This window comes from Streptomyces sp. IMTB 2501, assembly GCF_001953885.1.
Lineage (GTDB): Bacteria > Actinomycetota > Actinomycetes > Streptomycetales > Streptomycetaceae > Streptomyces.
The window spans coordinates 82,709-140,188 of record NZ_MQUS01000019.1 but is presented as its reverse complement, the minus strand read 5'-3'; the positions used below and the strand labels follow the sequence as shown (position 1 = coordinate 140,188).

General features: G+C 71.6%; 54 protein-coding genes and 1 riboswitch (2 of these 55 only partly in view). Of the genes, 46 read left to right on the top strand and 8 right to left on the bottom strand.

What is annotated here, in order from left to right:
- From aroC to nusB, 7 genes are all read left to right on the top strand, one after another.
- A protein-coding gene (gene aroC / locus AV521_RS29195) for a chorismate synthase (RefSeq protein WP_076092356.1) crosses the window boundary here: on the top strand, positions 1–302 show its 3' end. The gene continues 883 nt to the left of window position 1, outside the view; only the last 302 of its 1,185 coding nucleotides appear in the window; its start codon lies beyond the left edge, outside the window; its stop codon occupies positions 300–302.
- Positions 303–334: 32 nt separating this feature from the next.
- Positions 335–817: a shikimate kinase gene (locus AV521_RS29190; protein WP_107481054.1), complete on the top strand. Its 483-nt coding sequence runs from the start codon at positions 335–337 to the stop codon at positions 815–817.
- Positions 814–1,905, top strand: coding sequence for a 3-dehydroquinate synthase (aroB, locus tag AV521_RS29185; RefSeq protein WP_076092352.1), 1,092 nt, complete (start codon positions 814–816; stop codon positions 1,903–1,905). The genes AV521_RS29190 and aroB overlap by 4 nt, the downstream gene beginning before the upstream one ends.
- Before the next feature lie 298 nt (positions 1,906–2,203).
- Positions 2,204–3,124 (top strand): Pro-rich N-terminal domain-containing protein, encoded by a 921-nt coding sequence (locus AV521_RS29180; protein ID WP_076092350.1) that lies wholly within the window; start codon positions 2,204–2,206, stop codon positions 3,122–3,124.
- Positions 3,125–3,209: 85 nt separating this feature from the next.
- Positions 3,210–4,343: an aminopeptidase P family protein gene (locus AV521_RS29175; protein ID WP_076092348.1), complete on the top strand. Its 1,134-nt coding sequence runs from the start codon at positions 3,210–3,212 to the stop codon at positions 4,341–4,343.
- A 44-nt stretch (positions 4,344–4,387) separates the two neighbouring features.
- Entirely contained in the window at positions 4,388–4,954 is a 567-nt protein-coding gene (gene efp, locus AV521_RS29170; protein WP_076092346.1) for an elongation factor P, read from the top strand.
- 2 nt (positions 4,955–4,956) lie between these two features.
- Positions 4,957–5,391: a transcription antitermination factor NusB gene (gene nusB / locus AV521_RS29165; RefSeq protein WP_076092344.1), complete on the top strand. Its 435-nt coding sequence runs from the start codon at positions 4,957–4,959 to the stop codon at positions 5,389–5,391.
- A 91-nt stretch (positions 5,392–5,482) separates the two neighbouring features.
- Here nusB and bldD read toward each other — a convergent pair whose 3' ends face one another.
- Complete coding sequence (gene bldD, locus AV521_RS29160; RefSeq protein WP_020938842.1) at positions 5,483–5,986, bottom strand: transcriptional regulator BldD; 504 nt, start codon at positions 5,984–5,986, stop codon at positions 5,483–5,485.
- Positions 5,987–6,250: 264 nt separating this feature from the next.
- Between bldD and pyrR the strand changes: the two genes are divergently transcribed.
- The 14 genes from pyrR (at position 6,251) to AV521_RS29090 (ending at position 23,001) form a co-directional block, all read left to right on the top strand.
- A complete protein-coding gene (gene pyrR, locus AV521_RS29155; RefSeq protein WP_076092342.1) occupies positions 6,251–6,832 on the top strand; it encodes a bifunctional pyr operon transcriptional regulator/uracil phosphoribosyltransferase PyrR in 582 nt (193 codons plus the stop codon).
- A gap of 101 nt (positions 6,833–6,933) precedes the next feature.
- Positions 6,934–7,914 (top strand): aspartate carbamoyltransferase catalytic subunit, encoded by a 981-nt coding sequence (locus tag AV521_RS29150; RefSeq protein WP_076092340.1) that lies wholly within the window; start codon positions 6,934–6,936, stop codon positions 7,912–7,914.
- A gap of 5 nt (positions 7,915–7,919) precedes the next feature.
- A complete protein-coding gene (locus AV521_RS29145; protein WP_076092338.1) occupies positions 7,920–9,206 on the top strand; it encodes a dihydroorotase in 1,287 nt (428 codons plus the stop codon).
- Positions 9,203–9,763 (top strand): hypothetical protein, encoded by a 561-nt coding sequence (locus tag AV521_RS29140; protein WP_076092336.1) that lies wholly within the window; start codon positions 9,203–9,205, stop codon positions 9,761–9,763. Before AV521_RS29145 ends, AV521_RS29140 begins: the two co-directional genes overlap by 4 nt.
- Positions 9,760–10,917 (top strand): glutamine-hydrolyzing carbamoyl-phosphate synthase small subunit, encoded by a 1,158-nt coding sequence (carA, locus tag AV521_RS29135; RefSeq protein WP_076092334.1) that lies wholly within the window; start codon positions 9,760–9,762, stop codon positions 10,915–10,917. Before AV521_RS29140 ends, carA begins: the two co-directional genes overlap by 4 nt.
- The gene (carB, locus tag AV521_RS29130; protein WP_076092332.1) at positions 10,910–14,218 is read left to right on the top strand and encodes a carbamoyl-phosphate synthase large subunit; all 3,309 of its coding nucleotides are present in this window, start codon (positions 10,910–10,912) and stop codon (positions 14,216–14,218) included. Before carA ends, carB begins: the two co-directional genes overlap by 8 nt.
- Positions 14,219–14,284: 66 nt before the next feature.
- Positions 14,285–15,391 (top strand): quinone-dependent dihydroorotate dehydrogenase, encoded by a 1,107-nt coding sequence (locus AV521_RS29125; RefSeq protein ID WP_076092330.1) that lies wholly within the window; start codon positions 14,285–14,287, stop codon positions 15,389–15,391.
- Positions 15,388–16,233: an orotidine-5'-phosphate decarboxylase gene (gene pyrF / locus AV521_RS29120; RefSeq protein WP_076092328.1), complete on the top strand. Its 846-nt coding sequence runs from the start codon at positions 15,388–15,390 to the stop codon at positions 16,231–16,233. Before AV521_RS29125 ends, pyrF begins: the two co-directional genes overlap by 4 nt.
- Before the next feature lie 268 nt (positions 16,234–16,501).
- Positions 16,502–16,825 carry an integration host factor gene (locus AV521_RS29115; protein ID WP_003977346.1) on the top strand — a complete coding sequence of 108 codons (324 nt, stop codon included), beginning with the start codon at positions 16,502–16,504 and terminating at the stop codon, positions 16,823–16,825.
- A 60-nt stretch (positions 16,826–16,885) separates the two neighbouring features.
- On the top strand, positions 16,886–17,443 hold the full coding sequence (gmk, locus tag AV521_RS29110) for a guanylate kinase (RefSeq protein ID WP_076092326.1): 558 nt from the start codon (positions 16,886–16,888) through the stop codon (positions 17,441–17,443).
- Between the two features lie 38 nt (positions 17,444–17,481).
- On the top strand, positions 17,482–17,754 hold the full coding sequence (rpoZ, locus tag AV521_RS29105) for a DNA-directed RNA polymerase subunit omega (RefSeq protein WP_003982715.1): 273 nt from the start codon (positions 17,482–17,484) through the stop codon (positions 17,752–17,754).
- Between the two features lie 140 nt (positions 17,755–17,894).
- Positions 17,895–19,097 carry a bifunctional phosphopantothenoylcysteine decarboxylase/phosphopantothenate--cysteine ligase CoaBC gene (gene coaBC / locus AV521_RS29100; protein WP_076092424.1) on the top strand — a complete coding sequence of 401 codons (1,203 nt, stop codon included), beginning with the start codon at positions 17,895–17,897 and terminating at the stop codon, positions 19,095–19,097.
- A 271-nt stretch (positions 19,098–19,368) separates the two neighbouring features.
- Positions 19,369–20,577, top strand: coding sequence for a methionine adenosyltransferase (metK, locus tag AV521_RS29095; protein WP_076092324.1), 1,209 nt, complete (start codon positions 19,369–19,371; stop codon positions 20,575–20,577).
- Between the two features lie 264 nt (positions 20,578–20,841).
- Complete coding sequence (locus tag AV521_RS29090; protein ID WP_076092322.1) at positions 20,842–23,001, top strand: primosomal protein N'; 2,160 nt, start codon at positions 20,842–20,844, stop codon at positions 22,999–23,001.
- Positions 23,002–23,119: 118 nt separating this feature from the next.
- On the opposite strand, the gene AV521_RS29085 is transcribed toward AV521_RS29090, so the two are convergent.
- Positions 23,120–23,662, bottom strand: a complete 543-nt coding sequence (locus AV521_RS29085; protein WP_023552118.1) for a hypothetical protein — start codon at positions 23,660–23,662, stop codon at positions 23,120–23,122.
- Between the two features lie 329 nt (positions 23,663–23,991).
- Between AV521_RS29085 and fmt the strand changes: the two genes are divergently transcribed.
- From fmt to AV521_RS29040, 9 genes are all read left to right on the top strand, one after another.
- Positions 23,992–24,924 (top strand): methionyl-tRNA formyltransferase, encoded by a 933-nt coding sequence (fmt, locus tag AV521_RS29080; RefSeq protein ID WP_076092320.1) that lies wholly within the window; start codon positions 23,992–23,994, stop codon positions 24,922–24,924.
- An 81-nt stretch (positions 24,925–25,005) separates the two neighbouring features.
- Positions 25,006–26,433, top strand: a complete 1,428-nt coding sequence (locus tag AV521_RS29075) for an RsmB/NOP family class I SAM-dependent RNA methyltransferase (protein ID WP_076092318.1) — start codon at positions 25,006–25,008, stop codon at positions 26,431–26,433.
- 156 nt (positions 26,434–26,589) lie between these two features.
- Positions 26,590–27,276, top strand: coding sequence for a ribulose-phosphate 3-epimerase (gene rpe / locus AV521_RS29070; RefSeq protein WP_076092316.1), 687 nt, complete (start codon positions 26,590–26,592; stop codon positions 27,274–27,276).
- A gap of 90 nt (positions 27,277–27,366) precedes the next feature.
- A complete protein-coding gene (locus AV521_RS29065; RefSeq protein ID WP_076092314.1) occupies positions 27,367–28,410 on the top strand; it encodes a sugar-binding transcriptional regulator in 1,044 nt (347 codons plus the stop codon).
- A 211-nt stretch (positions 28,411–28,621) separates the two neighbouring features.
- The gene (locus AV521_RS29060) at positions 28,622–29,089 is read left to right on the top strand and encodes a ribonuclease domain-containing protein (RefSeq protein WP_076092422.1); all 468 of its coding nucleotides are present in this window, start codon (positions 28,622–28,624) and stop codon (positions 29,087–29,089) included.
- The gene (locus AV521_RS29055; RefSeq protein ID WP_076092312.1) at positions 29,086–29,448 is read left to right on the top strand and encodes a barstar family protein; all 363 of its coding nucleotides are present in this window, start codon (positions 29,086–29,088) and stop codon (positions 29,446–29,448) included. Before AV521_RS29060 ends, AV521_RS29055 begins: the two co-directional genes overlap by 4 nt.
- Positions 29,449–29,580: 132 nt before the next feature.
- Entirely contained in the window at positions 29,581–31,023 is a 1,443-nt protein-coding gene (locus AV521_RS29050) for a GuaB1 family IMP dehydrogenase-related protein (RefSeq protein WP_076092310.1), read from the top strand.
- A 366-nt stretch (positions 31,024–31,389) separates the two neighbouring features.
- Positions 31,390–32,877, top strand: coding sequence for an amino acid permease (locus AV521_RS29045; RefSeq protein ID WP_076092308.1), 1,488 nt, complete (start codon positions 31,390–31,392; stop codon positions 32,875–32,877).
- 27 nt (positions 32,878–32,904) lie between these two features.
- Positions 32,905–33,357, top strand: coding sequence for an Lrp/AsnC family transcriptional regulator (locus tag AV521_RS29040; protein WP_076092306.1), 453 nt, complete (start codon positions 32,905–32,907; stop codon positions 33,355–33,357).
- Between the two features lie 190 nt (positions 33,358–33,547).
- Here the strand turns inward: AV521_RS29040 and AV521_RS29035 are convergent, their stop codons facing one another.
- Positions 33,548–34,288: a GntR family transcriptional regulator gene (locus AV521_RS29035; RefSeq protein ID WP_076092304.1), complete on the bottom strand. Its 741-nt coding sequence runs from the start codon at positions 34,286–34,288 to the stop codon at positions 33,548–33,550.
- Positions 34,289–34,494: 206 nt separating this feature from the next.
- Here AV521_RS29035 and AV521_RS29030 point away from each other — a divergent pair, with 206 nt between their 5' ends.
- The 9 genes from AV521_RS29030 (at position 34,495) to AV521_RS28990 (ending at position 44,049) form a co-directional block, all read left to right on the top strand.
- The gene (locus AV521_RS29030) at positions 34,495–35,655 is read left to right on the top strand and encodes an ABC transporter substrate-binding protein (RefSeq protein ID WP_076092302.1); all 1,161 of its coding nucleotides are present in this window, start codon (positions 34,495–34,497) and stop codon (positions 35,653–35,655) included.
- Positions 35,652–36,551, top strand: a complete 900-nt coding sequence (locus tag AV521_RS29025) for an ABC transporter permease subunit (protein ID WP_076092300.1) — start codon at positions 35,652–35,654, stop codon at positions 36,549–36,551. Before AV521_RS29030 ends, AV521_RS29025 begins: the two co-directional genes overlap by 4 nt.
- A complete protein-coding gene (locus AV521_RS29020; protein ID WP_076092297.1) occupies positions 36,536–37,357 on the top strand; it encodes an ABC transporter permease in 822 nt (273 codons plus the stop codon). Before AV521_RS29025 ends, AV521_RS29020 begins: the two co-directional genes overlap by 16 nt.
- Before the next feature lie 5 nt (positions 37,358–37,362).
- Positions 37,363–38,433: an ABC transporter ATP-binding protein gene (locus tag AV521_RS29015; RefSeq protein WP_371917075.1), complete on the top strand. Its 1,071-nt coding sequence runs from the start codon at positions 37,363–37,365 to the stop codon at positions 38,431–38,433.
- 14 nt (positions 38,434–38,447) lie between these two features.
- Entirely contained in the window at positions 38,448–39,914 is a 1,467-nt protein-coding gene (locus AV521_RS29010) for an HAD-IA family hydrolase (protein ID WP_076092420.1), read from the top strand.
- Positions 39,915–40,039: 125 nt separating this feature from the next.
- Positions 40,040–42,496: a nitrate- and nitrite sensing domain-containing protein gene (locus AV521_RS29005; RefSeq protein WP_079249452.1), complete on the top strand. Its 2,457-nt coding sequence runs from the start codon at positions 40,040–40,042 to the stop codon at positions 42,494–42,496.
- Complete coding sequence (locus AV521_RS29000) at positions 42,486–42,923, top strand: roadblock/LC7 domain-containing protein (protein ID WP_256725713.1); 438 nt, start codon at positions 42,486–42,488, stop codon at positions 42,921–42,923. Before AV521_RS29005 ends, AV521_RS29000 begins: the two co-directional genes overlap by 11 nt.
- A gap of 7 nt (positions 42,924–42,930) precedes the next feature.
- Positions 42,931–43,311 carry a DUF742 domain-containing protein gene (locus AV521_RS28995; protein ID WP_256725712.1) on the top strand — a complete coding sequence of 127 codons (381 nt, stop codon included), beginning with the start codon at positions 42,931–42,933 and terminating at the stop codon, positions 43,309–43,311.
- A 105-nt stretch (positions 43,312–43,416) separates the two neighbouring features.
- Complete coding sequence (locus tag AV521_RS28990) at positions 43,417–44,049, top strand: DUF4232 domain-containing protein (protein ID WP_076092293.1); 633 nt, start codon at positions 43,417–43,419, stop codon at positions 44,047–44,049.
- A gap of 48 nt (positions 44,050–44,097) precedes the next feature.
- On the opposite strand, the gene AV521_RS28985 is transcribed toward AV521_RS28990, so the two are convergent.
- Complete coding sequence (locus tag AV521_RS28985; RefSeq protein ID WP_076092291.1) at positions 44,098–44,649, bottom strand: Repetin; 552 nt, start codon at positions 44,647–44,649, stop codon at positions 44,098–44,100.
- Positions 44,650–44,972: 323 nt separating this feature from the next.
- On the opposite strand from AV521_RS28985, the gene AV521_RS28980 reads away from it, so the two are divergent.
- The gene (locus AV521_RS28980; RefSeq protein ID WP_076092289.1) at positions 44,973–45,761 is read left to right on the top strand and encodes a carbon-nitrogen hydrolase family protein; all 789 of its coding nucleotides are present in this window, start codon (positions 44,973–44,975) and stop codon (positions 45,759–45,761) included.
- A 58-nt stretch (positions 45,762–45,819) separates the two neighbouring features.
- Complete coding sequence (locus tag AV521_RS28975; protein WP_076092287.1) at positions 45,820–47,517, top strand: NAD(P)/FAD-dependent oxidoreductase; 1,698 nt, start codon at positions 45,820–45,822, stop codon at positions 47,515–47,517.
- Between the two features lie 426 nt (positions 47,518–47,943).
- Here the strand turns inward: AV521_RS28975 and AV521_RS28970 are convergent, their stop codons facing one another.
- Complete coding sequence (locus tag AV521_RS28970) at positions 47,944–48,630, bottom strand: DUF5995 family protein (RefSeq protein WP_076092285.1); 687 nt, start codon at positions 48,628–48,630, stop codon at positions 47,944–47,946.
- A 108-nt stretch (positions 48,631–48,738) separates the two neighbouring features.
- Here AV521_RS28970 and AV521_RS28965 point away from each other — a divergent pair, with 108 nt between their 5' ends.
- A complete protein-coding gene (locus AV521_RS28965; RefSeq protein WP_371917074.1) occupies positions 48,739–49,953 on the top strand; it encodes a glycoside hydrolase family 6 protein in 1,215 nt (404 codons plus the stop codon).
- Here AV521_RS28965 and AV521_RS28960 read toward each other — a convergent pair.
- Entirely contained in the window at positions 49,905–51,311 is a 1,407-nt protein-coding gene (locus AV521_RS28960; protein ID WP_076092281.1) for a uracil-xanthine permease family protein, read from the bottom strand. The genes AV521_RS28965 and AV521_RS28960 overlap by 49 nt on opposite strands.
- 154 nt (positions 51,312–51,465) lie before the next feature.
- On the opposite strand from AV521_RS28960, the gene AV521_RS28955 reads away from it, so the two are divergent.
- Positions 51,466–52,722: an alginate lyase family protein gene (locus tag AV521_RS28955; protein ID WP_076092279.1), complete on the top strand. Its 1,257-nt coding sequence runs from the start codon at positions 51,466–51,468 to the stop codon at positions 52,720–52,722.
- Positions 52,723–52,798: 76 nt separating this feature from the next.
- Positions 52,799–53,257: a thioesterase family protein gene (locus tag AV521_RS28950; RefSeq protein ID WP_076092278.1), complete on the top strand. Its 459-nt coding sequence runs from the start codon at positions 52,799–52,801 to the stop codon at positions 53,255–53,257.
- Here the strand turns inward: AV521_RS28950 and AV521_RS28945 are convergent.
- The gene (locus AV521_RS28945) at positions 53,217–54,431 is read right to left on the bottom strand and encodes an MFS transporter (protein ID WP_076092276.1); all 1,215 of its coding nucleotides are present in this window, start codon (positions 54,429–54,431) and stop codon (positions 53,217–53,219) included. The two genes, AV521_RS28950 and AV521_RS28945, sit on opposite strands and share 41 nt — an antisense overlap.
- Before the next feature lie 123 nt (positions 54,432–54,554).
- Here AV521_RS28945 and AV521_RS28940 point away from each other — a divergent pair, with 123 nt between their 5' ends.
- The gene (locus AV521_RS28940; protein ID WP_076092274.1) at positions 54,555–55,823 is read left to right on the top strand and encodes an ROK family transcriptional regulator; all 1,269 of its coding nucleotides are present in this window, start codon (positions 54,555–54,557) and stop codon (positions 55,821–55,823) included.
- A gap of 56 nt (positions 55,824–55,879) precedes the next feature.
- Here the strand turns inward: AV521_RS28940 and AV521_RS28935 are convergent, their stop codons facing one another.
- A complete protein-coding gene (locus tag AV521_RS28935) occupies positions 55,880–56,623 on the bottom strand; it encodes an SDR family oxidoreductase (protein ID WP_076092272.1) in 744 nt (247 codons plus the stop codon).
- 373 nt (positions 56,624–56,996) lie between these two features.
- A riboswitch (FMN riboswitch) is annotated at positions 56,997–57,127 on the top strand.
- 162 nt (positions 57,128–57,289) lie between these two features.
- On the opposite strand from AV521_RS28935, the gene AV521_RS28930 reads away from it, so the two are divergent.
- On the top strand, positions 57,290–57,480 hold the 5' end (the start) of the coding sequence (locus AV521_RS28930; RefSeq protein ID WP_076092270.1) for a riboflavin synthase. Its footprint extends 418 nt past the window's final position; only the first 191 of its 609 coding nucleotides appear in the window; the start codon lies at positions 57,290–57,292; its stop codon lies off the right edge, out of view.

Sequence of the window (57,480 nt, the reverse complement as noted above, 5' to 3'; positions counted from 1 at the left end):
GCCACTCCGGCGGCACCGAGGGCGGCCTGACCACCGGTGAGCTGCTGCGGGTGCGGGCCGCCATGAAGCCGATCGCGACCGTGCCGCGGGCCCTGCAGACGGTGGACGTGTCCACCGGCGAGGCCGCCCAGGCCCACCACCAGCGCTCCGACGTCTCCGCGGTCCCGGCCGCCGGCATCGTCGCCGAGGCCATGGTCGCGCTGGTGCTGGCCGACGCGGTCGCGGAGAAGTTCGGCGGCGACTCCGTGGCGGAGACCCGCCGCAACGTGCGGTCGTACCTCGACAACCTGCGTATCCGGTGAGCGCCGTGCCTGCGCTCGTCCTGGTCGGCCCGATGGGCGTCGGCAAGTCGACCGTCGGCCGGCTGCTGGCCGAGCGACTCGGGGTCGGCTACCGCGACACCGACGAGGACATCGTCGCCACCGAGGGCCGCACCATCGCCGAGATCTTCGTCGACGAGGGCGAGCCCGTCTTCCGGGCGATCGAGAAGCGGGCGGTGCACAGCGCGCTGGCCGAGCACGAGGGTGTCCTCGCGCTCGGCGGCGGCGCCGTCCTCGACGCCGACACGCGCGCGCTGCTCGCCGGGCACCGGGTGGTCTACCTCTCCATGGACGTGGAGGAGGCCGTCAAGCGCACCGGCCTGAACGTGGCCCGCCCGCTGCTCGCGGTCAACCCGCGCAAGCAGTGGCGGGAGCTGATGGAGGCCCGGCGGCACCTGTACGAGGAGGTCGCCACCGCCGTCGTGGCGACGGACGGCCGTACCCCTGAAGAGGTCACCCAAGCAGCGCTGGACGCACTGGAGTTGAAAGAAGCATGAGCGAGGCAGTCACCCGGATCCAGGTCGCCGGCACCGCGGGCACCGACCCCTATGAGGTGCTGGTCGGCCGGCAACTGCTGGGCGAGCTGGCCGGGTTGATCGGTCCCAGGGCCAAGCGGATCGCGGTGATCCACCCGGAGGCGCTGGCCGAGACCGGTGACGCGCTCCGCGCCGACCTGGCCGGGCAGGGCTACGAGGCGATCGCCATCCAGGTGCCGAACGCCGAGGAGGCCAAGACCGCCGAGGTCGCCGCCTACTGCTGGAAGGCGCTCGGCCAGTCGGGCTTCACCCGTTCCGACGTCGTCGTCGGCGTGGGCGGCGGCGCGACCACGGACCTCGCCGGTTTCGTCGCCGCGACCTGGCTGCGCGGTGTGCGCTGGATCGCCGTCCCGACCACCGTGCTCGCCATGGTGGACGCGGCGGTCGGCGGCAAGACCGGCATCAACACCGCCGAGGGCAAGAACCTCGTCGGCGCCTTCCACCCGCCGGCCGGTGTCCTGTGCGACCTGGCCGCGCTGGACTCCCTGCCGGTCAACGACTACGTCTCCGGACTCGCCGAGATCATCAAGGCCGGCTTCATCGCCGACCCGGTGATCCTGGAGCTGATCGAGTCCGACCCCGAGGCCGCCCGGACCCCCGAGGGCCCGCACACGGCCGAGCTGATCGAGCGCTCGATCCGGGTGAAGGCGGAGGTCGTCTCGTCGGACCTGAAGGAGTCGGGTCTGCGCGAGATCCTCAACTACGGCCACACGCTCGGCCACGCCATCGAGAAGAACGAGCGCTACAAGTGGCGGCACGGCGCCGCGGTCGCGGTCGGCATGCACTTCGCCGCCGAACTGGGCCGGCTGGCGGGCCGGTTGGACGACGCGACGGCGGAGCGCCACCGCACGGTTCTCGAAGCGGTCGGCCTCCCGCTGCACTACCGCTACGACCAGTGGCCCAAGCTGCTGGAGACGATGAAGATCGACAAGAAGTCCCGTGGCGACCTGCTGCGCTTCATCGTCCTCGACGGCCTCGCCAAGCCGACCGTCCTGGAGGGCCCGGACCCGGCCGTCCTGCTCGCCGCGTACGGAGAAGTGGGCCAGTAAGTCCCCGGCCGCTCCGTCCGTCCGATTCCTGACCTCGACTTCCTTTGCGGAACGGGCACTTCAGGCCGCCCCCGGCCGTTTCACCAAATGACGGCGGGGGACGGTACCGTTCGACAGGCGGCGAGGTCAGCCCCGCTGCCGGCACGAACTGTTTGCCGCGAGTGAGCTGGAGGGGCGCGTCGGTGTCGACAGATCGAACGCGCGGAGGCCCGAAGGGCTGAGCACGATCGGGCTGTCGACACGGACTCAGGCGCCCCGGAGGCGAGCGAGCCGAAGAGACGAGACGGAGTGGCAACGGATGCAGCACGCAGTGGGGTCTCCGCTGCCGCCGCCCCACCAGCCGGGGCAGCTGCCGCACGCCGGCTGGGCGTCGGCCGCACACCACCCGGGTCCGCACCCGGGAGCCCCTCAGGGGCCCGCCCCCGTGTCCCCGCCACCAGGCTTCCCGGCGCCGACCGCCGCCGTCCCGCCGACGCCCCCGCACCCCCCCGCGCCCCTGCCTCCGGTCGCCCAGCCCCAGCCGCAGCCTCCGACCCGGGCCCCGCACCCCGTGGCCGCCCCGCCGGCCCCCGACACCACCGGCCATGTGCCGCTGCCGCCCGGCGGCCCGGTCGGCGTGCCGACGGCGCCCCCGGCTCCCGCAGCCCTCCCGGACCCGGCGACCACCACCCTGGCGGTCCTGCTGATCGGCCCGGCCGGCGCGGGCAAGACCAGCGTCGCCAAGTACTGGGCGGACCACCGCCGCGTGCCCACCGCCCACATCAGCCTGGACGACGTCCGTGAATGGGTCCGCTCGGGCTTCGCCGACCCTCAGTCCGGCTGGAACGACAACTCCGAGGCCCAGTACCGCCTGGCACGCCGCACCTGCGGTTTCGCCGCCCGGAACTTCCTTGCCAACGGCATCTCCTGCATCCTGGACGACGCCGTCTTCCCGGACCGCCCGGTCGTCGGCCTCGGCGGCTGGAAGCGCCACGTCGGTCCCGGCCTGCTCCCGGTCGTCCTCCTGCCGGGCCTGGACATCGTCCTGGAGCGCAACGCCGAACGCACCGGCAACCGCCGCCTCACCGACGAGGAGGTGGCCCGTATCCACGGCCGCATGGCCGGCTGGTACGGCTCGGGCCTCCCGATCATCGACAACTCCCAGCTGGACATCCCGGCCACGGCAAGGGTCCTGGACGAGGTCCTGGCCAGAGCCATAGCAAGCCCACCGAGCTGGTAAGCAGGGGGTGCCTGGTCACCCCCCACAAACCCCACTCGGCTCCTAAAAATCGGCATAAGCCGGTCAAAACTCCTACGCTCATCTCATGTCAGAGGTGTACGCGACCCGCCGATCCCGGCTGAGAGACCACGTCACCGCGGCCGGCACCGCGGCAGCGCTCGTCACCCGTCCAGCCAACGTGCGCTACCTCGCCGCCGCAGCCCCGCAGGGCTCCGCACTGCTGCTGGGCAGACGCGAGGACATCCTCGTCTGCGCCGGCCCGCCCGAAGACCGCCCCTACGAAGGCCGCCCGGACGACAACCTGCGCGTGCACGTCCTCGCACCGAACGCCACCGGCGCAGGTATGGGCCCCGGCGCCGGCGACGCCGCCGTCGCGGCGGCGGACCTGGCGCTGGCCCAGGGCACCGACTCCCTGGCCGTCGAGGAACACCACCTCACGGTCACCCGGCACAGAGCCATCGCCTCCGTCGCCCCCGGGCTCCGCCTCGGCGACCTCGGCGGGGCTGTCGAGCAGATCAGGGTGGTCAAGGACGAGGAGGAGATCTCCTGCCTCCGCATCGGCGCCGAGATCGCCGACCAGGCCCTCGGTGAGCTTCTGGAGTCCATCCTGGTCGGCCGCACCGAACGGCACCTCGCGCTGGAGCTGGAGCGCCGTCTGGTCGACCACGGCGCCGACGGCCCGGCTTTCCCCACCTCCGTGGCCACCGGCCCCAACTCCGGCCGCCGCGGCCACCGCCCCACCGACCGGCGGGTGGAGGAGGGCGACTTCCTCACCGTGTGCCTGGGCGCGACCTACCGCGGCTACCGTTGCGAGATCGGCCGGACCTTCGTCATCGGCACCTCGCCCGCAGACTGGCAGATCGAGCTGTACGACCTGGTCTTCGCCGCCCAGCGCGCCGGACGCGAGTCCCTGGCGCCCGGCGCCGCCTACCGTGACGTGGACCGCGCGGCACGCCATGTACTGGACTCCGCCGGCTATGCGGAGGCCCTGCCACCGCTGACCGGACACGGCGTCGGACTCGAAATCGACGAGGACCCGCAGTTGGCGCCCGCGGCCATGGGTAAACTGGACGCTTGCGTGCCGGTCACCGTCGAACCGGGGGTCCACCTCCCGGGCCGGGGCGGTGTCCGGATCGATGACACGCTCGTCGTGCGCCCCGAGGCGGACGGCGGACCCGAGCTACTCACCATCACGACCAAGGAGCTGCTCGCGCTGTAGCGCGTGACCCGGGGTCGTACGTCAGTCCAGGAGATTCCGCAACCGTGGCTTCCACGAACGACCTCAAGAACGGCATGGTGCTCAAGCTCGAAGGCGGCCAGCTCTGGTCCGTCGTCGAGTTCCAGCACGTCAAGCCTGGCAAGGGCCCGGCCTTCGTGCGCACCAAGCTGAAGAACGTGCTGTCCGGCAAGGTCGTCGACAAGACCTTCAACGCCGGCGTCAAGGTCGAGACCGCCACTGTCGACAAGCGCGACATGCAGTTCTCGTACATGGACGGCGAGTACTTCGTCTTCATGGACATGGAGACCTACGACCAGCTGCACATCGACAGGAAGGCCGTCGGCGACGCCGCCAACTTCCTTGTCGAGGGCTTCACCGCCACCGTTGCGCAGCACGAGGGCGAGGTGCTCTTCGTCGAGCTCCCGGCGGCCGTCGAGCTCACCATCCAGGAGACCGAGCCGGGCGTCCAGGGCGACCGCTCCACCGGTGGCACCAAGCCCGCCGTCCTGGAGACCGGCCACCAGATCCAGGTCCCGCTCTTCATCACCACCGGTGAGAAGATCAAGGTCGACACCCGCACGAGCGACTACCTCGGCCGGGTGAACAGCTAACCGTGGCTGCCCGCAACACGGCCCGCAAGCGCGCCTTCCAGATCCTCTTCGAGGGCGACCAGCGCGGCGCCGACGTCCTGACGGTCCTCGCGGACTGGGTCCGGCTGTCCCGGTCCGACACCCGGCAGCCTCCGGTCAGCGAGTACACGATGCAGCTGGTCGAGGGCTACGCCGAGCACGCGAGGCGCATCGACGAGCTGATCGCCCAGTACGCGGTCGGCTGGACGCTCGACCGGATGCCGGTCGTGGACCGCAACATCCTGCGGCTGGGCGCGTACGAGCTGATCTGGGTCGACGAGACCCCGGACGCCGTCGTCCTGGACGAGATGGTGCAGTTGGCGAAGGAGTTCTCGACCGAGGAGTCCCCGTCCTTCGTGAACGGCCTGCTGGGGCGTCTGAAGGAGCTCAAGACGTCCCTGCGCCGGGACGAGGCGTAAAGGCCCCGTACGACACGCCGGANNGGGGTGGCTGGAACCGTACTGGTTCCAGCCACCCCGGCGGCACGTTTCTGCTGGGCTGTCGGGCGGCTCAGGCGTCTTCGTGGGTGGCCACCGCGCGGCGCGCGTCCGCGTCGAGGACGCCCCAGCTGATCAGCTGCTCGGTGAGGACCGAGGGGGACTGGTCGTAGATGACGGCCAGTGTGCGCAGGTCGTCCTGGCGGATGGAGAGCACCTTGCCGTTGTAGTCACCGCGCTGGGACTGGATCGTCGCCGCGTAGCGCTGCAGGGGGCCCGCCTTCTCGGCCGGCACGGTGGCCAGCCGCTCCAGGTCCAGGACCAGCTTCGGCGGCGGCTCGGCGGCGCCGCCCGGCGTGGTGCCCGGCAGCAGCTCCTGCACGGGGACGCCATAGAAATCGGCCAGCTCTGCGAGCCGCTGTACGGTCACGGCACGGTCGCCACGCTCGTACGAACCCACCACGACGGCCTTCCAGCGACCCTGGGACTTCTCCTCGACACCGTGGAGGGAAAGGCCCTGCTGGGTGCGGATGGCCCGGAGCTTGGCCCCGAGCTGTTTGGCGTATTCGCTGGACATATAGCTCCCCGGACACTGTGTCGACGCGGCCGGAGGGTGTTCCCGCCGCGCGGCTGGTAACTCACTGTGAGGTTACGCAGCGTGACTCTGGTGCGTCAAGCCGAATGGTCCACACCGACTCTTCCGTGGTAGTGGCAGCCGGTTAGGCCAACGGGGTGAAGGAGGGGGTGATCGGTGCCTCCCCGTGGCCTGCTAGGGTGGATGGCGCAAATCCGACGTCCTTTAAGGTCCGTCCCGTGAGGCGGAGAAGGAGGTCCGTTTCGTATGGACAAGTACGACTCGCCCGCCACCGCGCACGCGTCCGATGCGCGGCCCGTTCTCGAAGGCCCCGACATCGCGCGGGTGCTGACGCGTATCGCCCACGAGATCGTCGAGCGCGCCAAGGGCGCCGACGACGTGGTGCTCCTCGGCATCCCCACCCGGGGTGTCTTCCTCGCCCAGCGGCTCGCCGTCAAGCTGGCGCAGATCACCGACCGCACGGTGCCGGTCGGCTCGCTCGACATCACCATGTACCGCGACGACCTGCGCATGCACCCGCCGCGTGCGCTGGCCCGCACCGAGATCCCCGGTGACGGCATCGACGGCAAGCTGGTCGTCCTCGTCGACGACGTGCTCTTCTCCGGCCGCACCATCCGCGCCGCCCTCGACGCCCTGAACGACATCGGGCGTCCCCGCGCGGTCCAGCTGGCGGTCCTGGTCGACCGGGGCCACCGCGAACTGCCGATCCGCGCCGACTACGTCGGCAAGAACCTCCCCACGTCGCTGCGGGAGACGGTCAAGGTCCAGCTCGCCGAGGAGGACGGTCGCGACACCGTGCTGCTCGGTGTGAAGCAGACCGACCAGTAGCAAGCCAGGCGCGCAAGGCCGCTTCGGCGTACCCGCACACGCGCCTGTTTGCCCAGAATCTCCCGATCGAACTGCTTGAACTGCCTTACGGAGCCTGACAGATGCAGCGTCATCTCATCTCGGCCGCCGACCTCACCCGCGACGACGCCGTCCTGATCCTCGACACCGCCGAGGAGATGGCCCGGGTCGCCGACCGGCCGATCAAGAAACTGCCGACCCTGCGCGGCCGCACGATCGTCAACCTCTTCTTCGAGGACTCCACGCGCACGCGTATCTCCTTCGAGGCCGCCGAGAAGCGCCTGTCCGCCGACGTCATCAACTTCTCCGCCAAGGGGTCGAGCGTCTCCAAGGGCGAGTCCCTGAAGGACACCGCCCAGACCCTGGAGGCCATGGGCGTCGACGCCGTGGTCATCCGGCACGGCGCCTCCGGAGCCCCGTACCGACTCGCCAACTCCGGCTGGATCGACGCGGCCGTCATCAACGCCGGCGACGGCACCCACCAGCACCCCACCCAGGCCCTGCTGGACGCCTTCACCATGCGCCGCCGGCTGATCGGCCGGGACAGCGGCCTCGGCAAGGACCTGTCCGGCAGGCGCATCACCATCGTCGGCGACGTCCTGCACAGCCGGGTCGCCCGCTCCAACGTCGACCTGCTGCACACCCTCGGCGCCGAGGTCACCCTGGTCGCCCCGCCCACCCTGGTGCCGGTCGGCGTCGAGACCTGGCCGTGCGAGGTGTCGTACGACCTCGACAGCGCCCTGCCGAAGGCCGACGCGGTGATGATGCTCCGGGTCCAGCGCGAGCGTATGAACGCCGCGTTCTTCCCGACCGAGCGCGAGTACTCGCGGCGCTACGGCCTCGACGGCGACCGCATGGCGAAGATGCCCGAGCACGCCATCGTGATGCACCCCGGCCCGATGGTCCGCGGCATGGAGATCACCGCCGAGGTCGCCGACTCCGACCGCTGCACCGTCGTCGAGCAGGTCGCAAACGGAGTCTCCATCCGGATGGCCGTCATGTACCTGCTGCTCGGCGGAAACGAGCCCGCCGTCACCCACGCCCGCACCAACGAGGAGAAGTAAGACCCATGAGCAAGATCCTGATCCGTGGTGCGAAGGTGCTCGGCGGCCAGCCGCAGGACGTGCTGATCGACGGCGAGGTCATCGAGGCGGTCGGCAGCGGCCTGTCGGCCGAGGGCGCCGAGGTCGTGGAGGCCGGCGGGAAGGTGCTGCTGCCAGGCCTGGTCGACCTGCACACCCACCTGCGCGAGCCGGGCCGCGAGGACTCCGAGACGGTCCTGACCGGCACCCGCGCGGCCGCGTCCGGCGGCTACACCGCCGTGTTCGCCATGGCCAACACCTTCCCGGTCGCCGACACCGCCGGTGTGGTCGAGCAGGTCTACCGGCTGGGCCAGGAGCACGGCTACTGCGATGTGCAGCCCATCGGCGCCGTCACCGTGGGCCTGGAGGGCAGGAAGCTCGCCGAGCTGGGCGCCATGCACGAGTCGGCCGCCGGGGTCACCGTCTTCTCCGACGACGGCAAGTGCGTGGACGACGCGGTGATCATGCGCCGCGCGCTGGAGTACGTGAAGGCCTTCGGCGGAGTCGTCGCCCAGCACGCGCAGGAGCCGCGGCTGACCGAGGGCGCCCAGATGAACGAGGGCGTCGTCTCCGCCGAGCTGGGTCTGGGCGGCTGGCCGGCCGTCGCCGAGGAGTCGATCATCGCGCGGGACGTGCTGCTCGCCGAGCACGTCGGCTCCCGCGTCCACATCTGCCACCTGTCGACCGCCGGCTCCGTGGAGATCGTCCGCTGGGCCAAGTCCCGCGGTATCGCCGTCACCGCCGAGGTCACCCCGCACCACCTGCTCCTCACCGACGAGCTGGTGCGCACCTACAACCCCGTCTACAAGGTCAACCCGCCGCTGCGCACCGAGCGGGACGTGCACGCCCTGCGCGAGGCGCTCGCCGACGGCACGATCGACATCGTCGCCACCGACCACGCCCCGCACCCGCACGAGGACAAGGACTGCGAGTGGGCCGCGGCCGCCATGGGGATGGTGGGGCTGGAGACCGCGTTGTCAGTGGTGCAGGAGACCATGGTCGACACGGGCCTGCTGGACTGGGCCGGCGTCGCCGACCGGATGTCCGTCAAGCCCGCGCAGATCGGACAGGCCACCGGGCACGGCCGTCCCGTCTCGGCCGGTGAGCCTGCCAACCTCACCCTGGTCGACACGGAATACCGTGGCCAGGTGGACCCCGCGGGCTTCGCCTCGCGCAGCCGCAACACCCCGTACGAGGGGCGTGCGCTGCCGGGCCGTGTGACGCACACGTGGCTGCGGGGCAAGGCCACGCTCGTCGACGGGAAGCTCACGTGACACCTGTAATCCTGCTGGCCGAGGCCAAGAAGTCGGCCGCGGTCACCGACTGGCCGGCGCGTATCGGCTGGCTCGTCGGACTCGTGCTCTTCATCGCGCTCGTCTACTGGCTGATGCGCGAGGGCTGGAAGTGGCGCGGCACCCTGCAGAGTGACCTGCCCGCCCCGTCCAGCGCGCCGGAGGAGACCGGCCCGGCGAAACTTGAGCTGAGCGGCCGCTACCACGGCTCGACCACCGCGGGGCAGTGGCTGGACCGCATCGTGGCCCACGGCCTGGGCACCCGCAGCCGGGCCGAGCTCACCCTGACGGACGCGGGTCTGGAAGTCGAGCGCCCCGGAGCGAGCGACTTCTTCGTCCCCACCGCCGCGCTGCGCGGGGCCCGGCTGGACAAGGGCATCGCCGGCAAGGTCCTCGCCGAGGGCGGCCTGCTGGTGGTGACCTGGGCGCTCGGCGACAAGCTGATCGACTCCGGCTTCCGCTCCGACCACGCGGCCGAGCACACCGAGTGGGTCGACACCCTGAACCAGATGATCAACGACACGGAAGGCGCACGATGACGACCTCCACCAGGGGAAGCTCCTCTTCGAGGAACAAGGCGCTTCCCGCCGTACTCGTCCTGGAGGACGGTCGCATCTTCCGCGGCCGTGCCTACGGGGCCGTGGGGGAGACCTTCGGCGAGGCCGTGTTCTCCACCGGTATGACCGGCTACCAGGAAACGCTGACCGACCCGTCGTACGACCGGCAGATCGTCGTCGCGACTGCCCCGCAGATCGGCAACACGGGCTGGAACGACGAGGACGACGAGTCGAGCCGCATCTGGGTCTCCGGTTACGTCGTGCGCGACCCCGCGCGCGTGCCGTCCAACTGGCGCGCCAAGCGCTCCCTGGACGACGAGCTGGTGGCGCAGGGCGTGGTCGGCATCTCCGGGATCGACACCCGCGCCCTCACCCGCCATCTGCGCGAGCGCGGCTCGATGCGCGCCGGGGTCTTCTCCGGCGAGGCGATCGCCGCAGAGGGCGAGCTGCTGGAGCGTGTGCAGGCCCAGCCCCGCATGAAGGGCCTGAGCCTGTACGAGGAGGTCGCGACCCAGGAGGCGTACGTCGTCCCCGCGATCGGTGAGAAGAGGTTCACGGTCGCCGCGATCGACCTCGGCATCAAGGGCATGACCCCGCACCGTATGGCCGAGCGCGGCATCGAGGTGCACGTCCTGCCCGCCACCGCCACGGCCGACGACATCTACGCCGTCGGCCCGGACGGCGTGTTCTTCTCCAACGGCCCGGGTGACCCGGCCACCGCCGACGGCCCGGTCGCCCTGATGACCGCCGTGCTGGAGCGCAGGACGCCGCTGTTCGGCATCTGCTTCGGCAACCAGATCCTCGGCCGCGCCCTCGGCTTCGGCACCTACAAGCTGAAGTACGGCCACCGGGGCATCAACCAGCCGGTCCAGGACCGTACGACCGGCAAGGTCGAGGTCACCGCGCACAACCACGGCTTCGCCGTGGACGCGCCGCTCGACCAGGTCAGCGAGACGAAGTTCGGCCGTGCCGAGGTCTCGCACGTCTGCCTGAACGACGACGTCGTGGAGGGGCTGCAGCTGCTCGACCAGCCGGCCTTCTCCGTCCAGTACCACCCCGAAGCGGCAGCGGGCCCGCACGACGCCGCCTACCTGTTCGACCGCTTCGTATCCCTGATGGAGGGCCAGCGTGCCTAAGCGCACCGATATCCAGTCCGTCCTGGTCATCGGCTCCGGCCCGATCGTCATCGGCCAGGCCGCCGAGTTCGACTACTCCGGCACCCAGGCGTGCCGCATCCTGCGCGCCGAGGGCCTGCGCGTGATCCTCGTCAACTCCAACCCGGCGACGATCATGACCGACCCGGAGATCGCCGACGCCACGTACGTCGAGCCGATCACCCCGGAGTTCGTCGAGAAGATCATCGCCAAGGAACGCCCCGACACCCTGCTGCCCACCCTGGGCGGCCAGACGGCCCTGAACACCGCGATCTCGCTGCACGAGAACGGTGTCCTGGAGAAGTACGGCGTCGAGCTGATCGGCGCCAAGCCCGAGGCGATCCACAAGGGCGAGGACCGCGACCAGTTCAAGGCCGTGGTCGAGGCCGTCAACGCCAAGATCGGGCACGGCGAGTCCGCCCGCTCGGTGATCTGCCACTCCATGGACGACGTCCTCAAGGGCGTAGAGCAGCTCGGCGGCTACCCGGTCGTCGTCCGCCCGTCCTTCACCATGGGCGGCGCCGGCTCCGGCTTCGCGCACGACGAGGAGGAACTGCGCCGCATCGCCGGGCAGGGCCTCACGCTCTCGCCGACCACGGAGGTGCTCCTTGAGGAGTCCATCCTCGGCTGGAAGGAGTACGAGCTGGAGCTGATGCGCGACAAGCACGACAACGTCGTGGTCGTCTGCTCCATCGAGAACTTCGATCCGATGGGCGTGCACACCGGTGACTCGATCACCGTCGCGCCCGCGATGACGCTGACCGACCGCGAGTACCAGATCCTGCGCGACATCGGCATCGCCGTGATCCGCGAGGTCGGCGTCGACACCGGCGGCTGCAACATCCAGTTCGCGGTGAACCCCGAGGACGGCCGCGTGATCGTCATCGAGATGAACCCGCGCGTCTCGCGGTCCTCGGCGCTCGCCTCCAAGGCGACCGGTTTCCCGATCGCGAAGATCGCCGCCAAGCTCGCCGTCGGCTACACCCTGGACGAAATCCCGAACGACATCACACGGGAGACCCCGGCCTCCTTCGAGCCCACGCTCGACTACGTGGTCGTCAAGGCCCCGCGATTCGCGTTCGAGAAGTTCCCGCAGGCCGACTCCACGCTGACCACCACCATGAAGTCGGTCGGCGAGGCCATGGCCATCGGCCGCAACTTCCCCGAGGCCTTCCAGAAGGCGCTGCGCTCGCTGGAGAAGAAGGGCAGCCAGTTCTCGTTCACCGGTGTGCCCGGTGACAAGGCGCTGCTCCTTGAGGAGTCCCGGCGCCCCACCGACGGCCGGATCAACACGGTCATGCAGGCCATCCGCGCGGGCGCCACGCCCGAGGAGGTCTTCGAGTACACGAAGATCGACCCGTGGTTCGTGGACCAGCTCTTCCTGATCAAGGAGATCGCGGACGAGCTGGCCGAGGCGCCGGAGCTGACCGCCGAGCTGCTCGCCGAGGCCAAGCGGCACGGCTTCTCCGACCAGCAGATCGGTGAGATCCGCGGCCTGCGCGAGGACGTCGTCCGCGAGGTCCGGCACGCCCTCGGCATCCGGCCCGTCTACAAGACGGTCGACACCTGCGCCGCCGAGTTCGCCGCGAAGACGCCGTACTTCTACTCGGCCTACGACGAGGAGTCCGAGGTCGCGACCCGCGAGAAGCCGGCCGTCATCATCCTGGGCTCCGGCCCGAACCGCATCGGCCAGGGCATCGAGTTCGACTACTCCTGTGTCCACGCCTCCTTCGCGCTGAGCGACGCGGGCTACGAGACCGTGATGGTCAACTGCAACCCGGAGACCGTCTCCACCGACTACGACACCTCCGACCGGCTCTACTTCGAGCCGCTGACGCTGGAGGACGTGCTGGAGATCGTCCACGCCGAGCAGCAGGCCGGGCCGGTCGCGGGCGTCATCGTGCAGCTGGGCGGCCAGACCCCGCTCGGCCTGTCCCAGGCCCTGAAGGACAACGGCGTGCCGGTCGTCGGCACGTCCCCCGAGGCCATCCACGCGGCCGAGGACCGGGGCGCGTTCGGGCGGGTCCTCGCCGAGGCGGGCCTCCCGGCGCCGAAGCACGGCACGGCCACCACCTTCGACGAGGCCAAGGCCATCGCCGACGAGATCGGCTACCCGGTCCTGGTCCGGCCGTCGTACGTGCTCGGCGGGCGCGGCATGGAGATCGTCTACGACGAGACCCGCCTCGCCGCCTACATCGCCGAGTCGACCGAGATCAGCCCCTCCCGGCCGGTCCTCGTCGACCGCTTCCTGGACGACGCGATCGAGATCGACGTCGACGCGCTCTACGACGGCGAGGAGCTCTACCTCGGCGGCGTGATGGAGCACATCGAGGAAGCCGGCATCCACTCCGGCGACTCGGCCTGCGCCCTGCCTCCGATCACCCTCGGCGGCTTCGACATCAAGCGGCTCCGCGCCTCGACGGAGGCCATCGCCAAGGGCGTCGGGGTGCGCGGACTGATCAACATCCAGTTCGCCATGGCCGGCGACATCCTCTACGTCCTTGAGGCCAACCCGCGCGCCTCCCGCACCGTGCCCTTCACCTCGAAGGCGACCGCGGTGCCGCTCGCCAAGGCCGCCGCCCGGATCTCGCTGGGCGCGACCATCGCCGAGCTGCGCACGGAAGGCCTGCTGCCGAAGAACGGCGACGGCGGCGAGCTGCCGCTCGACGCGCCGATCTCCGTCAAGGAGGCCGTGATGCCATGGTCGCGCTTCCGCGACGTGCAGGGCCGCGGCGTGGACACCGTCCTCGGCCCGGAGATGCGCTCCACGGGCGAGGTCATGGGCATCGACTCCGTCTTCGGCACGGCGTACGCCAAGTCGCAGGCCGGCGCCTACGGCCCGCTGCCCACCAAGGGCCGCGCGTTCATCTCGGTCGCCAACCGCGACAAGCGCTCGATGATCTTCCCGGCGCGCGAGCTGGTCGCGCACGGCTTCGAGCTGCTCGCCACCTCCGGCACCGCCGAGGTCCTCAAGCGCAACGGCATCAACGCCACCGTCGTGCGCAAGCAGTCCGAGGGCACCGGCCCGAACGGCGAGCGGACCATCGTCCAGCTGATCCACGACGGCGAGGTCGACCTCATCGTCAACACGCCGTACGGCACCGGCGGCCGCCTCGACGGCTATGACATCCGTACGGCCGCGGTGGCCCGCTCCGTGCCGTGCCTGACCACGGTCCAGGCGCTCGCCGCGGCGGTTCAGGGCATCGACGCCCTCAACCACGGTGACGTAGGCGTCCGTTCGCTCCAGGAACACGCGGAACACCTGACCGCGGCCCGCGACTAGCAGCCCTGAGGGGGACACCGGAAACGGTGTCCCCCTCTGTATGAGGACCCTGAGGACTTTCCCGAGATGTACAAACTGTTCTTCCGTCTGGTTTTCACCCGGATGGATCCCGAGCAGGCCCACCACCTGGCCTTCCGCTGGATCCGCTTCGCCGTCCGCATCCCCGTGCTGCGCACCTTCGTCGCGGCCGCCCTCGCGCCCCGCTACAAGGAGCTGCGCACGGAGGCGTTCGGGCTGCGCATGCACGGCCCCTTCGGGCTCGCCGCCGGATTCGACAAGAACGCCGTCGCGATCGACGGCATGTCGATGCTGGGCTTCGACCACGTCGAGATCGGCACGGTCACCGGCGAGCCGCAGCCCGGCAACCCCAAGAAGCGGCTGTTCCGTCTCGTCGCGGACCGCGCGCTGATCAACCGCATGGGCTTCAACAACGACGGCTCGCTGGCCGTGGCGGCCCGTCTCGCCACGCGCCGGCCGGTCTTCAGGACGGTCGTGGGCGTCAACATCGGCAAGACGAAGGTCGTCCCCGAGGCGGAGGCCGTGGTCGACTACGTGAAGTCGACCGAGCGCCTCGCGCCGTACGCCGACTACCTGGTCGTCAACGTCTCCTCGCCGAACACGCCCGGTCTGCGCGATCTGCAGGCCACCGAGGCGCTGCGCCCGCTGCTGACCGCCGTGCGCGAGGCCGCCGACCGTACGGTCGCGAACCGGCGCGTCCCGCTCCTGGTGAAGATCGCCCCTGACCTCGCCGACGAGGACATCGACGCCGTCGCCGACCTGGCCGTGGAGCTGAGCCTGGACGGCATCATCGCGACCAACACCACCATCGCCCGCGACGGTCTCGGTCTGACCTCCGAAGCCTCCCTGGTGAAGGAGACCGGCGGCCTGTCCGGCGCCCCGCTCAGGGCACGCTCCCTGGAGGTCCTGCGCCGCCTGTACGCGCGCGTGGGCGACCGGATCACGCTCGTCGGCGTCGGCGGCATCGAGACCGCCGAGGACGCCTGGCAGCGCATCCTGGCCGGCGCCACGCTGGTCCAGGGCTACAGCGCCTTCATCTACGAGGGCCCCTTCTGGTCCCGCGCGATCCACAAGGGCCTCGCCGCCCGCCTGCGCACCAGCCCGTACGCCACCCTCGCCGACGCGGTCGGCGCCGACGTGAGGAAGCCCGCATGACGTCCTACGAGCCCTTCGGTGCCCGCCTGCGCCGCGCCATGGACGAGCGCGGCCCGCTGTGCGTCGGCATCGACCCGCACGCCTCCCTGCTCGCCGAGTGGGGCCTGAACGACGACGTGACCGGTCTGGAGCGGTTCGGCCGTACGGTCGTCGAGGCGGTGGCCGACCGGGTTGCCGTGATGAAGCCGCAGAGCGCCTTCTTCGAGCGCTTCGGCTCCCGCGGTGTCGCCGTCCTGGAGAAGGTCGTCCAGGAGGCGCGCGCGGCCGGCACCCTCGTCGTGATGGACGCCAAGCGCGGCGACATCGGCTCGACCATGGCCGGGTACGCCGAGGCCTACCTGCACAAGGACGCCCCGCTGTTCTCCGACGCCCTGACCGTCTCGCCGTACCTCGGCTACGGCTCGCTCAGCCCGGCCGTCGCGCTGGCCCGGGAGAGCGGCGCCGGCCTGTTCGTGCTGGCGCTGACCTCCAACCCGGAAGGGCCCGAGGTCCAGCACGCGGTCCGCGCCGACGGCCGCACCGTGGCCGCGACCATGCTCGCCCACCTGGCCGTCGAGAACGCGGGGGAGGAGCCGCTGGGCTCCTTCGGCGCCGTCGTCGGCGCCACGGTCGGCGACCTGTCGTCCTACGACCTCTCCATCAACGGCCCGCTCCTCGCGCCCGGCGTCGGCGCGCAGGGCGCGACCCCGGCCGACCTTCCGAAGGTCTTCGGACCGGCACTGCGCAACGTCGTTCCGAACGTCAGCAGGGGTGTGCTCCGGCACGGCCCGGACACCGGGGCGCTGCGCGCGTCCGCCGAGCGCTTCGCGGAGGAGATCCAGGTCGCCGTCCGGGGTGCCTGAGTCCTCCGATGAACGCCCTGGCGAGCGGCGGCCCGGCGATTTGAGTGTGAATACATCCTCAAATCGGGGGCATTATGTCTGAAATGTCCGGCCTGGCGGAGGCTGACCAGGACTTTTCCGCTGTTCTCGCTGACTCTGGCGGACTTGACCGCTAGTCTCCGAGCAGAGTGAACGGGCGAAGCGTGTTGCTCGTAGCTCCCCAGGTGTGGGGCGACTAGGTTCCTCACCGGTCCGTATCCGACAGTTCGACATCCGAGGTGACGTAGGCGTGGCTCTTCCGCCCCTTACCCCCGAACAGCGCGCAGCCGCGCTCGAAAAGGCCGCCGCGGCTCGCCGGGAGCGGGCCGAGGTCAAGAATCGACTCAAGCACTCCGGCGCCTCCCTGCACGAGGTCATCAAGCAGGGCCAGGAGAACGACGTCATCGGCAAGATGAAGGTCTCCGCCCTGCTCGAGTCCCTGCCGGGCGTGGGCAAGGTCCGCGCCAAGCAGATCATGGAGCGTCTGGGCATCTCCGAGAGCCGCCGCGTGCGCGGTCTCGGTTCCAACCAGATCGCTTCCCTGGAGCGTGAGTTCGGCAGCACCGGCTCCTGAGTCCGGGCCCAGCCGGACCGGGCGTCCCGGGCACTCCGGGATTGCTGGAATAATCGCTGCATGAGTGAACGTCCGCGGCTGACCGTGCTCTCCGGCCCCTCGGGGGTCGGCAAGAGCACGGTCGTCGCCCATATGCGCAAGGAACACCCCGAGGTCTGGCTCTCGGTGTCGGCCACCACCCGCAAGCCGCGCCCCGGCGAGCGGCACGGAGTCCACTACTTCTTCGTCACCGACGAGGAGATGGACAAGCTGATCGCCAACGGTGAGCTGCTGGAGTGGGCCGAGTTCGCCGGCAACCGCTACGGCACGCCCCGCGCGGCCGTGCTGGAGCGGCTGGAGAACGGCGAGCCGGTCCTGCTGGAGATTGACCTCCAGGGCGCCCGGCAGGTGCGGGAGTCGATGTCCGACGCCCAGCTGGTGTTCCTGGCTCCGCCCTCCTGGGAGGAGCTCGTGCGCAGGCTGACCGGCCGCGGCACCGAGCCGCCCGAGGTCATCGAGCGCCGCCTGGAGGCGGCCAGGACCGAGCTGGCGGCCGAGCCGGAGTTCGATACGACCTTGGTCAACACCTCCGTCGAGGACGTGGCGCGCGAGCTGCTAGCCTTGATGGACGTTGTGTGATCATGACTGATCTTTTCCCCTCTTTCGGAAGGTAGAGCGTGTCCTCTTCCATCACCGCGCCCGAGGGCATCATCAACCCGCCGATCGACGAGTTGCTTGAGGCCACCGACTCGAAGTACAGCCTCGTGATCTACGCCGCCAAGCGGGCCCGTCAGATCAACGCGTACTACTCGCAGCTCGGCGAGGGCCTCCTCGAGTACGTCGGTCCGCTCGTCGACACCCACGTCCACGAGAAGCCGCTCTCGATCGCCCTGCGTGAGATCAACGCGGGTCTGCTGACGTCCGAGGCCGTCGAGGGCCCCGCCCAGTAGTCCTGAGCAGTACTGCTTTCAGACTGCGATCGACTTGTCCACAGGCCCGGCAGCACGTTGCCGGGCCTGTGGTGTGTGATGGACTCATACGTTCCGTCGCGTACGTTCCGTCGCGTACGTTGCCGAGCCGGGGAGAGATGGTGGACAAGCCGAGGGTGGTCCTGGGGGTCAGCGGCGGCATCGCCGCGTACAAGGCCTGTGAGCTGCTGAGGAGGCTCACGGAGTCGGGTCATGACGTCCACGTGGTGCCCACCGCCTCCGCGCTGCACTTCGTCGGCGCCGCCACCTGGTCCGCCCTGTCCGGCAACCCCGTCTCGACGGAGGTCTGGGACGACGTCCACGAGGTCCCGCACGTCCGCATCGGCCAGCACGCCGACCTGGTGGTCGTCGCCCCCGCCACGGCCGACATGCTCGCCAAGGCCGCTCACGGCCTCGCCGACGACCTGCTGACCAACACGCTGCTGACCGCCCGCTGCCCGGTCGTCTTCGCGCCCGCGATGCACACCGAGATGTGGGAGCACCCGGCCACCCAGGAGAACGTGGCCACGCTGCGCCGCCGCGGCGCCGTCGTCATCGAGCCCGCCGTCGGCCGGCTCACCGGCGTCGACACCGGCAAGGGCCGGCTGCCCGACCCGGCGGAGATCTTCGAGGTCTGCCGCCGCGTCCTGGCCCGGGGCGTCGCCGAACCCGATCTCAAGGGGCGGCACGTGGTGGTCTCCGCCGGCGGCACCCGCGAGCCCCTCGACCCGGTCCGCTTCCTCGGTAACCGCTCCTCCGGCAAGCAGGGCTACGCCCTCGCCCGCACCGCCGCCGCCCGTGGCGCCCGGGTCACGCTGATCGCCGCCAACACCGGCCTGCCCGACCCGGCGGGCGTGGACGTCGTACCGGTCGGCACGGCCGTCCAACTGCGCGAAGCCGTCCTGAAGGCGGCCGCGGACGCCGACGCGGTCGTCATGGCCGCCGCCGTCGCCGACTTCCGCCCTGAGATCTACGCCACAGGCAAGATCAAGAAGAAGGACGGGCAGGATCCCGACCCGATCGCCCTGGTGCGGAATCCGGACATCCTCGCCGAGATCTCGGCCGATCGGGCGCGTCCCGGCCAGGTGATCGTCGGCTTCGCCGCGGAGACCGACGACGTCCTCGCCAACGGCCGCACCAAGCTCGCCCGCAAGGGCTGTGACCTCCTTGTCGTCAACGAGGTGGGGGAGCGCAAGACCTTCGGTTCCGAGGAGAACGAGGCCGTGGTGCTGGGCGCCGACGGCAGCGAGACACCGGTGCCGTATGGTCCCAAGGAGGCTCTTGCCGACACCGTCTGGGACTTGGTCGTACGACGGTTCGGCTGAGCCGGGCGCGCCCCGGCGCGTCCCCGACCGGACCGTGAGACCCCGTTGACGCCGGACCCGTGGACCGATCAAATCGGGTGTGGCGGCCCTGGCCAAGGCCGCCCGGCATTGTGCAGAATGCCCGTGCCGCAGGTCACAGCGCTCCCGAGAGGCGAGACAGTGGCCCATCGGCCGAGTGCGACCGATAAACTGTTCTCGGTCGACGCCGGGCGCAGCCCCGCGCGTCGCCGCAAATGATCAGCCAGCAGCCGCTGCAACCACAGGGAGCGTTGTGTCCCGTCGCCTGTTCACCTCGGAGTCCGTGACCGAGGGTCACCCCGACAAGATCGCTGACCAGATCAGCGACACCATTCTCGACGCGCTTCTGCGCGAGGACCCGACCTCCCGGGTCGCCGTCGAAACGTTGATCACCACCGGCCTGGTGCACGTGGCCGGCGAAGTGACGACCAAGGCCTACGCGGACATCGCGACCCTGGTCCGCAACAAGATCCTCGAGATCGGTTACGACTCCTCCAAGAAGGGCTTCGACGGCGCCTCCTGCGGTGTGTCGGTGTCCATCGGCGCGCAGTCCCCGGACATCGCACAGGGTGTCGACTCGGCGTACGAGAATCGGGTCGAGGGTGACGACGACGAGCTGGACAAGCAGGGCGCGGGCGACCAGGGCCTGATGTTCGGCTACGCGTCCGACGAGACGCCGACCCTGATGCCGCTGCCGATCTTCCTGGCGCACCGCCTGTCGAAGCGCCTGTCCGAGGTCCGCAAGAACGGCACCATCCCCTACCTGCGCCCGGACGGCAAGACGCAGGTCACCATCGAGTACGACGGCGACAAGGCCGTCCGCCTCGACACGGTGGTCGTCTCCTCCCAGCACGCGAGCGACATCGACCTGGAGTCGCTGCTGGCGCCCGACATCCGCGAGTTCGTCGTGGAGCCGGAACTGAAGGCGCTGCTCGACGAGGGCATCAAGCTGGACACCGAGGGCTACCGGCTGCTGGTCAACCCGACCGGCCGCTTCGAGATCGGCGGCCCGATGGGAGACGCCGGCCTGACCGGCCGCAAGATCATCATCGACACGTACGGCGGTATGGCCCGCCACGGCGGCGGTGCGTTCTCCGGCAAGGACCCGTCCAAGGTGGACCGCAGCGCCGCGTACGCGATGCGCTGGGTCGCGAAGAACGTGGTGGCGGCGGGCCTGGCCTCCCGCTGCGAGGTCCAGGTCGCCTACGCGATCGGCAAGGCCGAGCCGGTCGGCCTGTTCGTCGAGACGTTCGGCACCGCCAAGGTCGATGCCGAGAAGATCGAGAAGGCGATCGACGAGGTCTTCGACCTCCGTCCGGCCGCGATCATCCGCGACCTCGACCTGCTCCGCCCGATCTACTCCCAGACGGCTGCCTACGGCCACTTCGGCCGCGAGCTGTCCGACTTCACCTGGGAGCGCACCGACCGGGTGGACGCCCTGCGCGCGGCCGTGGGCCTGTAAGCCCACGGGGCTGGTAAGTCCACGGGTCCTCCAGGACCACTTGTTGCCGAGGCCCGGCCTCCCTTCGGGGAGGCCGGGCCTTGCTGCCGGGCCTTGAGCGAGCTGACGACCCCTCCCTGATGCGAGTCGGTGATGATCACCTCGCCGGTGACCCGCTGCCCAGGGCGGACCAGGGCGGGAGAACGGACCAGGGCGGGACGCGGGCGTGGGCCGGTATGTGCGGGCAGGCGTCGGCTGTCAGTGGCGTTTGGTAAGAATGCAAGCGTGAGCAGCGAGAACGGGGCGTCCCGGGCAGAAGGGGACGGCGGGGCCGAAGGGGCGCCGCCGGAGCAGCTCGCGCTCATCCGGGAGAGCGTGCGCAAGGCGAAGACGCCCCGCGCCAAGCCGAGGACCTGGCGGGGGGCCGCGCTCGCCAGGGAACTGCCCGTCGCGCGGGTGCTGGTCGACAAGGGCGTGCTGCACCTCGACCGGTACTTCGACTACGCGGTGCCCGAGGAACTGGACGCGCAGGCGCAGCCCGGTGTGCGGGTGCGGGTGCGGTTCGGAGCCGGGCGGCACCGGGTGCGCGAAGGGCGCCGCGAGGGCGGCGGGCTCATCGACGGGTTCCTCGTCGAGCGGCGGGCCGAGTCCGACTACAGCGGCCCGCTGGCCGCCCTGGCCCAAGTCGTCTCGCCGGAGCCGGTGCTGAGCGAGGAGTTGCTGGGGCTCACCCGGGCCGTGGCCGACCGGTACGCCGGAAGCCTCGCCGATGTGCTCCAGCTGGCCGTGCCGCCGCGCAGCGCGCGAGCCGAGCAACGGCCGTCGCCCGCGCCGCTCCCGCCGCCGAAGCCACCGGAGTCGGCCTCCTGGGGGCGGTACGAACACGGTGGGGCGTTCCTCGACGCCCTGGCCTCCGGCGGATCGCCCAGGGCGGTCTGGAACGCGCTGCCGGGCCCGCTGTGGAGCGAGGAACTGGCCCGCTGCGTCGCCGCCACGCTCGCCTCGGGACGCGGCGCCCTCGTCGTCGTACCGGACGGGCGGGTCGCCGCGCGGGTCGACGCCGCGCTCACCGCGCTGCTCGGCACGGGACGGCATGCGCTGCTCACCGCCGACGCGGGGCCCGAGAAGCGGTACGCGCAGTGGCTGGCCGTGCGCCGGGGCACCGTACGGGCCGTGGTCGGGACGCGGGCCGCCATGTTCGCGCCCGTGCAGGATCTGGGGCTCGTCGCCATCTGGGACGACGGCGACGACAGCCACAGCGAGCAGCACGCCCCGCAGCCGCACGCACGCGATGTGCTGCTGTTGCGCGCCGCGCTGGACAAGTGCGCCTTCCTGCTGGGCGGGTTCGCCTGCACCGTGGAGGCCGCCCAGCTCGTGGAGAGCGGCTGGGCCCGCCCGCTGGTCGCCGGCCGGGAGCAGGTGCGCCGGGCCGCGCCCCTGGTCCGGACGGTCGGGGACGACGACCTCGCGCGCGACGAGGCCGCCCGCGCGGCCCGGCTGCCGACCCTCGCCTGGCAGGCGGCCCGCGAGGGGCTGCGGCACGGGCCCGTGCTGGTACAGGTGCCCCGGCGCGGTTACGCACCCCGCATGGCCTGTGCCCAGTGCCGGGCGCCCGCCCGCTGCCGGCACTGCTCCGGGCCGCTCCAGGGGCAGGACGCGGGGGTTCTCCGATGCGACTGGTGCGGGCGCGAGGAGAGCGCGTGGCACTGCCCGGAGTGCGGTGGATTCCGGCTGCGCGCCCAGGTCGTGGGGGCGCGGCGGACGGCCGAGGAGCTGGGGCGCGCCTTCCCCGCGGTCCCCGTGCGCACCTCGGGGCGGGAGCATGTGCTGGACACGGTGCCTGGCACACCCGCGCTGGTCGTCAGCACACCCGGGGCCGAGCCGGTCGCCGAGGGCGGCTACGCGGCGGCGCTGCTGCTAGACGGCTGGGCCATGCTCGTACGACCCGACCTGCGGGCCGGAGAGGACGCGCTGCGCCGGTGGATCGCGGCGGGCGCGCTGGTACGGCCGCAGAGCGAGGGGGGCACGGTGGTCGTGGTGGCCGAGCCGACCCTCAGGTCCGTGCAGGCCCTGGTGCGGTGGGACCCCGTCGGGCACGCGGTACGGGAACTGGCCGAGCGGGCCGAGCTTGGCTTCCCACCGGTGTCGCGGATGGCGGCCGTGTCCGGGACACCGGCGGCCGTCGCCGAGTTCCTGGCCTCGGTCGAACTGCCGCCGGACGCGGAGGTGCTGGGGCCGGTGCCGGTACCGCCGACGCCGCCCGGGCGGCCCCGCAGGCCCGGAGCGCCGCCGCCGGACGAGCACTGGGACCGGGCACTGGTGCGGGTGCCGCCGGGCAGCGGGGCCGCGCTGGCCGCCGCGCTGAAGGCCGCTCAGGCCGCCCGTATGGCACGGGGGAGTGGGGAGGCGGTGCGGGTCCGGATCGATCCGGTGGACATCGGGTGAGGCCGAGCCGGCGGACACCGGGCATCGGGCGGCGTGGTGTTCCGGTCGCTTCGTCCGGGAACGTCTCCGCCCTCCCGGATGTCCTCGGGAGGGCGGGGCGGAGGTGCCGGCCGAGGTGTCAGCCGTTGCGTGGGCCGGGGAAAGCCGTGGGACGGGCGTCGTCGCGCAGGGCGGGGCTGCCCGCCGTCGGCTGGGTGGGCATCGAGCGGGCCGCGGGGACCGTCGGGACCGCGGGCAGGCCGGTGGGCACATTGAGCGTGCGGGTCCCGGAGGGCTCCGGGGTGCGCTCGGCCTCGGCGGCCGCCTGGGTCGCGGCGCGGCGGGCGCCGTAACGGCGGTGCACCGCCTGCTTGGTGACCCCGAGCGCCGAGCCCACCGCGTCCCATGAGAAGCCGAGTGAGCGGTCGAAGTCCACGGCGGCCGTGACCAGGGTTTCGACACTGTCCCGGAGTTCCTGGGCAAGGCGCACCGTCGGGGCGGGGGCGCGTCCGTAGACGACGAAGCCCGTGGACGGGCCGGAGCGGCGCGGGCGGTAGACGTTTCCCAGCTGGGCGGTGAGCGTGCGCAGTGCGTCCACCTGCCGGCGGACCCGCTCGATGTCCCGCACCAGCAAGTGCAGGCTGGCCCGGGCCTGGGCGTCGTGGGTTGCGTGGTCGGCCATGAACAAGCCTCTCGAACCGGCGTTGAAAGGAATTGGGCCGCGAAAGCGGCCCTGGGCGGTCAACTCTTTCTTGACCAACGCGTGTGTGCTCCGCTGGTCACGGGGTGGGGGCGTACGGGCATATGCGTACGCCGGTTGCCGGGGCGTGCGCCCGGGTTTGTTCTTCCACCCGCGCACCTCCGGTCTCCAGTCGGCCGCGGGCCGGACAACCCGTGGGGGTGCCTCGCCGTCGGCGGCCACACGTCCATGGCCACAACCCGGCCGGCCTCCGGTGGTCATAGACTGGTGCGCTGCCCGTCCACCCCCGCCCGAGAGGCCCGATCCCGCCCATGAAGCTTGTCTTCGCCGGTACCCCCGAGGTCGCCGTTCCCGCTCTGGACGCTCTGATCGCCTCCGGGCGGCACGAGGTGGCCGCCGTCGTCACGCGGCCCGACGCGCCGGCCGGGCGCGGGCGCAGGCTGGTCGCGTCGCCCGTGGCAGAGCGGGCGGAGGAGGCCGGGATCGAGGTGCTCAAGCCCCTCAAGCCGCGGGACCCCGAGTTCCTGGAGCGGCTGAAGGAGATCGGCCCGGACTGCTGCCCGGTCGTCGCCTACGGCGCCCTGCTGCCCAGGGCCGCCCTCGACGTCCCGGCCCACGGCTGGGTCAATCTGCACTTCTCGCTGCTGCCCGCCTGGCGAGGGGCGGCTCCGGTGCAGCACGCCATCATGGCGGGCGACGAGATCACCGGCGCCTCCACCTTCCTCATCGAGGAGGGGCTGGACTCCGGGCCCGTCTACGGCACCGTGACCGAGGCGATCCGGCCCACCGACACCAGCGGCGATCTGCTGACCCGGCTCGCCTTCGCCGGCGCCGGGCTGCTCGCCGCCACCATGGACGGCATCGAGGACGGCTCCCTGAAGGCCGTACCGCAGCCGGCCGAGGGCATCACCGTCGCGCCGAAGATCACCGTCGAGTACGCCCAGGTCGACTGGGCCGCGCCCGCGCTGCGCGTCGACCGGGTCGTGCGCGGCTGCACCCCGGCGCCCGGCGCCTGGACCACCTTCCGCGGCGAGCGGCTCAAGCTCGTCCAGGTCACGCCCGTGCCCGAGCGCACCGACCTCGCGCCGGGGCGGATGGCGGTCGGCAAGAACAGCGTGCACGTGGGCACCGGTTCGTACGCCGTAGAGCTGCTCTGGGTGCAGGCACAGGGCAAGAAGCCGATGCGGGCGGCCGATTGGGCCCGCGGCGTGCGTATCTCCGAGAGCGAGACGCTCGGCGGCTGAGGGCCCGGTCGGAGGCCGTGACGGTGCGCCGACGTACGCTGGGAACCGCACTCCCTTCCTGACATCCGGAGCACCTTTTTCGTGAGCGAGCAGTCCCGGCGGCCGCGCAGGCCCGCCAAGCCCTACCGCCGTCCGCAGAAGGACCCCGTCCGCATCCTGGCCTTCGAGGCGCTGCGCGCGGTCGACGAGCGGGACGCGTACGCCAACCTCGTGCTGCCGCCGCTGCTGCGCAAGGCGCGCGAGAAGGAGGGACCGGAGAAGTTCGACGCGCGGGACGCGGCCCTCGCCACCGAGCTGGTGTACGGCACGCTGCGCCGGCAGGGGACGTACGACGCCGTGATCGGAGCCTGTGTCGACCGGCCGCTGCGCGAGGTCGACCCGCCGGTACTGGATGTGCTCAGTCTCGGTGTGCACCAGCTGCTGGGGACGCGGATCCCGACGCACGCCGCCGTGTCCGCCTCCGTCGAGCTGGCGCGGGTGGTGCTCGGCGACGGGCGGGCCAAGTTCGTCAACGCCGTGCTGCGCAAGGTCGCACAGGACGACCTCGACGGATGGCTGGAGAAGGTCGCGCCGCCGTACGACGAGGATCCCGAGGACCATCTCGCCGTCGTCCACTCGCATCCGCGCTGGGTCGTCTCCGCGCTCTGGGACTCCCTCGGCGGCGGGCGTGCCGGTATCGAGGACCTGCTGGAGGCCGACAACGAACGGCCCGAGGTGACCCTGGTCGCGCGGCCGGGGCGGGCCACCACCGAGGAGCTGCTGGGCGAGGAGGCCGCCGTGCCGGGGCGCTGGTCACCGTACGCCGTGCGGCTCGCCGAGGGCGGTGAGCCGGGTGCCGTGCCCGCCGTCCGCGAGGGGCGGGCCGGGGTGCAGGACGAGGGCAGCCAGCTGGTCGCCCTCGCGCTCGCCAACGCGCCCCTGGAGGGCTCCGACCGCACCTGGCTGGACGGGTGTGCCGGTCCCGGCGGCAAGGCCGCGCTGCTGGCCGCCCTCGCCGCCGCACGGGGCGCCACGCTGCTCGCCTCCGAGAAGCAGCCGCACCGGGCCGGGCTGGTCGCCAAGGCACTGGCCGGCAATCCGGGGCCGTACCAGGTCATCGCCGCTGACGGAACCCGGCCGCCGTGGCGGCCCGGCACCTTCGACCGGGTGCTCATGGACGTGCCGTGCACCGGACTCGGCGCGCTGCGCCGGCGCCCCGAGGCCCGCTGGCGGCGGCGCCCGGAGGACCTGGACAACTTCGCGCCGCTGCAGCGCACCCTGCTGCGCACCGCGCTCGACTCGGTGCGTGCCGGCGGGATCGTCGGCTACGCGACCTGCTCGCCGCACCTTGCCGAGACCCGCGCGGTCGTCGCCGACGTCCTCAAGCAGCGCCCGGAGGCGGAGCTGATCGACGCCCGCCCGCTGCTGCCGGGTGTGCCGGCGCTCGGCGACGGGCCGGACGTACAGCTCTGGCCGCATCTGCACGGCACGGACGCGATGTACCTGGCCTTGATCCGCAGAACGGGCTGAGACACCGCTGGGGGCAGCGAACCCAGGGACGCGGGGCCGTACCGACATGCGGCTCCGCCGCGTGGGCGCGCCCAGCCCCCACCGGCCCGCAGACAAAACACAACCTCGCAAGGACCGCCGTTACAGCCAAGCGCAGCGGCATGGCAGGCTTGGGGCATGGCCGTGCAGATCAACCCCAGCATCCTGTCCGCCGACTTCGCCCGCCTCGCGGAGGAGGCCAAGGCGGTCCAAGGCGCCGACTGGCTCCATGTCGACGTCATGGACAACCACTTCGTCCCGAACCTCACACTCGGCGTGCCGGTCGTGGAGTCCCTGGCCCGTGCGACGGACACCCCGCTGGACTGCCACCTGATGATCGAGGACCCCGACCGCTGGGCGCCGCAGTACGTCGAGGCGGGCGCCTCCTCCGTCACCTTCCACGTGGAGGCGGCCGCCGCACCCGTGCGGCTCGCCCGGGAGATCCGCGCGAAGGGTGCCCGTGCCTCCATGGCGCTCAAGCCGGCGACGCCGATCGAGCCGTACGAGGACCTGCTCCCGGAACTCGACATGCTGCTGATCATGACGGTCGAGCCCGGCTTCGGCGGCCAGGCGTTCCTCGACATCATGCTCCCGAAGATCCGCCGCACCCGTGAGCTGATCGGCAAGCACGGCCTGCAGCTGTGGCTCCAGGTGGACGGCGGTGTCTCGGCCTCGACGATCGAGCGGTGCGCGGACGCGGGAGCGGACGTGTTCGTGGCAGGCTCGGCCGTGTACGGGGCGCAGGACCCGGCGGAGGCGGTGCGTGCCCTGCGCGCGCAGGCGGAGGCCGTGACCGCCAAGGCGTCCTGGGCATGCGACCACTGAGCCACGGCTACATGAACGGTTAAGTGAACGGCCCCCATCAGGGCGGATCCGCAGCGCCGAATCTGCAAGGATGAACGGCGAATCCAGAGTGTGAACAGCAGTGAGGAGATCGCCGTGTCGGGTATGTCGGCGGGCCGGTCAGCCATGCGGATGGGACCCGCTGAGCTGGTGCAGGCGGCGGCCATGGCCCGCCGCTTCTACCTCGAGGGCAAGTCCAAGATCCAGATCGCGGAGGAGTTCGGCGTCAGCCGCTTCAAGGTGGCCCGGGTCCTGGAGACGGCTCTCGAACGGGATCTCGTACGCATCGAGATCCGTGTCCCGGCCGAGCTGGACGCCGAGCGCTCGGACGCGCTCCGCGCCCGGTACGGCCTCAGGCACGCCGTCGTGGTCGAGTCCCCGGCCGAGGCCGAGGAGACCCCCGACCCCGAGAACCTCGGCGAGGTCGCGGCCGACCTGCTCGGCGAACTCGTCGACGAGGGGGACGTGCTGGGGCTGGCCTGGGGCCGGTCCACCATTCACATGGCGGCGGCGCTCGACCGGCTGCCGCCCTGCACGGTCGTGCAGCTGACGGGCGTGTACGACGCCGGGACCTCGGAGCGCGGCTCGGTCGAGGCGGTGCGCCGCGCTGCCCAGGTGTCGGGCGGCGACGCGCATCCGATCTATGCGCCGATGCTGCTGCCGGACGCGGCCACCGCGGCGGCGCTGCGCAACCAGACCGGGATCGCCCGGGCCTTCGAGTACTTCGACAAGGTCACGGTCGCCTGTGTCTCCATCGGTTCCTGGGAGCCGGGCATCTCGACGGTGCACGACATGCTCAGCGACGAGGAGCGGGCGCACTACGCCTCGCTCGGCGTGGCCGCCGAGATGGCGGCGCATCTCTTCGACGCCGAGGGGCGCCGGATCGGGCGGGACCTCGGGGAGCGGTGCATCACGGTCAAGGCCGACCAGCTGCGCCGGGTCCCGGAGGTCGTGGCGATCGCCGGCGGGCAGCGCAAGGCGTCCGCGATCGATGCGGTACTGCGCTCCGGCCTGGTCACCAGCCTGGTCACGGACACCTCAGCCGCGGACTACCTGATGACAGCGGGCCCGACCCCGAAACCGGCCCTCAGCCGAGCGGACCCGGACGGCATCTGAGGGGCCTCGCGCGGCGGGGTCGTGGGGCGCGTCTCAAAGGGCGCGGCGCGGCTCGGTGAGCCGAGGGGCCGGGCGAAGGGCGCGGCGCGGTGAGCGGAGGCGGGCTGGGCAGGATGCGGCGAGCCGAGGTCTGTCCGGGCGGGCCGTCGTGAGTCGGGTCGGGGCAGGGCGTGGCAGCATCGTCGGCATGCTGCCACGGTTGGTCCTCCGTATGCCGAGACGGTCCCTCACGCCGTCCCCCACCCCCGCACGGTCCCTGAAGCTGCCCCGGGCGCTCGCCGGGTTGCTGGTTGTCGTTCTTGCCGTTCTTCTCACGGGATGTTCGTCCGGGGCCGGCTCGGGAGCCGGTGGTGGGGCCAGCCCGGGCGGTGCACGTGTGTCCGTGCCGGCGTGGGCTCATGGGATGGGCACGGTCAGGGAGGACCAGCTGCCGGGCGAGGCCCGGAGGACGCTTGCCCTCATCGACAAGGGCGGGCCCTTCCCGTACGCCAAGGACGGGGTCGTCTTCGGGAACTTCGAGGGCCGGCTGCCCAAGCACCAGCGCGGCTACTACCACGAGTACACGGTCAAGACGGCCGGCTCGCGCGATCGCGGGGCCCGGCGCATCGTCACCGGGCAGGGCGCGGAGATCTACTACACCGATGATCACTACAACACGTTCCGGGCGGTGCTGAGATGAGTGAAGAACCGACAGGCGCGGCAGATCTTGCGGGGCGGGTCGTCGTCGCCCTGGACCTCGACGGTGTCGGCGACAAGGCCGGGCTGATGGACCGTGCCGCGCGGGCGCTGGCGCTGCCCGACTGGTTCGGCCGTAACTGGGACGCGCTGGTCGACTCCCTCTCCGACCACACCGTCTGGCCCGAGGGGGCCGTCGAGCAGGGGATGCTCATCGTCGTACGGGGCTGGCGGCCCTACGCCGAGGCGAACCCGGGCGAGTGGCGGACGGCCCAGGACGTGTTCGCCGAGGCGGTGGACCGGACGCCCGCGCTGGCCGTCGTACTGGCCCTGGGCCATTCACATCTTGGAGGATCCTCCTAGGTGATCGGCGCTCACCCTGGATGTTCCGTGGGGGCGTGACAACGGCCCCGACATGGGACAATGAAGTACGTGCTCTTTCCCCCTGGCACACCTGTCCGGGGGCCACTTCTGAACGACTGGGATGAGCAGCACGTGCGTTTCCTCAATGACATCCAGCCCGCGTACGACCTGACGTACGACGACGTCTTCATGGTGCCGAGCCGCTCAGCGGTCGGCTCGCGTCAGGGCGTGGACCTCAGCTCGCCGGACGGCACGGGCACCACCATCCCGCTCGTCGTCGCCAACATGACCGCCATCGCCGGCCGCCGTATGGCCGAGACCATGGCCCGCCGCGGCGGCCTGGTGGTCATCCCGCAGGACATCCCCATCGACGTCGTCACGGACGTCGTCTCCTGGGTGAAGAGCCGCCATCTGGTGCTCGACACGCCGATCGTGCTGGCCCCGCACCAGACCGTGGCCGACGCCCTGGCGCTGCTGCCCAAGCGCGCGCACAACGCCGGTGTGGTCGTGGACGAGGAGCAGCGGCCCGTCGGCGTCGTCACCGACGCGGACCTCACCGGTGTCGACCGCTTCACCCAGCTCGAAGTGGTCATGTCCAAGGACCTGCTGCTCCTCGACGCGGACATCGACCCGCGCGAGGCCTTCAATACCCTGGACCAGCACAACCGCCGTTATGCCCCGGCCGTCGACAAGGACGGCAAGCTGGCCGGCATCCTCACCCGCAAGGGCGCCCTGCGCGCCACGCTGTACACCCCGGCCGTCGACGCGCAGGGCAAGCTGCGCATCGCCGCCGCGGTCGGCATCAACGGCGACGTCGCGGGCAAGGCCAAGCAGCTGCTCGACGCGGGCGTGGACACGCTCGTCATCGACACCGCGCACGGCCACCAGGAGTCGATGATCAGCGCGATCAAGCTGGTGCGCGCCCTCGACCCGCAGGTGCCGATCGTCGCGGGCAACATCGTCTCCGCCGAGGGCGTCAAGGACCTCATCGACGCCGGGGCGGACATCATCAAGGTCGGTGTGGGCCCCGGCGCCATGTGCACCACGCGCATGATGACCGGCGTGGGCCGGCCGCAGTTCTCGGCCGTCCTGGAGTGCGCCGCCGAGGCGAAGAAGTACGGCAAGCACGTGTGGGCCGACGGCGGCGTCCGGCACCCGCGCGACGTGGCCATGGCCCTCGCGGCCGGCGCGTCCAACGTGATGGTCGGCTCCTGGTTCGCGGGCACCTACGAGTCCCCGGGCGACCTCCAGCACGACGCCAACGGGCGTGCCTACAAGGAGTCGTTCGGCATGGCGTCCGCGCGTGCGGTGGCCAACCGCACGTCCGAGGAGTCCGCCTACGACCGCGCCCGCAAGGGCCTGTTCGAGGAGGGCATCTCCACCTCCCGCATGTTCCTCGACCCGGCCCGCCCGGGCGTCGAGGACCTGATCGACTCGATCATCGCGGGCGTCCGCTCCTCCTGCACCTACGCCGGTGCCGGCTCGCTGGAGGAGTTCGCCGAGAAGGCCGTCGTCGGCATCCAGAGCGCCGCCGGCTACGCCGAGGGCAAGCCGCTGCACGCCAGCTGGAGCTGACCGGCGAAACGCCGTCCTGCGGCCCCTGTTCCTCCCCCGGTCGGGAGGGGTGGGGGCCGTCGGTGTATCCGGACGTCCGCTTTCAGACATCCGGAAGTCTCCTTCTCGCTTATCTGGACAAAGGTGGCGGCGAGGTCGTCGTGCAACGGTCGACAGCCCGCGCGCAACGATTTGTCATTCCGGTCGGATGAACGCAATGATCATCCGGGGACGCGCAAGGTTGCTGCATTACGCCCGTGAAGGCCTGGCTCATAGGGTGCTCGTCTGTACGTGGCGTGGCGGGGACTCCGCTCGGTGGGTTCCTGCCCTCGCAGGGCTGCCACCGGTCCCCGTCCGCAATGACCGGCAGGATTAAGGAGCCAGCGCGTGCTCGACCAAGGCGCACCCCCGCACGACCGCACAGCGACCGCCCCCGTGTCCCCGGGTGTCGCCGCGCGCCTCATGCGGCGCAAGCCCGTGGAACGCCTGGTCGCGGAGGGCGGCCAGGGTGAGGGAGGCTCGCTGCGGCGCTCCCTCGGGCTGTGGCAGCTGACCATGATCAGCATCGGTGCCACGCTCGGCACCGGCATCTTCGTCGTCCTCGGCCAGGCCGTCCCCAAGGCGGGCCCCGCCGTCACCCTGTCCTTCGTGATCGCCGGTCTCACCGCGCTGTTCTCGGCCCTGTCCTACGCCGAGCTGGCCGGCACCATCCCGGTCTCCGGCTCCTCGTACTCGTACGCATACGCAACGATGGGCGAGCTGATCGCCTGGGTCTGCGGCTGGTGTCTGCTGCTGGAGTACGGCGTCTCGGTGGCCGCCGTGGCCGTCGGCTGGGGCGAGTACCTCAACGAGCTGCTGGACGGCACGATAGGCGTGACCATCCCGACGGCCCTGGCGGCACCGCCCGGCGACGGCGGCATCTTCAACCTGCCCGCCCTGATCGTCGTGATCCTCGCGATGGTGTTCCTGCTCGGCGGCGCCAAGGAGTCCGCGCGGGCCAACACCATCATGGTGTGCGTGAAGATCGCCGCGCTGATCCTGTTCTGCGCGATCGGCTTCATGGGCTTCAAGTCCGGCAACTACGCGAACTTCATGCCGCTCGGCATGGCGGGCGTCAGCGGCGCCGGCGCCACGCTGTTCTTCTCGTACATCGGCTTCGACGCCGCCTCCACGGCCGGCGAGGAGGCGAAGGACGCCCAGCGCGACCTGCCCCGCGCGATCATGCTGTCCCTGGTCATCGTGACCGCCCTGTACGTACTGGTCGCGGCCGTCGCCGTCGGCGCCAAGCCGTGGCGGACCTTCGGCGACTCCGAGGCCACGCTCGCCCAGATCATGAAGGACGTCACCGGGCAGAGCTTCTGGGGCACCCTGCTGGCCTTCTGCGCCGTCATCGCCATCGCGAGCGTCGTCCTGACCGTGCTCTACGGCCAGACCCGCATCCTGTTCGCGATGTCCCGCGACGGCCTGGTGCCCAAGATCTTCGCCAAGGTCCACCCGAGGACCGGCGCGCCCCGCGCCAACACGGTGATCGTCTCCCTGTTCTGCGGTGTCCTCGCCGCCGCCATCCCGCTGGGCCAGCTGGCGGACGCCACCAGTATCGGCACGCTGTTCGCCTTCGCGCTGGTCAACGTCGCGGTCGTGGTGCTGCGCCGGACGCGCCCGCACATGAACCGCACCTTCCGCGTCCCGCTGTCGCCGGTGCTGCCCGCGCTGGGCTTCGCCTTCTGCGTCTGGATGATGGGCAGCCTGTCGACCGTCACGTGGATCGTGTTCGGTGTCTGGATGGCTGTCGGGCTCGTGTTCTACTTCGTATACGGCTATCGCCGTTCCCGTCTCGCGACCGGTGAGGAACTCGCCGTGACGGCAGAGAAGTGACCGAACCGAAGAAGTGAACCACCCCCTGTGCTGAACGAGCTCGACGAACGCATCGTGCACGCCCTCGCCGAGGACGCCCGCCGCTCCTACGCGGACATCGGGCAACTGGTCGGTTTGTCCGCGCCCGCCGTGAAGCGGCGCGTGGACCGGCTGCGCGCCACCGGAGCGATCACCGGATTCACCGTCCGGGTGGACCCGGCGGCGCTCGGCTGGGAGACCGAGGGCTACATCGAGATCCACTGCCGGCGCAACACCTCGCCGGAGACCATCCAGCGGGGGCTGGAGCGCTATCAGGAAGTCGTGGCCGCGTCGACCGTCACCGGCGACGCGGACGCGATCGCGCAGGTCTTCGCGTCCGACATGCGTCACTTCGAGCGGGTGCTGGAGCGTATCGCCGGGGAGCCGTTCGTCGAGCGCACCAAGTCGGTGCTGGTGCTGTCGCCGTTGCTGCGGCGCTTCTCCTCGGGGGCGCCGGGGTAGGACTCGGGCGCATGCGCCGTCGCCGGGTGCGGGTGGTCCGTGGCTGATCGCGCCCCCGCGGCGGAGCCGCATATCGATACAGCCCCGCGCCCCTGAGGAAGCTGCGGTCGAGCATGCCTGGAGGGCGCGGGGAACTGCGCGAGAAACCACAACGCACCCGCACCCGGCACACGACAATGCGCCCCGGGTTCTATTCCGCCGTCTTCCGCGCCAGCGCGTTGTTGCCTATCGAGTTGTGCACGCTGAAGCTCACCGCGTCCGGGCGGTAGCGGTCGTCGGACCACTCCACCGGTCGGCCTTCACGTGTCGTCGTCACCCGGCGGACGCGCAGCAGCGGACTCGTCCGGCGAACCCCCAGCAACTCGGCGTCCTGCGCGCCGCAGGCGACCGCGTCGATGATGTGCTCTCCGTAGGCGAAGACCAACCCCGTGTCGTCGTAGAGGCGTTGGGTGACCGAGGGGCACTCCGGCTCGATCGACTCGACCGCCGGGGAGATCCAGTCGGCGTACACCGTGCGCTCCAGCAGCACCGGCTCGCCGTCCAGGCCGCGGACCCGGAGCACGTGCAACACCTGTGTGCCGATCGGGAGTTGGAGGCGGATGGCGTCCTCGTGGGTGGCCGGGCGGTACTCCTGGGTCACCACATGGCCCGTGGCCTCGCGGCCCATCGCGCGGGCCCACTGGGCGAAGCTGCGCAGTTCCTCGAAGCTCTGGCTGCGCCGGCTGGCGAGCACGACACGCCGGGCGCCCTGGCGGGAGCCGATCAGGCCCTCGGACGTCAGGGTCGCCACGGCCTGGCGGACCGTGCCGCGTGAGACGCCGTAGTGCGTCGCGAGTTCCGCCTCCGAGGGCAGGCGGCTGCCGACCGTGTACTCCTCGCGGTCGATCGCCCGCCGCAGTTCGTCGGCGATCTCCTCGTGTCGCGCCGTCATGCTTCCCCTCTGCTCGGGTCACTGTGCACAGCGTGACCAGCCTAATCGACGCACCTTGGTGATCCGTGTCAGCCGGAAGTGTGCAGGGAAACAGGGTCTGGAGTTTCGCCGTTGTTTACGATCAGGACACCCGTGACCGGCGTACTGAGGCCAACTTGTTCAGACAAGTTCCCCCTCCCTCCTTCATGCGTCCCCCTGGAGAGACCGTGATCGTGTCCCTGCCGAGAAACGCCGTGCTCGGCGGCTCCCTCGCCGTCGTCGCCGCGCTCGCGCTGAGCGCCTGTGGCGCCGCCCCCGACAACGCGTCCACCAAGACCAAGGACGGCAAGAGCGCCGCCACCGCCACCTCCGCAGCCGACTTCGGCGGCATGGACGCCCTCGTCAAGGCGGCCAAGAAGGAGGGCACGCTGCACATCATCGCGGTGCCCCGTGACTGGGCCAACTACGGTGCCATCATCGACGGCTTCCAGAAGAAGTACGGCATCAAGATCGAGGACGAGAGCCCCGACGGCACCAGCCAGGACGAGATCAACGCCGTCACCACCCGCAAGGGCCAGGACCGCACCCCCGACGTCCTCGACCTCGGCTCCTCCTTCGCGCTGAGCGCCGCTCAGCAGGGCCTGCTCGCGCCGTACAAGGTCGCCTCCTACTCCGACATCCCCGAGGCCCAGAAGGACCCGCAGGCCCGCTGGTACAACGACTACGGCGGCTACATCTCCATCGGCTGCGACGACAAGCGCGTCAAGGAGTGCCCGACCAGCTTCAAGGACCTGCTCAAGCCCGAGTACAAGGGCCAGGTCGCCCTCAACGGCAACCCCACCAAGTCCGGCTCCGCCTTCGGCGGCGTCTACGCGGCGGCCCTCGCGAACGGCGGCTCCTTCGACAACATCCAGCCCGGCCTGGACTTCTTCGCCAAGCTGAAGAAGAGCGGCAACTACACGCCCGTCGAGTCCACCCCGGCCACCGTCGAGAAGGGCGAGACGCCCATCTCCATCGACTGGGACTACCTGAACGCCGGCTACGCCGACGAGTTCAAGTCCAAGGGCCTGGACTGGAAGGTGAACATCCCGACCGACGGCCAGTACGCCCAGTACTACTCCCAGGCCATCAACAAGGACGCCCCGCACCCGGCGGCCGCCCGCCTGTGGCAGGAGTACCTCTACAGCGCCGAGGGCCAGAACCTGTGGCTCAAGGGCTACGCCCGCCCGGCCCTGATGGCCACCCTGGACAAGGCCGGCACGCTCGACAAGACCGCCGCCGCCAAGCTCCCGAAGGTCACCGGCACGCCCTCCTTCCCGACCGAGGACCAGCAGAGCAAGGCCAAGACGGCTATCGCGACGGGCTGGCAGAAGGCCGTCTCCGGATGACCGCCGCTCTCCCGCGTGCGGACGTGGCGCCCGTCGCTTCGGCGAAGCGGCGGCGCCGCGCCCCCGGCTGGCTGGCGGTCGTACCGCTGCTGGTCTTCGTCGCCATCGCCTTCGGCCTGCCGGCCGTGGCCATCGTGAACGGCGCCTTCTCGGCCGACGACGCGAACACGGGCGCCACCCACTACACCGGCGCCAACATGACGGCCTCGCTGCAGGGCCCGTACCTCACGGCACTGCTCGGCAGCGTCAAGCTGTCCGCGCTCTCCGCCGCGCTCGGTGCCCTGCTCGGGCTGCCGCTCGCCCAGGCCGTGGTCAGCTCCCGCTCCCGCTGGCTGCGCGAGGCCGTGCTGACCGCCTCCGGTGTGCTCGCCAACTTCGGCGGCGTCCCGCTGGCCTTCGCCTTCGTCGCCACCCTCGGCAACGCGGGCGTCCTCACCGTCCACCTGGGCCTGAAGGACAGCGGCTGGGACCTCTACAGCTTCTGGGGCCTGGTCCTCGTCTACCTGTACTTCCTCATCCCGCTCATGGTCCTCACCATCACCCCCGCGCTGGACGGCCTGCGCGCCCAGTGGCGCGAGGCCGCGCTGAACAACGGCGCCACCGGTGTGCAGTACTGGCGGCACGTGGCCCTGCCCGTGCTCGCGCCCTCGCTGCTCGGCGGTCTGGTGCTCCTGTTCGGCAGCGCCTTCGCCGCCTACGCCACCGCCGCCGCCATGGTCGGCAGCGCGGTCCCGCTGGTCACCCTGCAGATCGCCGACGCCCTGTCCGGCAACGTCCTGGTCGGCCAGGAGAACGTCGCCCTCGCCCTCAGCCTCGACATGGTCCTGGTGGCGGGCCTGGTGATGGCCGTGTACCTGCCCCTTCAGCGACGGAGTGCCCGATGGCTCGACGCCTGACCCCGTGGCGGTGGGTCGTCCTCGGCCTCGCCGCCCTGTACTTCCTGGTGCCGCTCGCCGCCTCCGTGATCTTCACGGTGGATGTGCCCGGCCGGGGCGTCAGCTTCGACGCCTACACGAAGATCCTCTCCGCCGACGGCTTCCTCTCCAGCCTGCTGCTCTCGCTGGAGCTGGCCGTCGCCACCATCGCGGCCGTCCTGCTGCTGATGGTGCCCGCAGTGGTCGCGCTCCGGCTCGGCGCGCCCCGGCTGCGCCCGGTGGTGGAGGTGGTGTGCTCGCTGCCGCTGGTGGTGCCGCCGATCGCGTTCGTCGCCGGTATCGCCACCGTGCTGAAGTGGGGCCCGGAGCATCTCTCCCGGACGCCGCTGTTCGAGACGTTCGTGGTGATCCAGAACCAGAACTTCCCGGTCGTACTGGTCCTCGCGTACGTCGTGATGGCCCTGCCGTTCGTCTACCGGGCCCTGGACGCCGGCCTGCGGGCCATCGACGTACGGACCCTCGTCGAGGCCGCCCGCAGCTGCGGCGCGTCCTGGCCGCAGGCGCTCGTCCGGGCCGTCCTGCCCAATCTGCGCGGGGCCCTGCTGAACGCGTCGTTCCTCACACTGGCCCTGGTCCTCGGCGAGTTCACGGTCTCCCACCTGCTCGGCTACGCGCCCTTCGCCGTGTGGATCTACAACGTCGGCGGCGAACAGGCCCAGATGTCCGTCGCCGTGTCCGTGCTCAGCCTGCTCGTCACCTGGGCCCTGCTCCTCGCGCTCGCCGGTGCCGGCGGCGGACGCAACCGAACCGCTTCTTCCCGGGGATGACCACCATGACCGCCACCCTGACCGAGACACTCGAAAAGGCCGCGACCGTCGAATTCCGCGGGCTCCGGCGCGAGTTCGGGGCCACCGTCGCCCTCGACGGACTCGACCTCACCGTCCGCCCGGGGGAGTTCCTGGCCCTGCTCGGCCCGTCCGGCTGCGGCAAGACCACGGCGCTGCGCATGCTCGCCGGGTTCGAACACCCCGACTCCGGCGCCGTGCTGGTCGACGGCGAGGACGTCACGCACGTGCCGGCCCACCGCCGCGACGCCGGTATGGTCTTCCAGTCGTACAGCCTCTTCCCGCATCTGAACGCCGTCGACAACGTCGCCTTCGGGCTGCGTATGCGAGGCGTCCGCACGGCCGAAAGACGCTCCCGCGCCGCCGAGTTGCTGGAGCTGGTCGGCCTCGCCGACAAGGGGGAGCGCTACCCGCACCAGCTCTCCGGCGGCCAGCAGCAGCGCATCGCGCTGGCCCGCGCCCTCGCGCTGCGTCCGCGCGTGCTGCTCCTCGACGAGCCGCTGTCCGCGCTCGACGCCAAGGTGCGGCTCACCCTGCGCGAGGAGATCCGCCGGCTCCAGCAGGAACTCGGCATCACCACCCTCTTCGTGACGCACGATCAGGAGGAGGCCCTCTCGGTCGCCGACCGGGTCGCCGTCATGCGCGCCGGCCGCCTCGAACAGTGCGCCGAACCCGCCGAGTTGTACGGCCGTCCCGCGACCGCCTTCGTTGCCGAGTTCGTCGGCACGATGAGCCGCATCCCGGGCGAGCTGACCGACGGCACGGTCCAGGTGCTCGGGCAGCGGCTGCCCGCCGACGGCGAGGTGCCCGAAGGCCCGGTGGACGTACTGGTGCGGCCGGAGTCCCTCCGGGTGAGCGCCGACGAACAGGGCGCCGCCCGCGTCGTCGCCACCGCCTTCCTCGGCGCGGTCGTCCGGGTCACCGTACGGCTCGCCGACGGCACCGAGGCCAAGGCCGACCTGCCCGCGCACGAGGCCACCGGGCTCGGTGCCGGAGCCCCGGTCAGCGTGTCGCTGCCGGAACGGCCGGTGCTGGTGGCCGAACGTATCCAGAAGTGAGGAACGACAACAACGTGACCCCCCACACCTCCGAACGCCCGCTGCAGGCCGTCCTGTTCGACATGGACGGCACGCTCGTCGACACCGAGCGGCTGTGGTGGGAGGCGGTCGAGCAGGTCGCCGGACGCCGGCTGACCGAGGACGACCAGCGGGACGTGCTCGGCCGCCCGGTCGAGCACACCGCCGCCTGGCTCGCCGCGGCGACGAGCCGGCCCGAGGCGGACCTCGCGGCCGAACTGCACCGCGAGTTCGCCGACCGCGTCCGCACCGGGATCGTGCCCCGGCCCGGCGCGCTGGACCTGCTGGACGCGCTGGCCGCCGCCGGCCTCCCCGCCGCCCTCGTCACCGCGTCCCCGCGCGCGGTCGCCGACGTCGTCCTCGACGCCCTCGGCGCCGACCGGTTCGCGGCCTCCGTCACCGCCGACGACACCGCCCGCACCAAGCCGGCCCCCGACCCCTACCAGGCCGCCTGCCGTGCCCTCGGTGTCGACCCCGCCGCCTGTGTGGCCGTCGAGGACACCGAGACCGGCGTCGCCTCCGCCGAGGCCGCCGGCTGCGCCGTCCTCGCCGTACCGTCCCTCGCGCCGATCGGCACCGCGCCCGGCCGGACCGTGCGGGACAGCCTCACCGGCGTCACGGTCCAGGAACTGCGGCGGATGGTGGCACCCGAACTCCGCGTCATGAGCTGGAACCTGTGGCTGGGCGGCCGCGAGGTCGACGACCACCGTGCCAAGCAGCTCAAGGCCGTCCTGGAGAGCGGCGCCGACGTCGTGGGACTCCAGGAGACGGGCGGCACGGCCGCGCAGGAACTGGCCGAGGCGCTCGGCTGGTACCACCACCGGGCAGGCGAGAACCTCGGCGTCATCAGCCGCCACCCGATCACCGCCCGCTTCGGCGACCCGGACGTCGGCTTCTACGGCGCCGCGGGCGTCAGGATCGCCGTGGCGCCCGGCCGCGAGGTCGACGTTTGGACCGCGCATCTGCACTACACGCCGTACGGCCCCTACGAAGCCGTCTTCGACGGGCTGGAAGCGGCGGAGCTGATCGCCCACGAGGAGCTGCGGCTGGCGCAGCTGCGGGAGGCGCTGGGCCGTATCGACGAGGCCGGCGGCGCGGGCGTGCCGGTCGTCCTCGTCGGCGACTTCAACTGCCCCTCGCACCTGGACTGGCCGGATGTGGTCTGGCCGGTGACGAAGGCCGCCGAGGACGCCGGCTTCGCCGACTCGTTCCGCGAGGCCCACCCGGACCCCGCCGCCGAGCCCGGCCACACCTGGTCGCCGATCCACCCGGTGCACGAGGACGGCAGCGGGCGGCCCGAGCCGCAGGACCGGATCGACTACGTCCTGCACCGGGGCCTGACCGTGCGGGATGCGCGAACCCTCGTCACGGGCACCCCGCGCCCGTGGCCGGACGTGGCGGACAACGACTGGCCCTCCGACCACGCGGCGGTCGTCACGACCTTTGTGCTGCCCGTGCGGTGACCGGGTGGGCCGGCTTCGAGGTGACCCCGGGTTACCGCAGGTCACCATTGCGGTCCGGGGTGACCATCCCGTAGGTTGTGCCGCGCTCACGCCCACTACTGACTGGTAACACCGGTAGGTACTTCATGCGCTGGCCCCTCGGCCGTCCCACCACCGTCCGCGCGCGGATCGTGGCGCTCGCGCTCGCCCCGGCCGTCGCGCTGATGGGGCTGTGGAGCTTCGCCATGTGGTCCGTCACCGGCGAACTGCGCGCGCTGATCCGGGTCCAGGGGGTGTACGAGGACTTCGGCACCCCCGTGGACACCGCGATCGGGCAGATCCAGATCGAGCGCCGGATGTCCGCCGCCTACCTGGGCGCCCCGCTCGACACGGCGACCGCGAGCGATCTGCTCGGGCAGCAACGCCGCACCGACCGGGCCGTCGACGCGCTGCGGCAGGCGGTCCAGCACGGCGACCGCGGCCGGCTCACGGACCGTCAGCGGCAGTCGCTGGACACCATGGTCACAGCCACCGGCCAGCTGGACGGGCTGCGCGCCCGGGTGCTGTCCCGGCGCATCACCTGGGACCGGGCCGTGGAGGACTACAGCGCCCTCGTGGAGCCCGGCTTCGACGTGCAGTCCACGCTCACCGCCCTCCAGGCCGGACAGCTCGCCCGTGAGGCACAGGTCGTCATCGAGCTGGTGCGGGTGCGGGAGTTCGTGTCGCGGGAGGACGCGCTGGTCGCCGGGGCGCGGGCGGCCGGCACACTGACCGACCGGCAGTACGACACCCTGACCGCGACCATCGAGGACCGGCGGGTGTTCGAGCGGACGTATGTGCCGGACCTGCCCGCCGACTCGCGTGGGCTGTTCGAGGACTTCCAGCGCGGGGACCTGTACGGTTCGCTGGCGCACGGCGAGGACGCGCTGCTGCGGGGCGGGGCAGGCGGTGCCGGGAAGGCGGTCGCGGCGGACACCTGGCGGTCCACCACCGACCGGGCCGTCGTCCGCTACCGCGAGCTGTGCACCACGTCCGCCGAGAACTCCGCCGCCCGCGGCCGGGCCTTCGCCTACCGGGAGCTGACCAAGGCGGCCGTCGTCGGTGTGGTGGGTCTCGCCGCGGCCGGGCTGTCGCTGTGGTTCGCGGTGCGCGGGGCGCGGCGCATCTCACGGCGCCTGGAGACCCTGCGGGACGCGGCCGACGTCCTGACGAGGGACCAACTGCCCGAAGTAATGCGACGGTTGAGCGCCGGCGAGGAGGTGGACGCGGTGGCTGAAGCACCGCCGCTGGCCGCCGACGAGGTACGCGACGACGAGATCGGGCAGGTCGGCCGGTCCTTCAACACCGCGCGGCTCGCCGCCGTCGACGCCGCCGTCAAGCAGGCCGGCCTGCGCCGGGGGCTGTTCGCGGTGCTGCTCAACATCGCGCGCCGCAGCCAGGCTCTCGTACACCGGCAGTTGAAGCTGGTCGACACCCTGGAACGACGCACGGACGACCCCGACGTACTGCGCGAGCTGTTCCGCATCGACCACCTGACCACGCGCATGCGTCGGCACGCGGAGAGCCTGATCATCCTCTCCGGCGCGGCGCCCGGCCGGCGCTGGCGGCGGCCCGTGCCGGTCGCGGACGTGGTCGCCTCGGCCGTCAGCGAGATCGAGGACTACGCGCGCGTGGTGGTGCCGCCGATGCCCGCGGTCGGTGTCGCGGCCGACGCCGTCGCCGACGTCGTCCATCTGATGGCGGAACTCCTGGAGAACGCCACGGTGTTCTCGCCGCCGCACACCCAGGTCACCCTGCGCACCGGGCGGGTCGGCAGCGGGTTCGTGCTGGAGATCGACGACCGGGGGCTCGGCCTCGACACCGACGCGCGCGCTCGCGCCCACAACACCCTCACCGACCCCGACGCCTTCGACCCCACCCGCCATGACCGCCTCGGCCTCTACGTCGTCGGCCGCCTCGCCGCCCGGCACGGCATCGAGGTCACCCTGCGCGATTCGCCGTACGGCGGTACGACGGCGGTGGTGCTGCTGCCGGAGGGGGTACTGGCGGAGGTGGAACCGGCGCGCCCCGAGCACGCGGGGCCTGTGCCGCTGGTGCCTGAGCCGACCGTGCCCGGACAGCGTGAACAGGGGGCCGTCGTACACGAGTTGCCGTCAAGGAAGCGATCGGCCGCGCCCTCGCCCATCCCCGGCCCGGGCGCCGTACCCGGCTCACCGACGCCCCCGCCCGCCCTGCCCACCCGGACCCGGCAGGCCTCTCTCGTCCCGGAGCTGCGGGACGAGCCGCCGCCTCGGGAGAGCGGGGCCGGTCCGGAGGTGGACGCCGAGGAAATGCGGGCGATCTTCGGCGCCTTCCAGCGCGGCCTCGACCGCGGCCGCAGGGGCCTGCCGACGGCCGAGGCCGCTCCGCGGAGGCCCGGTGCCTTGACGCCGAGGAAACCGCAGTTCCCCAGAGGCGCGGGGAACGGCCCGACCAGCCCCCACGCACCCGCACCCGAACACGCCCCCGCACCCGACCAGGCGGACCCCCCGATCACCGACGCAGACACCGAACCCGCGACCAGCCAAGCCCACGAAGGGACGGACACCGACGATGCCCGGTGACGAACAGAGGCCCGAGCAGCCCGCCGAGCCCAGCGGAGCGTTCGGCGGAGCGTTCGACTGGCTGCTGGACGACCTCGTCGCGCGTACCGACCATGTCCGCCAGGCCGTGCTGCTGACCGCCGACGGCCTCCCGCTCAGCAGCTCGGACGGGATGCGCCGACGGGACATCGAGCATCTGGCCGCCGTCTGCTCCGGCTTCCACAGCCTGGCCCGCTCGGCGGGTGAGCGGTTCGACGCCGGTCAGGTGCGGCAGACCATGGTGATGCTCGACGACGCCTACCTCTTCATCACCCCCGCCGGCCACGGCAGCCGGCTCGCCGTCCTCAGCGAGGCCGGCACCGACGTCGGGCAACTCGCCCACGAGATGGCCCTGCTCGTCCGCCGCCTCGGCCGCCACCTGGACGCGGCCGCCCGCACGACCAGATGATCCCGCGGTGAGCGACGAGCACTGGTACGAGGACGAGACCGGGCCGATGGTCCGCCCCTACATGGTGACCCGGGGCCGCACCCGGCCCCCGGGCGCGCACGCCATCGACCTGATGTCCCGCGTCACCGCGCTGGAGGCCGACGCACAGGGGCCGGACATCGACCACGCCCGCTCCGCCCTGCTCGACGTGATCCGGCGCGGCCCCCGCCCCGTGGTCGAACTGGCCGCGGACGCCGACCTGCCCCTGACCGTCCTCCGGGTCCTGCTCGGCGACCTGGCCGAGGCGGGCCTGATCCGTATCGACGAGCCGCGCAAGCTCCCGGCCGGGGGCCCGGCCACCGATCCGGGGCTGCTGCGGGAGATCGTGGAGCGGCTGCGGGAGATCTAGGTGTTTGTAACGGCCATGTACGAGGGCGGTGTCGGTCGGAACGCGTCAACCGCCCTTCGGGTCTCATGAAACGCCACGTCACCCGTGCTTGCCGAAGGGGAACCCATGCGCGTCCAGAAGCTCTCGCTGCTCACCGTCGCCGCCATCGCCGGTCTCTCGCTCACCGCCTGCAACAGCGGTGACAAGGGCTCCTCCGACGCGAGCGGCTCCTCGTCCCCGAGCCGGAGCACCGCCTCCCAGGACTCCGGTTCCTCGACCACGGGCGGCAGCGGTGTGTCCTCCGGCAAGGGCACCGGCACCGGCCAGTCGGGCACCAGCGGCGGTGGTACGGGCGCCGGCGGCGGTTCCGGCGCGTGCAGGACCGCCCAACTCGCCTTCAGCACCTCCGGTGGGATGGCGGAGGGCGAACTGACCGTGAACCTGAGGAACACCGGCCCCACGGCTTGCACCCTGAAGGGCTTCCCCGGCGTCGACCTCAAGAGCAAGGACGGCAGCCTCAGCGCGAAGCGCAGCAAGCTCGCCGCGGCGCCGGTGAGTGTCAAGCCGGGCGCGGACACCCGCTTCACCCTGCACTACCCGCCGAACAACTCCGGCGGCACCGGCGAGACCTTCACCAGCCTCGTCGTCACCCCGCCGGACGAGACCCGCTCCCACACGCTGCCCGTCAGCATCAACGTGCCCGTCTCGCAGGGCAGCGGTTCCGCCATCACCGTCGATCCGGTCGGCACCGGCAAGTAGCCGACCGCAGAGCCAGAGCCAGAGCCAGAGCCAGAGCCAGAGCCAGAGCTAGAGTTTGGGCTGCCAGGGCACGACCTTGAAGTCACCCGTGCCCTGCTTCACCTTCTCGAAGGGCGCCGACGACACGCACGGCGGCAGGTCCTTCGTGTCCGTGGGGCTGCCGACCCCCGCCCAGCTGTAGCCCAGCCGGTCGTTCCGGCCGAGGTCGTGGACCGTGACACCGACCCGCTTGCCCTTGGCTCCCGGCAGGTCGGACGCGGTGATCACACCGGAGACGACGGCGACCGGACCGCCGGTGACCAGGCAGTCGACCTTGGCCTTGGCCCAGGCCCCCCGACCGTGCAGGTAGTGGCTGAACTCGAAGGTGCCGGTGGCCTTGCGCGGGTCCATGGTGTCCTTCTTCGCCAGATGCGCGTCGAAGGAGAAGGTGATGTCGTCACCGGCCGAGCGGTACAGCTTGGCCGTACCGGTCAGCGCCGCGGCCTCACGCTCGGGGCGGGGCGCCCCGCCGCTTGCGGCCAGCGCAGCCTCAGCCGTACCGGCGGTGATCAGCAGGGCGACGGTGAGGGTGACGGCGGCGATCTTCGTACGACGCTTCATGGCGGTCCTTCCCGCAGGTCAAACGCGTGAGACTGAACGATCACCACTCTCCCGGCAGCGGGCCGCCCGCACATCGCTCCGGGGGCGGGACCCCACCTCCGCCATCCGGCGGGGAACCACCTGGGTGCCCTGCGCCTCAGGGAGGACGGGAACCGGCCACGAGGGCGCGCAACGAATCGCCGCCCGGCCCGCACTCCACGCAACGAACCGCGCACAGACGCGCAACGGCTCCTTCTTGTCCGGCCGAGCGCGCCGACCGTACCTTCTTCGTGGCCCCCAAAACTCCGGCCACCACACAAACCTCTTTCCGGTGAGGACCCCGCATGCGCACCGCCCTGCTCCAGAGCTCCGGCCGCCCCGGCTCCGTCGCCGAGAACCTCAAGGTCCTCGACGAGGCCGCGGGCCGGGCCGCCGCCGCGGGCGCCGCGCTGCTCGCCGCACCGGAGATGTTCCTGACCGGGTACGCGATCGGCGACGCCATCGGCCGCCTCGCCGAGCCCGCCGACGGCGACTGGGCCGACACGATCGCCGAGACCGCCACCCGGCACGGCATCGCGATCGCCTACGGCTACCCGGAGCGCGACGGCGAGACCGTCTACAACTCCGCCCAGCTGATCTCCGCCGACGGCACCCGGCTCGCGAACTACCGCAAGACCCACCTCTTCGGCTGCTTCGAGCGCGACCACTTCACACCGGGCGGGCAGCCGGTCGTCCAGGCCGAGCTGAACGGCCTCACCGTCGGCCTGATGATCTGCTACGACGTCGAGTTCCCGGAGAACGTGCGCGCCCACGCCCTGGCCGGCACCGACCTCCTCGTCGTCCCGACCGCGCAGATGCATCCCTTCCAGTTCGTCGCCGAGTCGATGATCCCGGTGCGCGCCTGGGAGAACCAGATGTACGTCGCCTATGTCAACCGGGTCGGCCAGGAAGGGGAGTTCGAGTTCGTCGGGCTCTCGGTCCTCGCCGGTCCCGACGGAGTCGCCCGCGCCCGGGCCGGCCGCGCCGAGCAACTGGTCCTCGCGGACGCCGACCCCGCCTTCCTGGCCGCCTCCCGCGAGGCCAACCCGTATCTGCAGGACCGCCGCCCCGCTCTGTACGGGTCGCTCACCTGAGACACGGCCGCACGCAAGCCTTCCCCCGGTTTCACCACGCGCAAGGAGTCCGTACCCCATGACGTCCACGGTGCCCAACGCCGTCGAGCACACCGACGAGCAGCAGCCGCCGATCACCATGTTCGGCCCGGACTTCCCCTACGCCTACGACGACTTCCTCGCTCACCCGGCGGGCCTCGGTCAGATACCCGCGACCGAGCACGGCACCGAGGTCGCCGTCATCGGCGGCGGTCTGTCCGGCATCGTGGCCGCGTACGAGCTGATGAAGATGGGCCTCAAGCCCGTCGTCTACGAGGCCGACCAGATCGGCGGCCGGCTGCGCACGGTCGGCTTCGAGGGGTGTGAGGAGTCGCTGACCGCCGAGATGGGCGCGATGCGCTTCCCGCCGTCCTCCACCGCCCTGCAGCACTACATCGACATGGTGGGCCTGGAGACCAGGCCGTTCCCGAACCCGCTGGCCGAGGCCACCCCCTCGACCGTCGTCGATCTCAAGGGCGAGTCGCACTACGCCGAGACCGTCGACGACCTGCCCCAGGTGTACCGGGACGTCGCCGAGGCCTGGAACAAGTGCCTCGAAGAGGGCGCCGACTTCTCCGACATGAACCGCGCCATGCGCGAGCGCGACGTCCCGCGCATCCGCGAGATCTGGGCGCAGCTGGTCGAGAAGCTCGACAACCAGACCTTCTACGGCTTCCTGTGCGACTCCGAGGCCTTCAAATCCTTCCGGCACCGCGAGATCTTCGGCCAGGTCGGCTTCGGCACCGGCGGCTGGGACACCGACTTCCCGAACTCCATCCTGGAAATCCTGCGCGTCGTCTACACCGAGGCCGACGACCACCACCGCGGCATCGTGGGCGGTTCCCAGCAGCTGCCGCTGCGCCTGTGGGAGCGCGAGCCGGAGAAGATCGTCCACTGGCCGTACGGCACCTCGCTGAAGTCCCTGCACGTGGACGGCGAGCCGCGCCCGGCCGTGACCCGGCTGCACCGCACCGCGGGCAACCAGATCACGGTGACGGACGCGAACGGCGACATCCGCACCTACCAGGCGGCCGTCTTCACCGCCCAGTCCTGGATGCTGCTGTCCAAGATCGCCTGTGACGACTCGCTGTTCCCGATCGACCACTGGACGGCGATCGAGCGCACCCACTACATGGAGTCCTCGAAGCTCTTCGTTCCCGTCGACCGGCCCTTCTGGCTCGACAAGGACGAGGAGACCGGCCGGGACGTCATGTCGATGACGCTCACCGACCGCATGACCCGCGGCACCTACCTGCTGGACGACGGCCCGGACAAGCCTGCCGTGATCTGCCTGTCCTACACCTGGTGCGACGACAGCCTGAAGTGGCTGCCGCTGTCCGCGAACGAGCGGATGGAGGTCATGCTGAAGTCGCTCGGCGAGATCTACCCGAAGGTCGACATCCGGAAGCACATCATCGGCAACCCGGTGACGGTCTCCTGGGAGAACGAGCCGTACTTCATGGGCGCGTTCAAGGCCAACCTGCCCGGCCACTACCGCTACCAGCGGCGCCTGTTCACCCACTTCATGCAGGACCGGCTGCCCGAGGACAAGCGGGGCATCTTCCTCGCCGGCGACGACATCTCCTGGACGGCCGGCTGGGCCGAGGGCGCGATCCAGACCGCGCTGAACGCGGTCTGGGGCGTCATGCACCACTTCGGCGGCGAGACCGACCCGGCCAACCCCGGCCCCGGTGACGTCTACGACGAGATCGCCCCGGTCGAACTCCCCGAGGACTGACCGGCCTCATCCCGGGACCCCCGACCGGTGCCAGGGCCCGTCATGTCCCCCGCGGACACGGCGGGCCCTGGCGCGTACGGGGCTGCGGAACCGGAAGGCCCGTTGCCGGGAAGCCCGGGAGTACCCTAGCGGTGCTAGATTGCGCGCGACGCGAGACGAGGGGGATGCGCTGATGGCCGAGCGGTCCAGACGTGCCAGGCCCCGGACCGGACCGGACCCGGACGGCCTGTGGAGCGAGGAGCCGACGGATCAGCAGCGGCTGGACTAGCGGTGATAGCTAGTCTCTAGCAGTGCTAGATCGCGCCATGTGTGAGGACCCGGAGGGGAGTTCGGCCGGGGAGGCGGTGGTCGCGGAGGAGGACCGGGAACGAGCCAGGGCGCGGTGTGAGGGGGGCGGTGCGGGGCACGGGGCCGTGAAGCGGACCGTCAGTCCCTGAGAGGCGTGAGCAGCATCCGTCCCGCGAACCCCACTGCCGCGTCCAGTCGTTCGGTGAACTCCGCGGCGACATCGCCGCAGTGACGCAGCGCCCACAGGGCCCGAGCCGCTGCCCAGGCCGCGTCGCGGGCCCGCTCCAGGCTCCAGGAGGCCAGCAGATGGGTGAGCGGGTCGGCGATCTGGAGCAGATCGGGACCCGGCATCAGTTCCTCGCGGACGCGCTCCTCCAGCGAGCCAAGGAGATCGCCCACGCGGTCGAACTCGTCCTCCAGCTCGGGCGGTTCGCAGCCGAGCGTACGACAGGCGTCCACCACGGCGAGCGCCAGATCGTGCCCGATGTGCGCGTTGATGCCCGCCAGCGCGAACTGTAGCGGCCGTACCCCGGGATGGCGGCGGAGCTGGAACAGCGGACGCCAGCAGGCGGGCGGACGGCGGTCCGCGGCCACCGCGTCGACCGCCGCCAGATAGCGCCCGGCGAACCGCACGTCCAGCGCGATCGCCGCCCGTCGGTCCGGGAACTCCCCGGCGTCCAGGCGCCGGTCGACCTCCTCGGTGACGGTGAGGTAGACGCGGTTGAACACGGCGACACCGTCCCGCTCGGGCAGGGCCGCGTCGATGGCGCGCATCCGGGAGACGACCGCGTCGACGGGGGTGGTGAAGTGTTCCAGCTGCGCCATGGGGGAAGGGTCCCAGCCCTGGGCCGACCGGCGGGCCCGACCGGCCCGGCGCTTCGCCGGAACGGGGGAACGGACCACCGCAGTGCGGTGGTGAGGGGGAGGCGCACCGTGTCAGGCTTACGCGCCCGGCGCCTGGCCGAACGCCGGGCCGCGCGCCGGCGCGCTCTACGGCGCGCGCTGATGGTCATGGCGGCCTCGGTGGTGACCCTGGTCGGCTCCGTCACCGGGGTGATCTCCGCGCTCGGCACCGGCCACGGCTCCGACCAGGCCCGGACCGAGGCGACCCGCGCACCCGCTCCGGCGCTCATGCCGGGCACACCGTCGCCTTCGTCCCCGGCTCCGGGGGGCTCGCCGGTCGCCCGCACACCGACGCCCCAGCCGACGCCGCCCGGCAGCGCACCCGCCCCGACCGGCGGAAAGCAGCCGACCGCCCCCGTGTCACCGCTCCTGTACCGCCACCCCGGCTCCCAGGCGCTGGACTGGGTCCGCGCCCACCCCGGCGATCCGCGCACCGCCGTCATAGCCTCCCGGATCACGGACCGGCCGGCCGCCGTGTGGTTCGCCGACCCGGACCCGGGCACCATCGCCGCCCAGGTGCGCGCGGTCACCGCGGGCGCGGCCGCGCTGCGCCAGATCCCGGTGCTCGTGCCGTACGCGATTCCGGACCGGGACTGCGGCGGCGCCTCCAAGGGCGGCGCGCCGGACCTCGTCGCCTACGACGCCTGGATCGACGCCTTCGCCCAAGGGCTCGGCTCGGGTGAGGCGATCGTCATCCTGGAGCCGGACTCCGTCGCCCAGTCCGACTGCCTGACCCCGGCCGCCCGCGCCGACCGCTTCGCCTCGCTGGCCCGCGCGGGCCAGGTGCTGAAGGCGGCCGATCCACGGGCCCGCGTCTACTACGACGCCGGTCACTCCGGCTGGAACCCGCCGGACAAACAGGCCGCCCTGCTGCGACAGGCCAGCGCGGACGACTCCGACGGCGTCTTCAGCAATGTCTCCAACTTCCGCACCACGGCCGACGAGATCGCCTACGACCGTCGGATCCTGGCCGCGCTCGGCGGCCCGGCGCGCCTCGGCGCGGTGATCGACACCAGCCGCAACGGCAACGGCGCCCCGCCGGACGGCCAGTGGTGCGACCCGGCCGGCCGGAGGATCGGCCGGGCCCCGACCCTGGACACCGGCGAGGCCCGGATCGACGCCTACCTGTGGGTGAAGCCGCCGGGGGAGTCCGACGGCTGCCGGGGCGTGGCCGGGACGTTCACACCGTCGTACGCCTACGACTTGGCGCGCGGGGCCTCCGCGCCGCCGGCCTCCGCGTCGTAGGCGGACGCGCCCTCGGGCGGCAGCGGCTCCCGCTTCTTCAGATGGGCCGGGGCGAAGGCGCGCAGCGTGTGGTAGCCGGTGATGACGACCAGGGCGCCGAGGGCGATGCCGCTGAGCGAGAAGTCGCTGGTGAACTTCATGCTGACGTTGCCGACGCCGATGATGATGCCCGCGGCGGCCGGGACCAGGTTCAGCGGGTTGCGCAGGTCCACCTTGGCGTGCAGCCAGATCTGGGCGCCGAGCAGGCCGATCATGCCGTAGAGGATCACGGTGATGCCGCCCAGGACCCCGCCCGGGATCGCGGCCACGACCGCGCCGAACTTCGGGCAGACGCCGAAGAGCAGCGCGAAGCCGGCGGCGGCCCAGTAGGCGGCGGTGGAGTAGACGCGGGTCGCGGCCATCACGCCGATGTTCTCGGAGTAGGTGGTGTTCGGCGGGCCGCCCACCGCGGTGGACAGCATGGAGGCGACGCCGTCCGCCGAGATCGCCGTACCGAGCTTGTCGTCCAGCGGGTCGCCGGTCATCTCGCCCACCGCCTTGACGTGGCCCGCGTTCTCCGCGACCAGGGCGATGACGACCGGCAGCGCGACCAGGATCGCCGACCACTGGAAGGACGGCCCGTGGAAGTGCGGCAGGCCGATCCAGTCGGCCTTGGAGACACCGGAGAGGTCCAGCCGCCAGTGGTCGGTGACCTGGCCGCTCGGGCTCATGGAGTGGATCCTGCCGAAGATCCGGTCGAAGGCCCATGAGATCGCGTACCCGAAGACCAGGCCGAGGAAGATCGCGATCCGGGACCAGAAGCCGCGCAGGCAGACCACGGCGAAACCGGTGAACAGCATGACCAGCAGGGCCGTCCACTGGTCCTGCGGCCAGTAGGTGGAGGCGGTCACCGGGGCGAGGTTGAACCCGATCAGCATGACGACCGCGCCGGTGACGATCGGCGGCATCGCGGCATGGATGATCCGCGCGCCGAACCGCTGCACCGCGACCCCGGCGAGGAACAGCGCGATGCCGACGACGAACACCGCGCCGGTCACGGTGGCACTCGTCCCGCCCTGGGCACGGATGACGGCGGCCACGCCCACGAACGACAGCGAGCAGCCGAGATAGCTGGGCACACGGCCACGGGTGGCGAGCAGGAAGACCGCGGTCGCCACGCCCGACATCATGATGGCCAGATTGGGGTCGAGTCCCATCAGCACGGGTGCCACGAAGGACGCGCCGAACATCGCGACCACGTGCTGGGCGCCCAGGCCCACCGTGCGGGGCCAGGAGAGCCGTTCATCGGGGCGTACCACCGCTCCGGGCGCGGGCGTGCGCCCGTCACCGTGCAGTTTCCAGCGCACGCCGAGGTCCATGGTGAGGTTTCGCTTTCCTACGTCGGTGAAGCCCGGTCTTACGGGTGTGAAGCCGGTCCGCACCATTGTCACGGGTGACGAGCGGCTCTACGCTCGCACGGTCCTACTCGTGAACTTCGTTCATGTATCTGATCACAGCAGATCGGAGTGCTCGATGAGTGGAAGATCCCGTGCGGCCGTGCTGCTCGCCGCCGTCATGGCCTTCGGTGGTGTCCTCGTCCCGTCCGCGCACGCCGCGCCGAAGGCTCCGAGGACCGCGGTCCTGGACGGCGGTCGCCTCCAGCAGACCCGCGCCCGCCTCGACCACGACCCCCAACTGCGGCGCATGCTCAAGGACTTGACCACCCGCGCCGACGGCTGGCTGGACCAGGGCCCCTGGACGGTCGTCGACAAGCCGAAGCCCGCGCCCGGCGGCGACGTCCACGAGTACCTGAGCCAGGCCCCCTACTGGTGGCCCACCACCGAGCCCACCACTGACAACCCGTGGGGCTGCCCGTACGTGGAGCGCGACGGCCGGCGCAATCCGGAGGTCGACAGCGGAACGGACCGGCAGGACGTCGAGAAGGTCTTCGACTCGGCATACGACCTCTCGCTCGCCTGGTACTACACCGGCAAGCGGGTCTACGCCGAGAAGGCCGGGCAGATCCTGCGCACCTGGTTCCTCGCCCCGGCAACCCGGATGAACCCCGATCTGAACCACGCCCAGTTCATCCCGTGCAAGTACGACGGCCGGTCCATCGGCATCATCGACTTCTCCCAGTCGTACACCAGCGTCCTCGACGCCCAGGCGATCCTGGCCACCGGCGCCCCGGGCTGGAGCGCCGGGGACCGTACGGCCATGGGCAAGTGGAACGCCGACTTCCGTGACTGGCTGAAGAACAGCGACTTCGGTCACCAGGAAGGCTCCGCCGCCAACAACCACGGCACCTTCTACGACATGCAGCTCGCCGCGCTCGCCTACGCCACCGGGGACGCCGCCCTCGCCCGGCGGGCGGTGCTCGATGCGCGCGCCAGGCGGATCGACCCGCAGATCGCGGCCGACGGCGGCCAGCCGCAGGAACTCGCCCGCACCCGCAGCTGGCACTACTCCACCTTCGACCTGGTCGCCTACACCCGGCTCGCGGCCATCGGCCGGCATGTGGGCGTGGACCTGTGGTCGTATCGGGGCCCGGACGGGCAGAGTCTGTTCAAGGCCGTCGACTATCTGCTCCCGGCCGCGACCGGCGCCGCCGCGTGGTCGCATCCGGAGCTGGAGTTCCACCGGTACGCGGCCACCGACGTCGTGCACGCGGCGGCCGACGCGGGAGATGCGGTGGCCCGGGCAGCCGTGCCGAAGCTGGACGTGCCGCCCGGCGGAGACCTGTGGGCGCTGCGGCCCGCCGCCGAGCAGCTGGACTCGATAGCGGGCTGAGCGGGCCCGGGCCAGGGATCCTGAGCGGTCGCTTAGTATGTATCAGTCTCAGTAGCGATGTTCAGGAGCCCCACCCGTGACCGCCGAAGCCCCGATCGCGCCCGCCGTCTCCTTCGGCCGGCTGATCCCCGTCACCGTGCACTTCGACGACCTCGACGCGCTCGGCCTCCTGCACAACGCCCGCTACCCGCTGCTGGTCGAGCGCGCCTGGACCGAGCTGTGGAACACGTACGGCGTCCGCTTCGACGGCGACTGGCACGCGGCCGGAGACGCCTGCAACGCGGTCCGCGAACTGCGCATCGGCTACGAGGCGCCGGTGACCAGCCCCGGCACCTACGCCGTCCACCTCTGGCTGGAACGGCTCGGCACCACCGGACTCACCTACGGCTTCCGCTTCTGCTCGGCGGACGGGGCGCAGACCTACGCCCAGGGCACGCGCGTGCTGGTCCGGCTGGACGCGTCGACCCTGCGGCCCGCGCCGTGGACCGACGCCTTCAGGGCCGTGGGTCGGGAACTGCTGCGGCAGGCCGGCTGACCTCGGTCCGGCCGCCGCGCTCGGCCGTGCGCAGCACGCCCGCGAACACCGCGAGCCCGCAGGCCAGCGCCGTCACCACACAGAACGACACCACCAGACTGGTCGCCTGGGCCACCCCGCCGATCAGGCTGGGGGCGATCAGCCCCGAGGTGTACGTGATCGTCGCCACGCCCGCTATGGCCTGACTGGGGTTCGGTCCGGCGTGCCCGGCCGCAGCGAAGCACAGCGGTACGACGACCGCGATGCCGAGGCCCATCAGCGCGAACCCGGTCATCGCCACCACCGGATATCCCGCGAGGACGATCAGCAGACCGCCCAACGCGGCCAGCACACCCCCGGCGCGCACGGTGCGCACCGCGCCGAATCGGTTCACCACCGCGTCTCCGCTGATCCGGGCGATGGCCATGGTCAGCATGAACCCGGTGGTCGTGGCCGCCGCGACAGCAGCCGACGTGTCCATCCGGTTCCGCAGGAACACCGCGGACCAGTCCAGGCTCGCCCCCTCCGCGAACACCGCGCAGAAGCCCACCGCGCCGATCAGCAGCGCCGGCCGGGGCGGCAGCGCGAACCGCGGCGGCGGCTCCTCGTCGTCGGCCGGCTGCACGTCCAGGACCCAGCCGGCGGCCAGCACGCCGAAGGCGGTGAGGGTGGCCGCCGCCAGCGTGAAGTGCAGACGTGCGTCCGCGCCGAGGTGTGCGGCAAGGGTGCCCGCCGCCGAGCCGGTCAGGGCGCCCGCGCTCCACATGCCGTGCAGCCCCGACATGATCGACTTTCCGAGCAGCCGCTCGACCTCCACGCCGAGCGCGTTCATGGCGACGTCGGCCATGCCCGAACTCGCGCCGTACGCGAAGATCGCCAGGCACAGTGTGTACAGATTCGGCGCGAGGGACGGCAGGGTCAGCGACAGTGTCCACAGCGCGATCAGGCCGCGCAGCGCCGTACGGCTGCCGAAGCGATGGCTGATCCGGCCCGCCAGCGGCATCGCGCACGAGGCGCCGAACGCCCCGAAGGCGAGCGCGAAGCCGAGCTGCCCCGCGCCCAGCGAGGCATGGTCCTGGATCCACGGCACCCGGGTCGCGAACGAGCCGGTGACGGCGCCGTGCACGGTGAACACCGCCGCCACGGCGTACCGGGCGCGTTTCACCTCGCGGTGCTCGTACCCCACGTCCTTCATCGTCTGCCCTCCCCGGGTGGCCGCCGCCCCGCTGACGCGGCGCAAACTATCAGGGACCCTGCCTGATAGATAGGGAGTTTTGTGGCCGTCCCGTGCCGCGTGGATCTGGGAGGATTCCCCGTCATGCCCGCATCGCCCAGCACCGCCCGGGCCATCAACGACCGGCTCGCCCTGAGCCTGCTCCAGCAGGAAGGCCCGCTCACGGCAGGCCAGTTGAAGCAGCTGACGGGGCTGTCCCGGCCGACGGTCGCCGACCTCGTGGAACGGCTCGGCGCCGCCGGGCTGATCACGGTGGTCGGCGAGTCCGGCGAACAGCGCCGGGGCCCCAACGCCCGGCTGTACGGCATCGTCGCCGACCAGGCTCATCTGGCCGCGCTCGACGTCCGTACCGGAGGTGTCGACGTCCTGGTATCCGACCTGGTCGGGCGGGTGCTCGCCGAGACGTCCGTGCCGATCGGCGGGGACACCGGGACCGGACCGGCCGTGGAGCAGGCGGTGGCCGCGGTGGAGCGGACCGCGAAGGAGGCCGGGGCCATGGGGGCGCCTGCCCGCGAGGGTGTGCGTGCGCGGGGGAGGCTGCACACCGTCGGTATCGGCGCGCCGGGCCTCGTCGACCCGGCCACCGGCGATCTGCGCGACTTCGGCGGCCTGCCCGCCTGGCACCGCAGCCTGGCAGTCGCCTTGCAGGAACGGCTGCCCGGGGCCCGTGTCACCGTGGAGAACGAGACCAACCTCGCCGCCCTGGCCGAACAGCGCGAGGGCGCGGCCCGGGACCGCGACACCTTCGTGCTGCTCTGGCTGGGGCACGGCGTCGGCGCGGCGGTCGTCCTGGACGGCACGCTCCGCCGCGGCGCCTCGGGCGGCACCGGCGAGATCGGCTTCCTGCCGGTCCCGGGCACCGGCTCCCTTCCATCGGCTCGGGACTGCGACGGAGGCTTCCACTCGCTGGCCGGAGCGGCGGCCATCGGCTCGCTGGCGGCGGAGTACGGCCTGCCGGTCCCGGCCACGATGGACGGACCGGGCGCCGCGGAGGTGATCCGCGAGGCCGTGGCGGAAACGGCGGGCGAGGACGACCCCGCGGACGCGGCGCGCTCCGATGCCGAACGGCCCGCCGACCGCTTCCTGCGCACCCTCGCCGACCGGATCGCCGTCGGGGCCGCGTCCGTGGTGGCCGTACTCGACCCGGGCTGCGTGGTGCTGGGCGGAGAAGCCGGTCAGGCCGGCGGCCCGACGCTCGCCCGGCTCGTCGAGAAGCGCCTCCGCCACATGTCACCCCTGCGCACGGAGGTGCGGGCCGGCACCCTGGGCGGCACGGCGGTCCTGCGCGGTGCCCTGCTGACGGCCCGCGACCACGCCCAGGACGAACTCTTCGCACCCTCGGACCGGAACTGACCGACCGGGCTCGGCCCAGCCCTGCCGCCCGGCCCCGCTCCCTCTGCCCCTCGCCGTCAGGCCTCGAACCGCCGCCCCAGATAGTCCTCGAACGTCGTCTTGCCCACGGCCTGTTCGGGTGCCAGCAGTCCGCCCGCGCGGGCGGCGCGGTAGGTCCGGCCGAACAGTGGTACCTGTGCCACGGCCTGGCGTCGGCCGGTCGCGTGGAGGTAGGCACGGGCCAGCGAGTCGAGGGTCCGGACTTCGGGGCCGCCCATGTCCGCCACCCGGCCGGCCGGAGCGGCGAGCGCCAACTCGGCCAGGTGGTCCGCGACTTCGCGCACCTCCACCGGCTGGTCCGGGACCCCGGCCGGGACCAGCATGACGGGCGGCTTGGCCAGCCCGCCGAGGATCGTGACCAGCAGGTCGTGGAACTGGGTCGTACGCAGGACGGTCCAGTCGAGTCCCGATGCCTCGATCCGGCGCTCCACGGCCAGTTTGGTCCTGTAGTAGCCGAGGGGCACCCGGTCGATGCCGACGATGGAGATGTAGACCAGATGGCCCACTCCGGCTCGCCCGGCCGCCGCGATCAGCCGCTCCGCGGCCTCCTCGTCCCCGCCGCGCGGTGAACTCGCGCAGTGCACCACGGTCTGCACACCGGCGAGCGCGGCGTCCAGCCCGCTCCCGCCCACGCGCAGATCGACGGCGTACGGCTGTGTGTTGCGGCTGAGCACCCGCACCTCGTGCCCGTCCGCCCGCAGCCGCTCCGTCACCCGCCGCCCGAGCGTGCCGGTCCCGCCGGTCACCAGGATCGTGGTCATGCTGTTCGCCCCTTCGGACTCCGTGTGCCCCCGATCGGAGCACCCTCGTCCACTGAGACCGCTCAGCCCCCGGGAAATGTGACATCGGCCGAATGCCGCACATGGCAGGTCGGCACCGGACTCGGCGGGCGGGGGCTGGCGGTCCGGCGGCGGGCAAGGGCCGTCGTCACCGCCACCGGACCCGTCCGCACCCTAAAAGGACTAGACCATTGCGGTCAATGGGTCCGGACCACGGTCAATCCTCCCTGGCAGTAAGGAAGTTGTACGCCGCGAATGCGCCGCGCAAGGCCCATGACACGCACTGTGAGGGAGCCCACACCCCTCGCATGTCTGCATGGGCACCCGGCGTGGCACACTGGCTCTGTACCAGAAGCAGCGCACTCCGGGGTCGGTGAAAGTCCGAACCGGCGGTTACAGTCCGCGACCCGGTCGCTTCCAGCGGCCGGTTGACCAGGTGAAATTCCTGGACCGACGGTTAAAGTCCGGATGGGAGGCAGTGCGCGGCGGGCGGGCATGCACACATGCGCGCCGCCGACTCTGGACTCGTCCGTACGGGACGGGTCCCTCTTTCGGCGTCGCCCCGGTGTGCTCAGTGCTCACCCGTACATTCTGTCGTCATCGACAGGCCCCGGAGTCCGTGCCCGAAGAGGCAGGAGGACCCGGGAAGTGTTCACCGGAATCGTCGAAGAGCTGGGTGAGGTCACCGCCGTCGAGAACCTCGGCGACGCCTCCCGCTTCAAGCTCCGTGGCCCCGTCGTGACCGAGGGCGCGCAGCACGGCGACTCCATCGCCGTGAACGGGGTCTGTCTCACCGTCGTGACGCACGAGGGCGACGAGTTCACCGCCGATGTCATGGC

Coding starts and splice junctions, on each gene's coding strand:
- AV521_RS29060 (WP_076092422.1), top strand. CDS start 28,622: ATGCCGAGACGGTCCCTCACGCCGTCCCCCACCCCCGCACGGTCCCTG.
- AV521_RS29005 (WP_079249452.1), top strand. CDS start 40,040: ATGCGCTGGCCCCTCGGCCGTCCCACCACCGTCCGCGCGCGGATCGTG.
- rpe (WP_076092316.1), top strand. CDS start 26,590: ATGGCCGTGCAGATCAACCCCAGCATCCTGTCCGCCGACTTCGCCCGC.
- AV521_RS29190 (WP_107481054.1), top strand. CDS start 335: ATGGGCGTCGGCAAGTCGACCGTCGGCCGGCTGCTGGCCGAGCGACTC.
- AV521_RS28970 (WP_076092285.1), bottom strand. CDS start 48,630: ATGGCGCAGCTGGAACACTTCACCACCCCCGTCGACGCGGTCGTCTCC.
- AV521_RS28960 (WP_076092281.1), bottom strand. CDS start 51,311: ATGGACCTCGGCGTGCGCTGGAAACTGCACGGTGACGGGCGCACGCCC.
- bldD (WP_020938842.1), bottom strand. CDS start 5,986: ATGTCCAGCGAATACGCCAAACAGCTCGGGGCCAAGCTCCGGGCCATC.
- AV521_RS29175 (WP_076092348.1), top strand. CDS start 3,210: ATGTCAGAGGTGTACGCGACCCGCCGATCCCGGCTGAGAGACCACGTC.
- pyrR (WP_076092342.1), top strand. CDS start 6,251: ATGGACAAGTACGACTCGCCCGCCACCGCGCACGCGTCCGATGCGCGG.
- AV521_RS29020 (WP_076092297.1), top strand. CDS start 36,536: ATGGCTCGACGCCTGACCCCGTGGCGGTGGGTCGTCCTCGGCCTCGCC.
- AV521_RS29145 (WP_076092338.1), top strand. CDS start 7,920: ATGAGCAAGATCCTGATCCGTGGTGCGAAGGTGCTCGGCGGCCAGCCG.
- AV521_RS28980 (WP_076092289.1), top strand. CDS start 44,973: ATGCGCACCGCCCTGCTCCAGAGCTCCGGCCGCCCCGGCTCCGTCGCC.
- gmk (WP_076092326.1), top strand. CDS start 16,886: ATGAGTGAACGTCCGCGGCTGACCGTGCTCTCCGGCCCCTCGGGGGTC.
- AV521_RS28940 (WP_076092274.1), top strand. CDS start 54,555: ATGCCCGCATCGCCCAGCACCGCCCGGGCCATCAACGACCGGCTCGCC.
- AV521_RS29055 (WP_076092312.1), top strand. CDS start 29,086: ATGAGTGAAGAACCGACAGGCGCGGCAGATCTTGCGGGGCGGGTCGTC.
- AV521_RS29025 (WP_076092300.1), top strand. CDS start 35,652: ATGACCGCCGCTCTCCCGCGTGCGGACGTGGCGCCCGTCGCTTCGGCG.
- AV521_RS29015 (WP_371917075.1), top strand. CDS start 37,363: ATGACCGCCACCCTGACCGAGACACTCGAAAAGGCCGCGACCGTCGAA.
- AV521_RS28975 (WP_076092287.1), top strand. CDS start 45,820: ATGACGTCCACGGTGCCCAACGCCGTCGAGCACACCGACGAGCAGCAG.
- AV521_RS28935 (WP_076092272.1), bottom strand. CDS start 56,623: ATGACCACGATCCTGGTGACCGGCGGGACCGGCACGCTCGGGCGGCGG.
- AV521_RS28985 (WP_076092291.1), bottom strand. CDS start 44,649: ATGAAGCGTCGTACGAAGATCGCCGCCGTCACCCTCACCGTCGCCCTG.
- AV521_RS29035 (WP_076092304.1), bottom strand. CDS start 34,288: ATGACGGCGCGACACGAGGAGATCGCCGACGAACTGCGGCGGGCGATC.
- fmt (WP_076092320.1), top strand. CDS start 23,992: ATGAAGCTTGTCTTCGCCGGTACCCCCGAGGTCGCCGTTCCCGCTCTG.
- AV521_RS29085 (WP_023552118.1), bottom strand. CDS start 23,662: ATGGCCGACCACGCAACCCACGACGCCCAGGCCCGGGCCAGCCTGCAC.
- pyrF (WP_076092328.1), top strand. CDS start 15,388: ATGACGTCCTACGAGCCCTTCGGTGCCCGCCTGCGCCGCGCCATGGAC.
- AV521_RS28990 (WP_076092293.1), top strand. CDS start 43,417: ATGCGCGTCCAGAAGCTCTCGCTGCTCACCGTCGCCGCCATCGCCGGT.
- AV521_RS29000 (WP_256725713.1), top strand. CDS start 42,486: ATGCCCGGTGACGAACAGAGGCCCGAGCAGCCCGCCGAGCCCAGCGGA.
- AV521_RS29180 (WP_076092350.1), top strand. CDS start 2,204: ATGCAGCACGCAGTGGGGTCTCCGCTGCCGCCGCCCCACCAGCCGGGG.
- aroB (WP_076092352.1), top strand. CDS start 814: ATGAGCGAGGCAGTCACCCGGATCCAGGTCGCCGGCACCGCGGGCACC.
- AV521_RS29150 (WP_076092340.1), top strand. CDS start 6,934: ATGCAGCGTCATCTCATCTCGGCCGCCGACCTCACCCGCGACGACGCC.
- AV521_RS28955 (WP_076092279.1), top strand. CDS start 51,466: ATGAGTGGAAGATCCCGTGCGGCCGTGCTGCTCGCCGCCGTCATGGCC.
- AV521_RS28945 (WP_076092276.1), bottom strand. CDS start 54,431: ATGAAGGACGTGGGGTACGAGCACCGCGAGGTGAAACGCGCCCGGTAC.
- carA (WP_076092334.1), top strand. CDS start 9,760: ATGACGACCTCCACCAGGGGAAGCTCCTCTTCGAGGAACAAGGCGCTT.
- AV521_RS29125 (WP_076092330.1), top strand. CDS start 14,285: ATGTACAAACTGTTCTTCCGTCTGGTTTTCACCCGGATGGATCCCGAG.